This is a genomic window from Xenorhabdus sp. NBAII XenSa04, from assembly GCF_963866145.1.
Lineage (GTDB): Bacteria > Pseudomonadota > Gammaproteobacteria > Enterobacterales > Enterobacteriaceae > Xenorhabdus > Xenorhabdus indica.
In genome coordinates, this window is sequence record NZ_CAWMEB010000057.1 from 1 (window position 1) to 57,671 (window position 57,671).

The window sequence follows — 57,671 nt, forward strand, 5'->3', positions numbered from 1 at the left end:
TTCTTTAATTTATCGGTGACACCTCTCTTTTCCATAATAGAAAGGAGGTCTAATAATTCGAGGGGTTTTATTTCAGCAACCGAGCGATGACCAATATAAGGAAAAACGTCTTTTTCGAAAGCGTCCATCATATCTTCACGATAACCAACAGACCATCTGTCTTTTCTGCCCTCGTACCATTCACGCGCAATGCTTTCAAAGGTGTTACTGATTTCTCCCTGAGCTGCCAGTTTCTTCTGTTTTTTATCTTGGTTGGGATCAATACCTTCGGCTATCAGTTTCTTGGCTTCATCACGCTTTCTTCTGGCTTCTGCCAACGTAATAAGCGGAAAAGTGCCAATGGCGAGTAACTTTTCTTTTCCCGCAATACGTTATTTCAGTCGCCAGTATTTAGAACCAGTTGTCTTTACCAGCAGGTATAAACCACCGCCATCCGATAGCTTAAAATCTTTATTTTGAGGTTTTACTGTTTCAACTTGTCGGGCTGTTAGTTTCATATTTCTAGCATCCTTGCCCCTCACAGTAACGGGGGTATTTTTTTAGGGGGTACAGAAAGTTACCCCTATATATACCCCCTGACTGGGGTACATTGCAATAGATGCCAGTAGATGTTAGTAGAGCTTTATTTGGTAGTTTTCGTTGATTTTACTGGGGAAACTAGACTTTAAGAGATACTGCTAGAAGTGTATATGGCGGAGGAGGAGAGATTCGAACTCTCGGATGGTTTCCCATCGGCGGTTTTCAAGACCGCTGCCTTCAGCCGCTCGGCCACCCCTCCGCAATGCCGAGCACTATAAACATCACTGTTCCCAATGTAAAGTATTTATATGTTCAATTGACGTCAATTTGTTCATTTCACTGCTTGTTGGATCATTTATTCAGCATTTATAGTGATCTTTCTTGGGAATAAGGGTGATTTTTGCTAAATTGTCGCCATCATTGTAGATTGGTTAAAAAGTTATGTTGGTATTTGAAGGTCGTGAGATCGAAACTGATGCACAAGGTTATCTGAAAAACAGCAGTGACTGGAAAGAAACTATGGCACCACTGCTTGCTGAACAGGAAGATATCACTTTGACCGAACAACATTGGGAAGTGGTTCGTTTTGTGCGCGAATTTTATAAGGAGTTCAACACTTCTCCTGCTATCCGAATGCTAGTCAAAGCAATTTCACAAAAGTATGGCGAAGAAAAAGGAAATAGTCGCTATCTTTATCGTCTATTTCCTAAAGGGCCAGCAAAACAAGCAACTAAAATTGCAGGTCTTCCAAAACCAGTAAAATGTATCTGAATCAGTCATCCGTCTTCAATGACGGATGCTGAAATTATCCATCTCTTCTACTTCACAAAAATGTGATTGAAAATGTTCAATCTTTGAACCCGGAGGCCCTCCCTGCTCTAACCAATGGATTAATTTTTTGATTTGCTCCTCATTACCACAAGCAACTATTTTGACACTACCGACATTCATATTGCGAACATACCCCAATAACTTATTTTTCTTTGCCCAATGATATGTTTGATAGCGAAAACCAACTCCCTGTACTCGTCCATATACATAAATAGTGATACTTTGAATAGTCATCTTTTTTCCCCCGTAAGCAAAATCAAAGAAATATCTCCTGCTCCCTGATAGGGTATTTTGCCGAAAGTGTGTCGATTTTTCCTTGAATAACAGTTTGGAATCTATTGGGTATAATAACTTTGGCATACTAAGATCACTTTTAGTATTGTATTTTATATACACAACAGCTAACCTGAATTATGGGACGGTGATCACATACCATCCTGCATGCAAGATTCCGGTTACCGGGTGTGCGCTTGAAATTTACCTTTCTGCCCTTATATAAGAGTGATTGCAAGGTTTCTCTGGAGGTGACTATGATGATCGCCAGCAAATTCGGTATCGGTCAGCAAGTAAGGCATAAGTTGCTAGGCTATTTGGGTGTTGTTGTAGATATTGATGCTGAATATTCTTTAGAACAACCGCAGGAAAATGATATTGCATCTAATGCGACTTTACGTTCAGCTCCGTGGTATCACGTTGTGATGGAAGGTGATGATGGACAACCCGTTCACACCTATTTGGCAGAGGCACAATTGACTTACGAGATATCAGATGATCACCCAGAGCATCCTTCTCTGGATGAGTTAGCTGAGTCTATCCGCAGCCAGTTGTTAGCACCAAGGTTAAGAAATTAATACAAATCTCTTCTATTTACTGAAAAAGATTTTAACAATTCTGGTAAGGAAAGGCGGTGAAACAGAAGCGAACATCGCCTTCTTTATTTTTCCACTCCTAAACGGGGAATTTCAATTTTTGGGCAGCGATCCATAACAACGTCTAATCCCTTGCTTTCTGCCAATAATAAGGAAAGAGACAGCTTCCTCTCCCGAAGGCTTAAGGTTTACGCTGGCTCGAAACACCCAATTGAGAGAGTTGATGAATAAAGAACGATGGGTTTTTCAGCTCCTGCATCAACCATATCTGTTTTTTTGCCCTTGTCAGTGCAACATACAAAAGGTAATTCTCTTCTGTATCAGAAAATTTTTCAGGTTGTGGCAATAGCACCTGTTGTAATACGGAACCTTTTTCTGGTGCAGGAAATCCATCTTTACCTTGCCGTAATCCTAAGATAATTGCGTAATCTGCCTGTTGTCCCTGGGATTCATGGATAGTCATGAACTTAATATGCAAATTCGGCCAACGGGTAGACGCTTTTTTCAATAACTCAGGCTTAAGATAATGGTAACGAGCCAATAACAAAATAGTCTCTTCGTTGGTGACATAACCACTCATTTTGTCCAGTAATGCTTCCAGTTGTTCTTCAGGCAAAATTACAACTGATTTTTTGTTTTCTTTCATCAAACTACGAGGGGTTAAATTGCTGAATGAATGGCTCACGTGACAGAGATGTTGCTGGATAAATCCATTGGCAATTTCACCAATACTATCATTAAAACGATAAGTGTTATCCAAAACACATTCAGTAATTTCGTCAAAAATACCTCCATCAGAAATACTTTTACCGAAAACCTCTTCGGCAAAATAAAAAGTCGGTTTTGTATCGTTAATTTGATAAATTCTCTGCCAATCATCTGCAACAGCAAATAGATGACTTTGTTTATTTTGTACTCTCAGTGCTGCCAATAGTCTGGTGCTTAATGGAGAAATATTCTGAAAGTCATCCAGCAAAATATGTTTCCACGGGCTAATGAAACGCTCTTTTCCCAGAATATTCACTGCCTGGCGGATCAGACCAGAACAATCCATCGTTCCTTCTGTTTTTAATGCTAATTTCCAGGCTTTCAATAAAGGGGTCATAAGGCGGATACGTTTTTGAAACAGGCCGGCATATTCAGATGAGGCTTGCTCAATCATCTCTTTTTGGCTGCCACCGTGCATTCTTATTAGCCCCAACCAATGTTCCAAACGACTGGATAAACGAGTCTGCACTTGTTTATCATGCCAGTACTCACCATACGGCAGTTGCCAGCCCAACTCCTCTTCCAACCATTCCCGCCAACCTTTTGCCTGCGCTTTCTTTTCATTACACTGCTTTTGCCATTCCCGAATGAGAAAATCACGGCGTTTCTGAGGATTAGTTTCTAATTCGCTGATCTTGGCAGCATGATTACCAGCTTGCTGAATAATATTGAGTGCCAGCTCATGGAATGTTTGCGCTTTTATCTCTTTTGTTTCCAAACGTAACTGAATACGTTTATTTACCTCATCAGCCGATTGACGCCCACAAGAGAGAAATAAAATCTGTTCAGGAATTGCCTGTTGGCGTAACAATAACCATCCAGCACGCGCTACTAAAACAGCAGTTTTCCCACTCCCCGCACTTCCCATAACTAATATGGATTTTTCACCGTTAACTACAGCCCGGCATTGAGAACAATCGAATGGCAAATTTTCTACAGACTGGAAAAATTCACCATATTGTTCCAACATACGCTCAATCCACTGTTGGTTTATGTGCTTTAATTTCTTCTCTCCTTCATTCAACCAATCCAAGCAAATCTGATAGTTATCACAGCAATTCTCAAATTGTTTAACTCTTTGTAAGGGTAAAGGGAGGGATTGAAATGTTTCCTGGATTTGTTGCTGTACTAAAGATAAGTCTGCTGCTTTAATCCAACGGTTCTGTTGCCTGATTTTGTCAATTTTATTTACCTGGGCAGCCAGTACCTCAGCACTGATATCACTCATTTCGAGGCTCCATACCTGCCATTTTTTCAGTAAATAATGGTAAAAATACTGTGTTTGCTGCCATTCAGTCCCATGTAAACGGACAACTTTTCCTCCAGGCAATTCAAATTCCAGTTCCCCCCAGACAATCCCTCGCTTACACTGAACATCAATTAATTGATTAAATGGAATTAGGTACTGATGCTTGTCACCACTGACTTCAACGCCAGCATTAAGCAAACGCACCCGATTATATGGATGCCGGGCAAGCCGTTGACCAATTTGTGTTGATTTTAGTTCCATTGTCGTAGCACCGTACCTGAAAATTGTTGAGCGCCCCGCTCATGTAAATGTTGTTAGGAGTATTTTGTGCTAACGGTTTTTTCAAGCTCCCGCCATTTTCTGTATAACAATCACGTTCTCTATTATATTCGTATATTCATTGCGCTAACAGGAACGACTCTCGTTCCCTGGTTATTGCAGGAAGAGCCCAAAATCACGATCCCTCTGACTTTAGGCGTCGTTGCCGCAGCATTAACAGATTTGGATGATCGCTTAGTCGGCCGTTTACACAACCTTATTATCACGTTAATCTCCTTTTTTGTTGCCTCCATATCTATCACTCTGCTTTTTCCTTATCCCTGGCTTTTCTTTTTTGGCCTGGCAATTTCTACTTGTAGTTTTATCCTGCTAGGCGCCTTGGGGCAACGTTATGCTACTATTGCCTTCGGTGCTTTATTGATTGCTATTTATACTATGCTCGGTGCATCCATATTTCCCGTTTGGTATCAGCAACCTTTATTATTACTCACTGGTGCAATCTGGTATAACTTGTTGACATTGGCTGAGCATTTACTGTTTCCTATTCGTCCATTACAAGAAAATCTGGCGCGTTGTTACCACCAGCTTTCTGCATACCTTTACGCCAAAACGAATTTGTTTGACCCCGATACTGAAACAGAAGAATATAAGCAAGCTGTATTTGATGTTGTTATGGCTAACAGCATATTAGTCGCGACACTCAATCAGACCAAAATAGCTTTATTGAGCCGCCTGAAAGGGGATCGAAGACAACAAGGAACCCGTAAGACTCTCCACTATTATTTTATTGTTCAGGATATTCACGAACGAGCCAGTTCATCCCATATTCAATATCAAAAACTGCGGGAAACGTTACGTCACAGCGATATCCTGTTTCGTTTCCAACGCTTATTGTCCATGCAGGCACACGCCTGTGAGCAAGTTTCACAATCCATTTTTCTGCGTAAACAGTATCAGCATAGTTCACGTTTCGAGAATGCTTTCAGCTATCTTGAATGCTCTCTGGAGAGATTAAAAAACCAGCAAACAATTAATGCTAAGATAAGTGCATTCAATAACTTACTGAAAAACTTACGGGCAATTGATGCTCAATTAGCGGGACTCAGTTCTGACCAATATTTCACTTCCCATGGCTGCTCTCACATTGATAAATCAAGCAATGAAAATCAAAGCCATGATAAACAAGAAGATACGCAATTATCCGATGAAACTTTAACGGGTTGGCGCGATATTTGGTTTCGGCTCCACAGCAATCTGACGCCAAAATCAGCCCTATTCCGCCATGCTGTTCGTATGTCTGCTCTGCTATGTATTGGTTATGCGATTATTCAACTGTTTGATTTACAACGGGGCTATTGGATCTTGCTGACTAGCCTATTTGTTTGCCAACCTAACTATAGTGCAACCCGTCGTCGTTTAGTCTCCCGTATTATTGGCACCCTGGCAGGCATTTTGATTGGGTTACCCATTCTCTACCTTGTGCCTTCTATTGAAGGGCAGTTATTGTTGATCGTGATTTCAGGTGTACTATTTTTTGCTTTCCGTAATATTCAATATGCATATGCAACCCTGTTTATTACGTTGCTGGTTCTGTTAAATTTTAATTTACTGGGAGAAGGTTTTGAAGTCGCTTTACCCAGAATCACAGACACGCTGATCGGTTGTGGTATTGCTTTACTGGCAGTGAGTTTTATCTGGCCTGACTGGAAGCTCCACCAATTACCGCATGTTATTATCTGCACTATGAGTGCAAATTGTCGTTATCTCAATGCAATTGTGCTGCAATATCATCAAGGAAAAAGTAATTGTCTGAATTATCGGGTCGCTCGTCGTAATGCCCACAATTGCGACGCTGAATTGGCATCAGTGATCTCAAACATGTCATCAGAACCCAAAAATCATCGCAACTCTCAGGAGGCGGCATTTCGTCTGCTTTATCTTAACCATACAATGCTGAGTTATATTTCTGCTTTAGGAGCACATCGCGATAAACTTAATGATCCCGTCATCCTGAAAATACTTAATGATGCAATCTATCATGTTGAATTTGCATTACAGCAAGACAGAATCGATGAGACGTTTCTTCAGTATATTTCAGAACATTTGATCAAAAGAAGTAATCAACTGACTTCTGATAACAATAAAGTTCAGCTTGTATTACAGCAGGTAGTGTTACTGATTGAATTATTGCCGGAGATTGTTACATTAAAAAAATACTGCTCTCTCCTGCTATACTGAAATCATTGCAGGAGCCAAACTGTATATCACCAATACGAATCCCAACTCAATTAAAATACCAAAGATAGGAGCATAGCCCCTATCTTTCATTTTTATCATGCAGGGTAATTTTAATTACTACATTCTAATTCTTTATGCCAAAGCAACAAATCATGTCGTAGTTTTTCTGGTAAAACAGCGACATGACAACCTTCTATTGCACCAGCCAACGCAAGCAATACATTAACACTCATCTTTTTCCTATTTCGTTGCAATTTAAGATAAGACGCTTTTGCTCCCAACACGCGCAATTCTTCTACTTTAGATATGCCTACTTTCCATAATTGACGTTCCAGGGCTATCCCCAAATTGGGAAGATCCTTTAACCTAAGAGGTATTTTCTGCCTGCTGATAATATCTGCTAATGTACATTGATAGGCCAAGTTGATATATTCAAATAATTGTTTTTGATCCTGCCAAAGTGATTCACCGACTCGGTAATACCGCAAAACCACTGGAATGCCCCTTTTTGAATAGATAAACTTTTCCATTCCTCTGACTTTAAATAATACCTCTGCATGACTATATCCTCGTAAATAAAGCTCTCCCTCAGAACTCAGGGCGAACAAGACTCCATCAATTGATAATCCAACTCCACCAAATTGAGACTTCTTTTTAAGTTTTCCCAGTGAAGATACACTATGTTCCAATTGATCAAAACGAGCCCCAGATAAAAACATTTTTATCACTCCATGAATTATATCCTGCTTAAATATTTTATGTGCTATATCCATGTTTGCTATTAATGAAATAGATAACAAGAACAAGTAATTAAAACCATACTCAATCTGTTCCAACCTGCCAATCACTAAGTTAGAAAAAAACTATTTTATGTGAATTTTTGCGAAGTGCTTTGAAAAAAATACCCTTGCCTTTAGACAAACAACAGAGTACTGTATAAATATACACGCATCATGGTGGGGTGAGTTATGAATATTCAATTAATTTTGGAATATCTTATTGAGAATAAAATTGGCCGTAATAGAACTCAAAAAATAAATAATGTGACAAATATCACATCTCCAAAATTACAATTCTCTATTGAATCTGGTCAGTCCACTATACAGGCAAAAAATGCTATGGTTAGAGAACTTCTCTACAATGAGCAGCAACCTACGATCAGTCAAATCCTTCTTCCTTTATTACATCAATCCGGGAATGAAAATAGATGGTTACTCTGGATTTCACCTAATAGGAAACTAAGCCGTCAATGGCTAATAAATTCAGGCTTACCTTTGAGTAAAATTGTTCAGTTAAACCAAATCCTTCCCATAGCCTCTCCTGATGCCATGGAGAAAGCACTAGCAAGTGGTAATTACAGTGTAGTTTTAGGATGGCTACCAGAATTATCTGAATATGAGGTACAAAAATTACAGTTGGCAGCTCATAAAGGTACGGCATTAGGTTTGATTATGCGTCCACAGAATTTATCCGGACAACTCAAAATATTACCAAGCACAATAAAAGTTCATTCTATTTACTATCATTGAATTAAATTAGGATTTATCCTAATATTTTTTATAGTAAATAATTCGCCACTAATATGTGTTCTTATTCATAAGAAAATTCAACGTATTATAACAGTAAATATCGTAAGTTACCGTCAGTAACATTTAGCAATTGTCATTGTATATTTTAAAAATTTGCGCCACGCATCATAGTGTACTTGTAAGTTTTAAAGTTCGTTGTAGACTTTACAAAGTCGGGATTGTACTTGCTGATCTTATATTTCAGGAGCAATCTATTGATAGAAGTACATATACCCAACTAAATATCTCAACTAATGGCCAATAATAAGACTTTTAAGGCTAACTGCTCATTTGGATGATAACGAGGCGTACAATGAAGAAGACAGCTATCGCAGTGGCAGTAGCAACTTTCGCAACTGTTGCTCAAGCAGCTCCCAAAGAAAATACCTGGTATGCTGGTGCTAAGTTAGGCTGGTCCCATTTTAATAAGACAAAATTTACTGACTTTGGTTCTAATGCAGCAACAGCGTTTACAACATATAAGAAAGGAGTGTTCGAGGGAGTGATACATGAACCAAATTTTCGCCATACCCAGCCGTTTGCCGCAACAGGTGATGCGACAGACAGAAATCAACTAGGTGCTGGGGCTTATATAGGCTATCAGGCAACTCCATATTTGGGTTTCGAACTGGGTTATGACTGGTTAGGGAACATAAAATATAAAAGCTCCGCCAATAATGGAGATTTTCGTGCTCAGGGTGTCCAGTTGACAGCAAAATTAAGTGTTCCGGTTATGAATGATTTAGATGTTTATACCCGCCTGGGAGGGATGGTATGGCATTCAAAGGTTTCAGCCCATTATAATTCTAAAGATATATCTTATACAGGTAAATTTTTCCTTCAAAATATAAATTCGTTATCCGGCTGGTCGCCAACTACAGACAAGGTAAATGTGAAAACCAGTAGCACAGGTATTTCTCCATTAATAGCGATTGGTGCTGAGTACGCACTAACCAAAAATCTGGCAACTCGTTTGGATTACCAGTGGACCCCCAAAGTAGGTCGAGGAGGAGATGGTAACTCACGTCTGGATGGTCGGGAGGCCGCTATCGGGGCTCGTCCAGATATTGGACTGCTAACTGTTGGTATTTCTTATCGTTTTGGTCAGGATGAAGCCCCCCTGATTGCAGCACCTGTTACTCCGGCTCCAACTCCGGCTATCGAGAAAAAGAGTTTTACCCTACGCTCAGATGTTCTGTTCAACTTCAATAAATCAACATTGAAACCTAAAGGCAAGTACGAGCTGGATAATCTCTATAACCAACTAACGAAAATTGATCCAACTCAGGGACACGTTTTGGTAGTCGGTTATACTGACCGTATTGGTAGTCAACGCTATAATTTGCCACTGTCTCAAAAACGTGCTCAATCTGTTGTAGACTACCTGGTAGCAAAAGGTATCCCTGCAAACAGTATTCAAGCTGAAGGTCGCGGTAAAGAAGATCCTGTTACTGGGTCAGCATGTAATAACATCAAAGCTCGCGCCAAATTGATTGATTGCCTGGCCCCAGACCGTCGGGTAATCATCAATATTCAAGGTACTCAGGAAATTAATCAGACTCAATCTAAAGTATCTCTGTAATAGGCTCATTAGTAATAGAAGTGCAAACCCCATGTTCACGCATGGGGTTTTATTTTGCAGTAAGCTTCGTCTGTCATCGTGCTATAAGTTGTTGGATTCATTTCCCTAAAATAGCAGCCAAATCCTGTTTCAAGCTCAACATCTGGTGAGTGTATTTTTCTTTATATTCGGCATCTTCCAATAACTGCACTATTGTTTCTGATAACGTCTTACCTCGGCGCTGGGAGAGATTTGAAAGGCGCTGCCAGACATGAAAATCCAAATCAATAGACTTTTTACGTGAATGCTGATGTTCAGCATTAAAATGGCGTTTACGTCGTGCCCGAATGGTTTGTTTCATGCGATTGGATAAATCTTGATTCATGTGCTGTGATATCCATTGCATTACCTTGACAGGTTCTCGTTCCAGTTTCAGCAATTCACTAACTGCATCCTGAGCAGCACTTTTTTCAATATATTTAGTAATTAGCTCACCTTCACGATGCTTTTTTACCAAATAAGCCCATTTCCAGCCACATTCCAGATTTTCCAATTGTTGATATTTCATTTCATCTCTCAGTGACAGCGTAACTTAAATTAAGCATAGCAATTATTTATCTAAATTGCTCATAACAACACAAGATACTGAAATATTTTATGGGCAGTTAATGAGTTAGCACGAATATTATCTTTTTCAAAGATTATAACATGTTGGTTCACTGCCTAATCTTGTATAATAAATGTTTCTTTTTTCACTACATGTAGCTATCACTTTGACGAATCTAAAATTAGACTGGCAGTCGTTACAGCCAGACAGTGCACCTTATCAATCACTTTTCAATTCTGTTGCTGAATTGCCTGCTATTACTATAGAAGCAATTCAACCCAGATTGCATAATGGACTAACACTTTTTTGTCAGGCCAACTTACGTCAATCTTTTATGTTGCTAAAAGCAGAGGAGAGTGATGCCTATCTGGCTCTTCTGTCTGATACAGTTTCTGCATTATTACCAGAAAATCGTCCCAATGTTGGAGGCTACTATCAGATTGAACACCAAACCATCACATGGCACCCGTCTGGTGAAGGCCCTTTCTCACCAAATCAGCGTGTTGCTTATCGTGAGTGGATTGAACCGGAACAATTGTTTGGTAATATTTATACACATCAAGGCGTGCTTCAGTTACAACCAGGGCTTATTCATCACGTTAATGGTGGAGTCCTGATTTTACCTCTGCGCACTCTGTTATCCCAACCACTAATGTGGGTTCGCCTCAAGCAGATGATCATTCAGCGCCGTTTTGATTGGTTATCACATGATGAGAATCGTTCCTTACCTCTGCCAATTCCCTCTATTCCATTAAATTTACATCTGATTCTTGTAGGAGATCGGTTGAGCCTTGAAGAGTTACACGCAATCGAACCAGAGCTGGCAAGTAACGCTTTATACAGTGAATTTGAACTGGATATGCTATTCCATGAAGAAGCGGATCTGGCAATATGGTGCCGCTATGTCAACGGACTCATTCAGCAACAAAAATTCCCATCTTTGAGTGCTGATGCATGGCCAGAATTACTCAGACAAGCTATCCGCTATACTGAAGATCAATTCAGCCTGCCTTTAGATATCCAGTGGTTGAACCAGAAACTGACAACGGCAACCAATTATCAGCAGAAAAATCAGATTACACTTCATTCTCTGCAACAGGCAGAAGAGAATCGACGTTGGCGCCATGCATACTTGGCTGAGCGTAGTATAGATGAAATCCTGAAAGGCCAAATACTGATCCGCACTCAGGGTGCTGTTATTGGTCAAATTAACGGGTTATCCGTACTTGAATATCCGGGCTATCCAGATCCCATCGGTGAACCCTCTCGTATCAGTTGTGTTGCCCATTTAGGCGATGGGGAATTTATTGATGTAGAGCGTAAGGTTGAACTGGGTGGCAATATTCATGCAAAAGGCATGATGATCATGCAGGCTTATCTGATCTCTGAATTGAAACTGGATCAACCACAGCCATTCTCTGCTTCGATTGTATTTGAACAATCCTATGGGGAAGTTGATGGGGATAGCGCTTCATTGGCAGAATTATGTGCATTAATCAGTGCCCTGTCACAACAACCTATTGACCAGCAAATCGCTGTCACAGGTGCAGTAGACCAATTCGGTTTTGTTCAACCAATTGGTGGCGTTAATGAAAAAATTGAAGGTTTCTTCCATGTGTGCAACTGCCGTAAATTGACTGGTTCACAAGGTGTAATTATTCCAATGGCCAATGTACAACACCTATGTCTGCATCAGGATATTGTTAACGCTGTGAAAAGTGGCAAATTCCATATTTGGGCTGTTGAACACGTATCCGAAGCCGCTTCATTATTGACCGGTATTCCTTACTATGATGCACAAAACTATGATGCACAAAAAGAACACTTGTTAGCTATGATATACGAGCGTATTACCCAAGTGAATAATCAAGAACGTCCTAAATTACCTTGGTTCTTACGCTGGTTAGGTTAGTGAACCTATATCTGATCGGAGTTGTTCAGCGTACAACTGTACGCTATTCTTTAGCCTTACCCAATGATAAGGCTATTTCAAAATATGTTTAAAAGACAAGAGTCCTACACGAAAGAAGAACTTCTAGCCTCTGGAAAAGGTCAGTTATTTGGTGAGAATGGGCCACCACTCCCTTCTGGCAATATGTTAATGATGGATCGCATCATTAAGATGACAGAAGACGGTGGCACTTATAATAAGGGGTATATCGAAGCTGAGCTCGATATTCATCCTCACCTGTGGTTTTTTGATTGCCATTTTATCAATGATCCCGTTATGCCTGGTTGCCTTGGCCTTGATGCAATGTGGCAACTTGTTGGTTTCTTCATGGGCTGGCTTGGTGGTGAAGGCAAAGGTCGTGCACTTGGTGTTGGAGAAGTAAAATTTACAGGACAGGTGTTACCAACAGCTAAAAAAATCACTTATCGCATTAATTTTAAACGTGTGATTAACCGTAAACTTATTATGGGTCTGGCTGATGGTGAAGTATTAGTGGATGGTAAACTTATCTACACAGCAACCGATCTGAAAGTAGGTGTATTCAAAGACACCAGTAATTTTTGATATTCTTGTATTACTTACCAATCCTTCACCTATGGCAATCACCTCCGCTAATTGTGCAGAGGTGATTTTCTTGAGCTGAGTTATTAACTAAATACAGAATAAAAAAGCAGCAAAGCAAACTCAATTAATTGATAATCAAATAACCTTATTACTCTGAATAATTGATTAACCCTGTGAAGCTATCTGACTGGTAATGGACTGAGTCAACTGATTATAACCCGTGGCCAAAGTGCGCACTAATTCCGCATAACCATCTTTCGTTTGTTTCAATTCTAAGTTAAATGCTCGCTTAACCACTTCTTTCTGTTTAGATAAGACCCAATATCCCTGAATAGTAACCCGCCCATCATATCGCCCATGAAAAGCTGTTATTGTGACATCCAGTGCATCAGCATTCTTCTCTATTGGTTGATCAGAAACCAACCTTTGTGGAAATGCAGAACTCAACTGATTAACTAAAATTTGGTGTAATTGTTGTTCCAGTGGACTTGCCCATAAGTGATTTGAGGCATCACTATAAGTGACATCTCCCGTTTGATAAACAATGCCAGATGATGCGAGATAATCAACGAGGTGTACCCTTTTTACCCATAACTGACGCTCTTGATTGGTATCTATCCTGCTTACCTCTGAAGTTATTGTTGAAACAGGTAATTGGTAATAAATTTTTTTCGATTGGCTACTACTGCACCCCGAAATTAATAGGTTTCCCATAATCAAGAAACTGACAGGAATTAAAAGAGCCAATCTTAACATCAACTTTTTCATTAATTACGCGCCTTTTTGGGTTCCGGATCTGGAGTTGCTTCTGCTTCAAATACCAATGCGTTGCTCTTATTGTTCAGCGTTTTCAATACTGGCTGCAATTCGCGCAAGACCTGATCCAGGCGCTGCATACTATCAACCAATTTGTTGTAAACCGGCGATCCTGGCTGAATACCCTGCATACTGCGATTTAATTCATTCAACGTATTATGTATATCTTGGGGAAGATTTTGAGCTTCTTTACTTGCAAGAATGCTATTTAACTCATTCATGGTCTTATGTGCTGCCTTGATTGTTTTCTGGCTCTCTTCTAACGTTCGTGTTGCCTGAATAAAGACTGGCTCAATTGGCATTTGATTAATTTTGTTTAGAGCCATGATAACTTTTTGTTGAATTTGAGCTAATCCACCACTTATGGTTGGTAAAATTTCATAACTGGCAAGTTTTCGCGGGCCTTTCCATGCTTTCTCATCGGAATAAAAATCCAGATCAATGTACAGTGCCCCTGTCAGTAAGTTTCCTGTTTTCAAAGAAGCCCTTAAACCACGGGAAATAATTTCTTCCAACTCTTTATCTGTATAGAAACCATCACCAATTTCTTTCTCAAACCGTTCAGGTTCCATATGAATTAAGACAGGAATACGAAAATCGCTATCAAGGCGCTGTCTGATCCCATCAGTATAAAAAGGAACTTTTGCTACCGTACCTACCCGTATACCACGAAATTCGACAGGCGCTCCCGGTTGCAATCCTCTGACCGAATCAGAGAAGAAGAGTAAGAAATCTCTGTGTTCTGTATAAAGTGAGTTTTCAATATTTTTTTCATTATCGTAAAGTCTAAAAATTTCTTTTTCTTTAACCGGACTACCTAAGTCCCAACCTTTCGGCACATCAAAACTCACACCTCCGGCAAACAAAGTCGATAATGCAGCTACTTCAACTCTCAGCCCCTGTGAAGAAACATCAAAAGCAATACCACTGTCTTTCCAAAACCGGACATTAGTTGTCAGTAGTCCATCATAAGGGGCATTAACAAAAATCTGATACTTGGCCAAGCGAGATTTAGGATCAAAAGTACTTGTTTCCACTGAACCAACACGATATCCACGAAATAAAACCGGATCACCGGGAGATAGTCGTCCTGCTTTCTCGCTGGTTAAAACTAACCGAATACCTTTGGCATCAGGCGAAGCCAAAGGTGGTGCATCTAATAATGAAAATTTTCTTTCTTCACTACCTTCATTGCCGGGTTGTAATTCAATAAATACCCCAGATAACAAGGTACTCAGCCCAGAAACGCCTTCACGACCAATTTGGGGTTTTACAACCCAAAATGCAGTATCTTTATGTAATAACCTCTCCATACCATCATTTAAGCGCGCTTTGATAATCACCTCACCTAAGTTATCGCTTAATGACACTCTTTCAACCACACCAACATTAACACTGCGGCTTTTTATTTTCGTTTTTCCGGCTTCAATACCTTCAGCATTAGACGTTATCAGAGTGACTTCGGGCCCTTGATGGCTAAAGTGATAAAATAATATCCAGGCTCCAATAAGCACGGTAACAATCGGTACGATCCATATAGGTGACCAACTCTTAAGTTTACTGATCCTGGCCTGAATCAATTTCTCTTCTTTATCCGTCACCTTACGATTCCTCATTCTTCTGTAACTCAAATTTCTTATTAGCTTTATCCCAGGTTAAGCGTGGATCAAATGTCATTGACGCAAACATTGTCAAAATCACCACCAAAGCAAATAATATTGCTCCTGTTGCAGGATAGATACTCATGAACTGCCCCATGCGTACTAATGTCGATAAAACAGCAATAACAAAAACATCAATCATTGACCAGCGCCCAACAAATTCCACTACTTCGTAAATCAAATGCATAGTTTCCGAGTTATATCTGCCGTGACTTTTAGCGTCCCAGCATAACCAGCAGATAGAGAACATTTTCAGCAAAGGCACCATAATACTGGCAATAAAAATAACCAGAGCAACCGGATAAGAGCCAGTACTCCAGAGCAAAATAATGCCTTCCAAAATGGTTGAGTTAATGTGACTTCCTAACGTCTGAGTCACCATGATCGGCAATGCATTCGCTGGAATATAAAGTATGGCTGATGTGACTAATAGCGCCATAGTCCATTGAAGACTATAGTGACGGCGAGCATGTCCTTTTGAGTGGCAACGAGGACATTGATGTTGTTGAGCAGGCAAAATAGCAGTACAACATTGACACAATCTGATGCCCTGAACTAAACCGGGTTTACCCGCTTGCAGAAGCATACACACTTTGGGTGCAGATTCTATATCATTCCAAATCCAATATCTGTCAAGGCATTGGAACGCTCTGACCTGAAACAGGCAAAAAAGACAGTAAGGCAGAAAACTCAGACCAACCGCAATATCGCCATAAGCCATAAGCTTAACGAAACTAACCAGCACGCCGGCTAAAAAGATCTCAGCCATACACCAGGTTTTCATCTGAAACAAAATACGCGCCAACTCAATTTTTAGCCGACGTGCTATTTTAATGTTCTGACATAAAAGGATAATGGAAATCATGCAGAATGCAGGTACAAGCTGCACAAAGATCAAGAAGAATACAGCTATGCTCGAATAATCTTCACTGAACATAACCTCTGGGATCTCTGTCAAAGTAATTTCATTGACAATACCCGCAACATTCATGCTGACGAAGGGAAACAGGCAAGCAAGAAATAACATTAATAATGAACTTACTGCATAACCTGTCGGTTGATTACGTGGTTCTTTCCACTTTGCAGTCAGTAAAGTGTCACATCGTGGACAAACCGCCTTATTTCCTTCCTCCAGGTCAGGTAAGGCCACCAGCATATCGCATTGGGAGCATAAAACCAGTTTGTCATGCTGATGATTGTCAGAACACAAAGTACCTCTCCTGTAACAAATCAATGCCGCTTTTTCTTATTTAGCCCTGTAAATTGCCGCTGTATTAGCGGCAATTTGTACACTATCGGATATATATGCAGCAAATATCATCCATTTTTCATCATTTCCAGCTCCTGCCAGCGATCAAAAGCTTTTTCTAATTTTTGCTCTTTATCTGCCAGTTTCTGCAACACGTTTTGTGTAATTTCGTATGATTGACTAAAAAATTCTGGATCACTGACCTGAGTTTGTAGCTGTTCTATCTCTTGTTCCAACGTTTCCAATAATGATGGTAGTTGTTCTAACTCTCTGAGTAAATGGTAACTTATCTTATTATTTGAGCATTTCGTCGTTTCCTTGGCTTTAACCGGTTTGGCTTCCACTCTCTCCTTTTTTACGGAAGACTGGCGTAAAGAGACTGTTTGTGCCCGTTGCTGCTGAGCATCAAAGTATCCACCAACATAGTTGTTAATCTCTCCATTACCTTCAAAAATCCAACATTCTGTCACTGAATTGTCAACAAACTGACGATCATGGCTTACCAAAATCACTGTACCGCTATAACTATCCACGAGTTCTTCCAGTAACTCCAGCGTTTCAACGTCGAGATCATTGGTAGGTTCATCAAGAATAAGCAAATTGCTGGGTTTCAGGAACAAACGCGCTAACAGCAGGCGGTTACGTTCACCACCCGAAAGCGCCCGAACAGGTGTCATTGCCCGTTTAGGATGGAAAAGGAAATCTTGCAGATAACCCAAAACATGACGTGGTCGCCCGTTTACTACCACTTCCTGTTTACCTTCGGCAAGGTTATCCATCACCGTCTTGTCCGGATCAAGAGCTGCACGATGCTGATCAAAATAAGCGACGTCAAGTTTTGTTCCGCAATGGATCCGACCACTATCTGCCGACAAATCTCCCAACATCAACTTCAATAATGTTGTTTTGCCACAACCATTCGGCCCGACTAAAGCAATTTTGTCACCACGTTGAATTTGAGCCGAGAAATTCTTGACTAATGACTTATCACCAATCTGGTAATTAACATTTTCCAGTTCGAACACAATCTTACCGGAGCGTGTCGCCTCTTCGACCTGCATTTTTGCCATGCCAATAACATTACGGCGTTCAGAACGCTCTACACGCAATGCTTTCAGTGCCCTTACCCGCCCTTCATTGCGGGTACGGCGTGCTTTAATCCCCTGACGGATCCAAACTTCTTCCTGAGCCAGTTTTTTATCAAATTCAGCATTCTGTAGTTCTTCGACCCGTAAAGCTTCTTCTTTACCTTCAAGGTATTTATCATAATTTCCCGGCCATGAAATCAGTTTTCCACGATCCAAATCGACAATTCGAGTCGCCATACTGCGGATAAACGAACGGTCATGGGAAATAAAAACTAAGCTGCCATTAAAATCTTTCAGGAAATTTTCCAACCACTCAATCGTATTAATATCAAGATGGTTAGTTGGTTCATCAAGGAAAAGCACTTTTGGTGAACTGACCAAAGCCCTTCCTAAAGCGGCTTTACGTAACCAACCTCCTGACAGAGAAGATAATTTCGCTTCGGCAGGCAAAGAAAGCTGTTTTAATACATCATTAATGCGGCTATCGAGTAACCAAAGACCGCGAATATCTAACACTTCCTGCAATTCCGCCAATCGGTTAAGGTTTTTGTCGCTAGGATCTGTTTCTACCAAACGTGAAGTTTGATGAAATGCTTTGATATATTCTGCCTGCTCTTTTACTCCTTCAGCAACAAAATCAAATACGGTTCCTTCTACATCACGAGGAGGATCTTGTTGCAAACGGGCGACAATCAGATCCTGCTCATAGGTAACTTGCCCGTCATCCAGCATCTGTTCTTTCGACAGTACACGCAATAAGGTAGATTTCCCTGCCCCATTGCGACCAACCAGACACACTCTCTCATTTTCTTCGATATGTAACTCAGCATTATCCAATAACGGCGCATCACTGAATGATAACCAAGCACCAGATAAACTAATCAATGACATAATATTATTTTTCCTCGCCAACGTGACGCAGCAACCAGCAATTATGGATCTGGCGGTTACGGGCAAAATCTTGAGATAAAGTTTTTTCTGTAATTTCTTCTGCAACCAGACCTAACTTCTCAAGTTCAACAAAATCCATTTTAAAACCACGCTTATTGTTGGAGAACATTAAAGTTCCGCCCCGGCGAAGCAAGCGTTTCAGCCCTTTCATTAAGGTAATATGATCACGTTGAACATCGAATGTCTCTTCCATACGTTTGGAATTGGAGAATGTCGGAGGGTCAATAAAAATCAGATCAAATTGTTCACGTGTCTGTGCCAGCCAACTCAAACAATCAGACTGAATCAAACGATGCTGACGACCAGTCAGGCCATTTACCTGCAAGTTTTTCTCAGCCCACTCAAGGTAAGTGCGGGACATATCCACTGTGGTCGTCGAGCGAGCGCCTCCCAAACCGGCATGAACGGTTGCTGAACCGGTATAGGCAAATAAATTGAGGAAATCTTTTCCTTGGCTCATTTCGCCCAGTTTCCGGCGGGCAATACGGTGATCGAGAAATAGTCCTGTATCCAGATAATCTGTCAGATTAACCCAGAATTTCGCCCCATATTCGTCCACCAAAAAGAATTCTTTCTTTTCAGCGAGTTTTTCATATTGATTTTTGCCTTTCTGACGCTGACGAGTTTTCAGGATCAGCTGATTAGATTGCAATCCGAGCACATTCATTGTTGCACTGATCACATCAAATAGACGTTGACGAGCTTTATTGGCATCAACAGACTTAGGGGGTGAGTATTCCTGAACAATAACTTTATCAGCATAGCGATCAACTGCTACATTATATTCCGGTAAATCTGCATCATATAATCGATAGCAATCAATACCCTGCTGCTTAGCCCATTTACTCAACTTCTTCTCATTTTTACGCAAACGATTCGCATAATCTTCGGCAATACCGCTATCCAGTGATTGAGGTTTGTCTGATAACTGCGTGTTTTTCTGGATGGAAGAGTTTGTCTGGACAAAATAGTTTTTCTGAACACAATCCAAAGGACCATTTTTCGCTTTAAACTCACGTTCAGCCCGCAATTGCAGGCAACTTAACAATTCTGGTGAAGCACTGAATAGAGATAAACGCCAGCCTGAAAAACGGCTTTTCATGATCCGGCCAAATACATTGTGCAAAGCAATCAGCGCAGGCTCACTTTCAAGACGTTCTCCATAAGGCGGGTTACTCAATACTGTACCTGTTACCCCTTCCGGCAATGGGTTTTCCAGCTTACTTGCATCTCCCTGCTGGAATTGGATCAATTGGGAAACTCCAGCTCTTCTGGCATTTGAGCGCGCCATATCCATAGCCCGCCGGTCAATATCTATACCAAAAAAGCGGGAAGTCGTTTCTTGCAGTCCCTTTCTGAAACGCACCTGCGCTTCTGTAGCAACTTCACGCCAGATTGTTTCATTGAATTTCAACCATGAAGTGAATCCCCAATGTTGACGGTGTAAACCAGGGGCACAATTTGCCGCCATCATTGCCGCTTCAATCAATAACGTTCCTGAACCACACATCGGATCAACCATCGGCGTTCCCGCATTCCAACCAGAACGCAAGACAATCGCTGCGGCCAAATTTTCCTTTAAAGGGGCTTGTCCGGCCAAATCACGATAACCACGGATATGCAACCCGTCGCCACTTAAATCCAGGGAGACAGTTGCTTTTTCTTTATTCAGGAAGACATTAATACGCACATCCGGTTGCTGTTTAGCAACATCGGGACGCTGCTTTATTTTACGCATAAAGCAGTCAACAATGGCATCTTTTACTTTCAGAGCGCCATATTGTGTATTTCTGATTTCTTCATTTGTACCACTGAAATGGACTGAAAATGTACTATCTACTGAAAAAATCTCAGTCCAGTCAATAGATTGAACTCCCAGATACAGATCCAGGTCACTGTATACCTTGAATTCATTAAGCGGAAGCAGGATTCGGGATGCCAGTCTGCTCCAGAGCAGACTTTTATACATCACTCGTTCATCACCTTTAAAATGAACCCCGCCTTGGGCAATCTTGCAGGATTGCGCACCCAGTATTTCCAGTTCGTTTTTTAACAGTTCTTCCAGTCCACGTGCCGTGCTGGCAAAGAGAGAGCTCATACTATTATTCACCAAGACTATTATTTACCAAGAAATGTACCACCAAAAAAATTGCTGCCATTATAGCTAATACCAGCAACATGTCATAAGATTGCTCACTATGAACAAAAATCAACCTGTTTTTTTATGTGTTACTGCGTATTGTGTTACTGCGTATTGTGTTACTGCGGAACTGTACGAAAAAATGCCGGAGACTCTCGATGATCAGATATTAGTTAAGATAGTGAAGGAGAGGAAAAATCAGCCTTTGATTGATGTCGATATAGCTCAATATTTATAAGCTATATAGTTAATTTGTTGTCTTCCCATAATACAATAACGTTAGATTACCTTGTCATATATTGGCGACTGGGCGGGTTCAATATAAGGCATTAAACGATCATTCATTATTTTGATCGGATCACAAAAATTCATCACGCGATCACCGAGATCTAATTTTTGCTGCACTAATAAGCATACGCTGGCACTATCTCCAGCTTCAGCAACCATAAACAGAATTTCTGTTCCATCATTTTGTAAACGCACCTGAACAATTTCTCCTTGCTCCGGTTTAGTCATTAAAGAAAAAACAGAAAAATACCAGCTTCTAGGCATTTGTGGTTTCATAAAGCGAAACGCAACTAATCCATTTAGTGCTAATTCAGCCCTGAGCTCTGGTGCAATATTAATGCGGCGGGAATATTCTTCGAAAGTATAATAAAGTGCTGCATCATCGACAGAAAAACAACTTTCTTTCATTGTGGTTGCATAAATAGTCAACATTTTGGCAGGAAAACGGGAACGAAAAACCATACCATTAGCAAGATCGAGCATGACACGATTATGTTCGGCATCAAAATACCAGCACCACTGATCATCAGGTCTAATTCTCATTGCTTACCCTTTTATACTCAAAATAGTTTACTTGTTTAAAAATAAGCACCACCATCATGGAGATTCAAAAGAATTGATAAAAGATTAATCTGCCAGACAAAATATAGACGAATTGGGGGCAGAAATAAACCCCCAACACAAAACCTTTAATACAAGATTGTAGCGAATACTCAGATATAATTGACAATATCTTTGATTAATTTTGGCCCTTTATAAATAAAACCAGAGAATATCTGAATCAATGAAGCTCCTGCTTCCATTTTTTCTCTGGCAGAAACCAGGGAGTCAATTCCACCAACACCAATAATTGGTATTTCATCTTTTAATTCCTGAGAAAGACGTCGAATAATCTCTGTGCTGCGCAGTTGTACAGGACGACCACTCAAACCACCAGCTTCATGACAGTGACTCAATCCTGCAATAATCTTTCTATCTAATGTGGTATTAGTCGCAATAACACCATCAATGTGATGACGTATTAAACTATCTGCAATTTTTACTAATTCTTCTTCTGTAAGGTCTGGTGAAATTTTCACAGCAACGGGAACGTACTTTTGATATTTTAGTTGTAGTTCACTTTGTTTATTTTTAATCGCAGACAAGAGATCATCCAGCGCTTCACCATACTGTAATGTTCTCAGGCCCGGTGTATTAGGTGAAGAGATATTAATCGTAATATAACCTGCATGAGGATAAACTTTATCCATGCAAATTAAATAATCATCTTTACCATTTTCTACTGGTGTATCTTTATTTTTACCAATATTAATTCCGATAATTCCGTCGTATTTTGCTCTTTTGACATTCTCGACCAGATTATCAACGCCAAGATTATTAAAACCCATCCGATTAATAATGCCTTCCGCTTCAACAACGCGGAATAATCTCGGCTTATCATTCCCGGCTTGTGGTCGTGGTGTTACTGTACCAATTTCAACAAAACCAAAGCCCATCGCACCAAATGCATCAATGCAATCACCATTCTTATCAAGACCAGCGGCTAAACCAAGAGGATTTTTAAATGATAATCCCATACAAGTGACGGGCTTAGTAGCAACTGATTGGCGGATGAGGAATTCGAAAGGAGTATCGGTAACAAGTTTAAGCTGGCGGAAAGTAAGTTCATGTGCTTGTTCCGGATCAAGCTGGAACAATGCCTTTTTTAGAAGAGAATAATACATGCAATCTCCTGCAAGCATAATGACAGGTCATGGTGACAGTGAAATAAGCGCGGAGCATCTTAAAGAGATCCTGGCAAAATGTAAACGTAGCAAAGAAGATATTTTTCAGTGTACTTCTGTATTAACAAATAGCTGTATTAACAAATCACTATGTTAACAAGTTATCGACAGAAGAAGATCTGAACAGCAAAATATCCTCCGGCTGTTGCCGGAGGCAAATATCATAACTCAGCTTTCAAGTGCCTTGGTGATTTTTTCAAACAAGTCACCAGATAAGTTTTCCAATTCTTTCAATTCTTCTAAAGTAACACGCATCAGCGCCTGACGTTTTTCATCATAACGTTTCAAACGAATCAACGGTTCAATTAAACGTGACGCCACTTGTGGATTCCGGCTGTTCAGGTCAATCAATACTTCTTTCAAGAACTGATAACCACGCCCATCCTCAGCATGAAATGCTACTGCGTTATTGGCAAAGAAAGTTCTCAGTAACGAATAAACCCGATTTGGATTACTCAGACTGAAAGAACGATGCTTCATCAGGCTACGAACTTTATCAAGTACATCAAACGCCGGGCTAGTGGCTTGAAGGATAAACCACTTATCCATAACTAAACCATCTTGATGCCAACGTTGATCAAATTCATCCATCAGTTGATAACTGCAAGGCAATTCTGCCGCCATCGCCGCAGATAATGCAGCAATAGTATCCGTCATATTATCAGCCTGATAATATTGGGCAGCGATTAATTTATCTGCCTGCCCCTTATCTTCAATAAAAGCTAAATAATGCAGACAAATATTACGTAATGCTCGTTTCGCAATATCCTGGTGATTTATACGATATGTTCCTGTGTGAATGCTGTGATAAACAGCAGCAAATTCATCCGCCATTTCATTAGCCAGACTACGTGTGATGGCATAAATCACCTCATGAATAGCCTGTGGATCAATCACCGTAAACAACTCTGCCATTTCATTTTCAGATGGCAGTGTCAGGATCAGAGCGGCCAAGGCAGGGTCGATAGCCTTATCCAACAACACCGCACGGAATGCATCAATCACATGCATTGGTAACTCTATTGGCTGAGATTGCTGATAACGGGCAACATTCAGTTTTATATAATTAGCCAACAACGCTTGTGCGGCATCCCAACGGGAAAATTCATTACGTGCATGCTTCATTAAGAACGCCAATTGGGTATCATTATACAGATAATCCAATTTCACTGGTGCCGAGAATTCACGTAATAAAGAAGGAATCGGCCGTGACGGAACATCATCAAATACAAATGATTGTTCTGCATTGGTAACATTCAGGACATGGTGAACCAACTGACCATCACGGCATAATGGGATCACCCGACCATCTTCATCATACAACTCAATATCCAGCGGAATATGTAGTGGCAGTTTCATTTTCTGATCGGCAGTTGGTGGTGTCATCTGACTGACATGCAGAGTATATTGCCGTTTTTCTGCATCGTATTCATCGCGGACAGTCACTACTGGCGTACCGGATTGGCTGTACCAACGGCGGAATAATGACAAATCAACGTTTGAAGCATCTTCCATCGCCTGAATAAAATCGTCACAGGTTGCTGCACTCCCATCGTGACGATGAATATAAAGCTGCATCCCTGCTTGAAATTGTTCCTCACCCAGCAATGTATGGATCATTCGGATCACTTCCGAGCCTTTTTCATAGACTGTCAGCGTATAGAAATTATTCATTTCCATCACTTGATCAGGGCGGATAGGATGCGCCATTGGGCTGGCATCTTCAGCAAACTGTGCTGCGCGCATAACACGCACATTATTAATGCGGTTAACAGAGCGTGAACCTAAATCAGAACTGAATTCTTGATCACGGAATACTGTCAGCCCTTCTTTCAGGCTTAATTGGAACCAATCACGGCAAGTGATCTTATTTCCCGTCCAGTTATGGAAATATTCATGACCAATCACGGCTTCAATGCCGAGATAATCCTTATCTGTTGCCGTTTCAGTTTTCGCTAATACATATTTGGAGTTAAAGATATTCAGCCCTTTATTCTCCATCGCCCCCATATTGAAGAAATCAACAGCGACGATCATGTAAATATCAAGGTCATACTCCAAACCAAAGCGAGTTTCATCCCACTTCATGGAGTTTTTCAGTGATGTCATGGCCCAATCGGCCCGATCCAAATTACCCCGGTCTACAAACAACTCCAGAGCAACTTCACGACCACTACGGGTAATAAAAGTATCATGCAAGACATCAAAATTCCCCGCCACCAACGCGAACAGATAAGAAGGTTTCGGGAATGGATCCTGCCATTTCACCCAATGGTGACCACCATCAAGATCTCCCTGCTCAACGCGGTTACCATTAGACAATAAGAAAGGATATTTAGACTTATCTGCGGTAATACGGGTCGTAAAACGGGCCAGTACATCCGGTCTGTCCAGATAATAAGTAATGTTACGAAAACCTTCCGATTCACACTGCGTACACAGAGCATCACCTGACACATACAGCCCTTCAAGTGCAGTGTTAGCAGATGGATAGTTTTCATTAACAATTTTCAGAGTAAACTGTACGGGTAATTGTTCTATGATTAATTGACCCTCCTGCTCCTGATAATGTTCCCACGCTATATCATTAATATGGATACTCTTCAGTGTGAGATTTTCCCCATCCAAAATGAGTGGTGTAATGTCATTAATCAGACGTTTTACCTGGCTGGTTGCCGTGACAATTGTTTTATCTGCATCCAGAACAAAATCGAGATCAATATCTGTAATAGTGTAATCTGGCGCTTTATAATCCAGACGATGTTTAACAAGCCGTTGTTGTGTCATAAGAAACCTTTTTCATTACTAGATTGAGAAGCTAACGCTGCCACAGAGATCGCATCCTTTCAATCTTGAAATCTCTTTTTTCGAATGCTAATCATTTATTAAATAAAGGTATAAATGATGTAACCAGAATATTGGTGCTTTTGTGCTAATTGTCATCTCATAGTGTATTTAACATGATATCATCTATAAATTGATCAACCTTAATCTCTATTGTCCGGAAAAATATATGTGATTATGTGGCTTTAATAACCTAATAATCGCGGTATACTCTTCCGACTTTATCGATTTAGCAGACACAAATGCTCCGCGAGGATGCTTGACGCGCCATGACTTTAGACGCTACCCCGATTATCAAATCACTGCTTGACACTGATGCTTATAAATTTCATATGCAGCAAGCGGTGTACCACCATTACAACAATATTCCTGTTGTTGCAGAATTTCGTTGTCGTAGTGATGAGCTACTCGGTGAATATGCCGAGGAATTACGTCATCAAATTAATATGATGGCTGATTTAGCCCTGACAGAACGCGAAGCCGAATATCTTTCCAGTTTACCGTTCTTTAAACAAGATTATCTGAACTGGTTCAAAACTTTTCGTTTTAATCCAGAACAAGTCGAAGTTTCTGTTACTGATAAGGGGCAGTTAACCATCAGAATTTCAGGTTTATGGCGTGACGTTATTCTATGGGAAGTTCCACTGCTTGCCTTAATTAGTGAACTGGTTCACCGCCATCGTTCTCCTGAAATAAAACCGGAAGTGGCTGTCAGTCAGCTCAGAAAGTTAATTGAGTTGTTCCATCAAGATGCCGCCGCAGAAAATATCGATTTGTCCGGTTTCAAGTTGATGGATTTTGGCACTCGACGTCGTTTTTCACATGAAGTGCAATATGCCATCGTCAAGGAGCTGAAAGAGAGCTTCCCTTATCTAATTGGCACCAGTAACTACCAACTGGCACAACAGCTGGATCTGGCACCTCTCGGCACACAAGCTCATGAGTGGTTTCAGGCACATCAGCAAATCAGCCCTGAACTCGCTAACAGCCAGCGGGCAGCATTACAGACTTGGTTAAGTGAATATCCAGAGCAGTTAGGCATTGCCCTGACAGATTGCATTACGATGGATGCATTCCTGCGGGATTTTGATAAATCCCTCGCTACTGCTTATAACGGTCTGCGCCATGACTCCGGCGATCCCATCGAATGGGGTGAAAAAGCGATTACACACTACCAATCACTGGGTATCGATCCACAGACCAAAACATTAGTATTTTCGGACAGTCTGGATCTGCAAAAATCACTGGGTCTCTATCAACATTTTTACAAGCGAATCAATGTCATGTTTGGCATTGGCACACGGTTGACCTGTAATATTCCGGGCATAAAACCGCTGAATATTGTGATTAAACTCGTTGAATGCAATGGTAAACCGGTGGCTAAGCTATCTGACAGCCCAGGAAAAACCATTTGTGAAGATGTTGAGTTTGTCAACAGATTACGCAGAGCATTTGATATACCGGAAATGAAAAAAGCCGTGTAGTTTCCAGTATAATCTCTACCGGTTGTTTCCGGCATAACCTGTCACATTCCGGTTATGTCGGGAAGAAAAATATCTTTTCTCTTTATTTCCCTGTTAATCCCTTTAATTTCTGCTTGTTTCCTGTGAGATGACAAGTAAGATAATGGGCCATAGTGTTTATTTGACACTATTTACAATAAATCTAATTAATTATTTCACTATCATATAAAAGAAGAGAGAAATTTATGAGCGTAGCGCCTGTAGTCGATGTACTGCAAGGCCGTGTTCCGGTTGGCAGCGAAGTCACCGTCCGCGGCTGGGTACGTACAAGGAGAGATTCTAAAGCTGGTATCTCATTCCTCGCCGTCTATGACGGTTCCTGCTTTAATCCATTACAGGCCGTCGTTAATAATAATTTACCTAATTACCAGGATGAAATTCTGAATTTGACTACTGGCTGCTCTGTGGAAGTGACTGGCACAGTAGTAGAATCACAAGGTAAAGGCCAGAGTTTCGAGCTGCAAGCAACCAAAGTAGTTGTTATTGGTATGGTGGAAGATCCTGATACTTACCCAATGGCGGCGAAACGCCACAGCATCGAATACCTGCGTGAAGTGGCCCACCTCCGCCCACGTACCAACCTGATTGGTGCAGTTGCCCGTGTTCGTCACACTCTGGCACAAGCTCTGCATCGTTTTTATCATGAGAAAGGTTTCTTTTGGGTATCTTCACCCTTGATCACTGCTTCAGATACCGAAGGTGCAGGTGAAATGTTCCGCGTTTCCACTTTGGATCTGCAAAACCTGCCACTGACAGATAAAGGTGAAGTTGATTTCAGTAAGGATTTCTTCGGACGTGAAGCCTTCCTGACAGTATCTGGCCAGTTGAACGGTGAAGCCTATGCCTGTGCATTGAGCAAAGTCTATACCTTCGGGCCGACTTTCCGTGCTGAAAACTCCAATACCAGCCGCCATCTGGCTGAGTTCTGGATGCTTGAGCCAGAAGTCGCTTTTGCCGATTTGAACGATATCGCCAAACTCGCTGAAGAAATGCTGAAGTATGTCTTCAAGGCAGCTTTGGCAGAACGTGCTGATGATCTCGCTTTCTTTGCAGAACGTGTTGATAGCGAAGTCATTACCCGACTGGAAAAATTTGTTGATTCAGACTTTGTTCAGTTGGATTACACTGATGCCATTGAAATTCTGGAAAACTGTGGTCATAAATTTGAAAACCCTGTTTACTGGGGTGTTGATTTGGCATCTGAACATGAGCGTTATCTGGCAGAGAAGCACTTTGGTGCACCAGTTATTATGAAAAACTATCCAAAAGACATCAAAGCCTTTTACATGCGCATGAATGAAGATGGTAAAACTGTTGCTGCAATGGATGTTCTGGCGCCAGGCATTGGTGAGATTATTGGTGGTTCCCAACGTGAAGAACGTTTGGACATGCTGGATAAGCGTATGGAAGAGATGGGACTGAATAAAGACGATTATTGGTGGTATCGTGATCTACGCCGTTATGGCACTGTTCCTCATTCTGGTTTCGGTCTGGGCTTTGAACGTCTGGTGGCTTATGTCACTGGTGTATCAAATGTACGCGATGTTATCCCATTCCCACGGACACCAAGAAACGCAAGTTTCTAATGAATCAGCTTAATAAATGAGCAAAATTTAATCCTAAGAAAAGCCAGCATTTGCTGGCTTTTTTCATTCTATGGCGAAAACAGTGCAAAAAAAGTTCCTTGACATTTACAATTTGAAATATCTATTTTCATTTCGTTACTAATATTGTGCTTTTGTAGCATTTTGAAGGTGGATAAAACCTATGACCAATGGAACACTGAGCGCAGATTAATAAGACACTTGATACCCATAAATAGTTCCAAAAACTTTAGTGTTCTGTTTCTGGCAGTAACAGATGTCTGAATAACACCAATGAGGGTAATAATAATGAAGCGCAATATTCTTGCAGTGGTAATTCCAGCTCTGCTGGTTGCTGGTACAGCAAACGCAGCCGAAATTTTCAACAAAGATGGTAACAAACTGGATCTGTACGGTAAAGTAGACGTGCGTCATCAGTTCTCCGATAAGAGAAGCAAAGAAGATGGTGATGCTTCTTACGCTCGTATCGGCATCAAAGGCGAAACTCAGATCTCTGATCAACTGACTGGTTTCGGTCGTTGGGAATACAACCTGAAAGCCCACACTGAAGAAGGAAAGCAAGATACTGCTACTCGTCTGGCTTTTGCGGGTTTGAAATTCGCTAACTATGGTTCACTGGATTACGGTCGTAACTACGGCGTAAACTACGACATTAACGCATGGACTGACGTACTGCCAATCTTTGGTGCTGATTCCATGGCTAAAACTGATAACTATATGACTGGCCGTGCTACTGGCCTGTTGACCTACCGTAACACTGACTTCTTTGGTCTGGTTGATGGTCTGAACTTTGCTCTGCAATACCAAGGTCAAAATAGCGATCGTACCAAAAATGAGCGTGGTGTAGTTAATAAGGCAGGTGAAACTAACACAAGTGAAAATAAAGCAAACGGTGATGGTTACGGTTTAGCTGTTACTTATAACATAGTTGATGGTCTTACTGTTGGTGGTTCTTACGCTAACTCTGCTCGTGCAAATGGCCAATGGAATACTAGTTTGGCCCACGGCAAACGTGCAGAAGCATGGAACATCGGTGCTAAATACGATGCCAACAACGTATATCTGGCAGCAATGTACGGCGAAACCCGCAATATGACCCCTGGTTCAGTAAAAATTGCTGGTGACGAATACAAAGGTGTTGCTAATAAAACTCAAAACGTTGAATTAGTTGCACAATACCTGTTCGCTGACTATGGTCTGAAACCATCTCTGGCTTATGTTCAATCCAAAGGTAAGGATCTGAATCGTAACAACGATGCCAAAGGTATCAACGCTGATCTGGTTAAATATGTTTCTGTAGGTTCTTACTACTACTTTAACAAAAACCTGTCTACCTATGTTGATTACAAAATCAACCTGCTGGACAGAAACGAAGGTCAAGACACAGGTGCTCGTAACGTATTCGGTGTTGGCCTGACTTATCAGTTCTAATCATTTCTGATAAAACTGTTTAACGAAAAGTTGAACAAATTTATCTTAGAAAAGCAGCGCTCCAGCGCTGCTTTTTGTACTTTACTTTACTGTTTTTTCTGACTATTTTCTTCACTCCGTAAACTACTTCACAAGATTTTATTCTTTTTACTACTAGTGGTTGGCAAATGAGTTTCTTAAGGTTACCCTGAGCGGCGTATAACTCATTTTGGGCTTAACTCTCCAAATTTTGGAATTGAAAAAATGTTTGAGAAAATCACCGCAGCGCCTGCCGACCCCATCCTTGGTTTAGCAGATAGTTTTAAAGCTGATCCCCGCGAAAATAAAATCAACCTGGGTATTGGTGTCTACAAAGATGAAACCGGTAAAACCCCTGTCCTGACGACCGTTAAAAAAGCAGAAAAATTCCTGCTGGAAAATGAAACCACTAAAAATTATCTGGCAATTAGCGGATTACCGGAATTTGGTCGCGTAACTCAAGAACTGCTCTTCGGCAACACCAGCACTATCGTTACTGACAAACGCGCCCGTACTGTACAAAGCCCAGGTGGAACAGGTGCGCTGCGTATTGCCGCTGATTTTATTGCTAAACAAACCAATGCCAAACGTGTTTGGATCAGCAACCCGACCTGGCCAAACCATAAAGGCGTTTTCACCAGCGCAGGTTTAGAGATCCGCGAATACAACTACTACGATGCGGAAAAACACGCACTGGATTTCGAAGGTATGCTTGCCAGTCTGTCTGAAGCACAGGCAGGTGATGTTATTCTGCTGCATGGCTGCTGCCATAACCCAACCGGTATTGATCCAACCGCTGAACAGTGGCAGAAACTGGCAGATTTATCTGCGGCAAATGGCTGGTTGCCTGTATTCGATTTCGCTTATCAGGGTTTTGCCAAAGGGCTGGATGAAGACGCCGAAGGTCTGCGCATTTTTACTAAAAATCACAATGAACTGCTCGTTGCCAGCTCTTACTCCAAAAACTTCGGCCTGTACAACGAGCGTGTAGGTGCTTGCACTATCGTTGCAGCAGATAGTGACACCGCAGAAAAAGCATTCAGTCAGGCGAAATCTATTGTTCGTACCAACTACTCCAATCCACCAGCACATGGTGCATCTGTAGTAACAACCATTTTGTCCAACGAAGAACTGAAAACAGAATGGATTCAGGAATTGGCAGCAATGCGTGAACGCATTCAGCGCATGCGCCAGTTGTTTGTAAACACGTTGCAGGAAAAAGGGACAAAACAAGATTTCAGCTTTATCATCGCTCAAAATGGGATGTTCTCATTCAGTGGTCTGACTAAAGAACAAGTTGAGCGCCTGCGTGAAGAATACGCTGTTTATGCGGTTAGCTCCGGTCGTATTAACGTAGCAGGCTTAACATTGGAGAACATGGTTCCTCTGTGTGAAGCTATCGTTGCTGTGCTTTAACTTTCATAGGTACATAAAGCATCCTGATAATAAAGCCGCTTATTTAGCGGCTTTATTATTTTTACCTCAAAATCCTGGGCCTGAAAACTAATTGAGCGGTTTTACAAAAAGGGGTTAGTTTTTCGCTCATGGCCCAAGGTTGACATTGGCCCATGTCCGGGAATAAATTGATAATCATCTCCCAAAGGTAACACTTTTTCTTTAATAGATTGAATCAACTCATCATAATTTCCACCCGGAAAATCCGTGCGCCCGATACTGCCTTTAAACAGTACATCCCCCATTGAGATTAATTTCTCAGTATGATTAGCAAAGATAATATGCCCTGGAGTGTGTCCCGGACAATGCAAAACAGAAAGTCGGATGTAGCCTATTTGTAATGTATCCCCTTCATCCAGCCAACGTTCAGGAGTAAAGGATGGGCATTCTTTGACACCAAATATCTGACACTGAACTTCTAATGCTTCTATCCAATACGCATCGGCTTTATGTGGCCCATGAACCGGCACATTAAAATGAGTAGCAATATCAACAGTTGCACCAACATGATCAAAGTGACCATGTGTCAGTAAAATTTGAGTTAACTTTAACCCCCGACGTTCTATTTCAGATATCAGTTTTTCAGCTTCACCACCGGGATCAACAATTGCAGCCTCCAGAGTTTCCTCGCACCAGATCAACGTACAATTCTGCATCGCAGCGGTGACAGGCATAATGTGGTATTTCATTGTATTACTTAACTCCACAATCAGGATAATTTCTTAATATACCCAATAAATTTTCAAGTTATAGCACTGCGAACAGAGAAACAACTTGAAAAATGAAAGAATATATTAAGATTACCACGTCCTGACCGGGCCTGTATCAATATGAATAAAATTACTTTTTGGATAGAACCCTACTCCACCTGCTCTCATCTTCAATGCCGCCTTACAAATATGTGTCAGCTCCACCCCATCGATATGAAAATCCATTGCCTGACCACGGGTATGATAACTATGTTTTGCCACACCAGAACTTTTATGGCGTAACATATTATTAGTTTTTAATGAACGATAGCCCGATATCAACTGAACAGATTTATTTATTCCCATCATCATTTGTAATAAGTAAATCTGGTCAAATAACTTCGGATCAATTGTTTTGATTTCATTTTGGCGATAATCACGGAATAAATAATTCAGACGAGCAAGTTCAGATTTATTATATTGTTGACCGTCAAAAAACTCGGTTTTAATAGTTTCTCCGGTATGGAGATTATCTATATGCAGGCTTCTGGGGCGTAGAGTTGTCAATGTAGCTAATGCACGTTGAGGCAATAAACCTAACCCCAATGCAACCATACCTACGCCGAGCCACTTACGGCGGTTATGATCAATATTATTCATGTATTATGCCCTGCCATTCTATGATTTATCCCCCATTGTCTTTCAAGATATGGCTTTATTCTTTATTGACTATATTTTGAAATTCATAGAGGTATATAGATAATTTCAAAACTATATTAACAATTATATTTAATCAATTAACAATACAGCAACAGACAAAAAATATTTCCTCCTACTTTTGTATATTACTGTAAATTTACCAGTTAATATTTGTGATCTGCTTTACGTATCACGATTTATATTAAACACAATTTAAATACTTATGTTGAATTAATGCAAAATATTATTTGAACGGATTAAGATAACTACGTTGTAATTAAAAGAAAAACAACCAGAAGGGATAAAAAATGAGTGGCAGAGAAAATAGCAGTGAGAAGATAAATTCCTTACTTTCACTGCATAGATGCGATTATTAATCTTTTCATTTATAATTTAATAAAAATTATGGTGACAATATATCTCGTTTGATTGCCAAAAGTTGGGACACCAGTTCAGATTTTTTTCTGGCATTGCTATCATATTCATAAATATCTTCCCGATATTGAGGCTTTCCTTTTTCATCGACCCAAGCTGTCTGATAATAAAGGAATACTGGAATTTTTTTCGGTATATTCACATACCTTGTTGTCCATGTTCTCAAAGAATTATTCACACGATGTTTATCCCAACCCGCATCTCCCAATAGCATATTGGCTAATTCAGGTGCTTTGTTAACACGTACACAACCTGAACTAATCGCTCTCATTTCCCGATTAAATGATGCCTGATTTGGTGTATCATGCAAATATATTGCCTCTGAGTTTGGCATATTAAACTTAAATCGTCCTAATGAGTTAGTTGGGCCCGGAGCTTGCCGTATCCGATAAGGGAAATTGCCAGGTGTTATTACTCGCCAATTAATTGATGAGGGATTGATAACTGTAGCATCACTATGCCAACTGGAAAAAATAGTATAACCACGACTACGAAAATAATTGGGATCACGCATGGCTCTTGGTGCTATATCTTTGCGGATCATACTGACAGGAACAGTCCAGGGAGGGTTGATTACCACATTATTCATCTCACTGCTCATAATCGGTGTCTTTCGGCTTGGACGTCCAACAACAACTTTAGAAGTTAAGACTTTTTCGCCATCCAAATAATAAAATAACGAATAATTCGGAATATTCACTAAAATTGCGGTAGGAAGATTCTCAGGAATAATGCGTAATCGCTGCATATTCAAAGCCATAATTCTGGCACGAGTTTGTGGCGTAGTATTTAGCCATACCCTTGTAGATTGCCCAATAACACCATCAGCAGGTAATCCATGTAAAGATTGAAAGCGTTTTACAGCAGCGACTAACTCTTTGTTATAAAATTGATTTTCTGGCCTGACTACTGATGCATCCAAAGTATCAGCTCGGATCAATATATTTCTTAATACGGTGACACTTTTACTACTTTGTCCGGGTCTTAACGTTTCTTTCATCAAAAATTCAGACCACGGCTGCTTATCTGATAATTGTTTTAGCATCTCACTGCGCATATTTTCATACATAGAATGATTAGGAGATAATCCCGAAATATAATCACTAAGGCTATTATGAGAAATATTTTTTTGCCAATTATCAATTGAAGCAGAAGAAGGTAAATCGATTTTATAAGGTGTTTTGCTATATAACCATGAATCCCCTTTCTTATGAATGTTATTAATGAAATGAAGATAACCTAGCATAGCATCAGATAGAATAACATCTCGTCCCATATCACTTAATTCAGGAGAATTAAGTTGCACAAGCCATTTTCCAAATTGGGGCTGAAACCCTGCTAACGATAAATCAAATAATTGTCGTTCAAAATGTTGTATAGCATTTTCATCCTGCCATAATGGTTTCATGTTATTTACCGAATACAATCTGGCTAACTTATCAGAGAAAACAGGGATTATTTTTTTCGGTAATAAATTCTGTAATTGTTCCTTACTTTCTTCAAGAGAATTTGTTAAAAATACAGGAGCTATCTGAGTAGTGGTTATGTTGCTATCTGCTTTTTTTTGTTCCCCTGACAATTGCTGGACATCATTTGTTATCAATCTATTTTGTTGATTGGCAAAGATACCCTCTGATACCACTAATATGCTACAAATAAAAGAAAATTTCAGTAATCTTACCGTATTATTTGCCATAAGAGTTCACCTCGCTTTTTATGTATACCCCTCTTTTTCATAGAGACAACTTAATCGACTGAATTCATCAGCCTTAGCACTGTACATGAGATTTACTGGGTATATCTGGCTATCCAATGACTTATTCTAATTATCGGCAGAGCTATTTTATCAGAAGAAAATAATAGTAATTATATACATAATTACTTATTAAGACAGAAAGCTTTTCAATTATATACAATTACATGAGTCAAAAGAAAATTTTCACTATAATAATTTAGATTATGTTAATCTTAAAAAAGAAAAGGCACTTAAAGTTCCATTAATAAGAAATAAACATAATAAACTTTTATATTAATATTCTGAGTTAATCACCAACTCTTCTCCAAATTTTCCTGCTTTAGGTAAAAGTTGATAAGAAGAATCAGATGCTCTCTCATCCAGCTAATTTTATTATTTTTACCAGGATCATCACCAGAAAAAATAATAAGGTTCATTTTATCAGCAGGAATATGGAGCTCTTCCTGTAAATATTTGGTCACTGTTTCTGTTTTGGTTTTAGTGCGTCCTGTGATGAATTTGCTCTGGCAATTGTATTTTTGCCTGGGCTATACCGTTTAAACCAACAGCAAGCGCAGTCAACATCACTTTATGCATCGTTTTTCCTTCTGCCATCTTGGTCACAATGGCATAGAATAATAAACACTCCTATTTCAAAACGTTATCATTATCTTTATAAATTAAAAGCCGTCATTTGATTGAATGACGGCTTTAATCTATTAGTTTAAAAGAAATTATCTTTAGAATATCATTTGAGCTTGCTCTTGCCGCTGTTCGATAGCAGGCACTTCCTGTCCAAAACCTCGCAACCCAACAACATGCACATGTTCCTGATTATTGAAGATTTTACGCACCAGTTTATAGGTTGTCCCTTTCTCTGGGCTGATATTCTCTGGCGCTGCGATAATTAACTGCATATGTAAACGTTCACATAATTCAAACAATGTCGCAATTGACTTTGCATCCAAACGGGCCGCTTCATCAAGGAACAGCAAACGACATGGAGAGATATCTTTGCCACGCAGACGACGGGATTCCTCTTCCCAACTCTGTACAACCATCACCAGAATTGACATCCCCGTACCAATCGCTTCACCTGTGGAAAGTGCCCCACTTTCCGCTTTCAGCCAACCGTCCGAACCACGGTTTACCTCGACTTCCAATTCAAGGTAATTACGATAGTCCAGTAGTTCTTCACCAATTGTTTGAGGTAAACGCTGCCCCATATCGATTTGCGGATTCAAACGCTGATAAAGTTTGGCCATTGCTTCCGAGAAAGTCAGACGCTGGCTATTAAACAGATCCTGGTGCTGCTCCTGCTGTTCAGAAAGTACATCCAGCAAAACAGAGTGGCTTTCACGTACATTCACATTCAGGCGTACACCACCTACCTGACCGAATGCAACAGTCTGCAACCCCTGGTTCAGCATACGAATACGGTTCTGCTCACGCTGAATGGTTTTACGGATGATATTGGCTACACTTTTAGAGCTAATGGCCAATTTTTGCTCGCGTGCTGTCAATTCCTCCGTTAAGCGAGCCAGTTCAATCTCCATTTGTTCAATGGCATCAACTGGATCATCGGTACGAATAATATCCTGACGAATTCTCTCACGCAGATGTTGGTACACAGCGACAAAGAACTGAATCTTACGTTCAGGACGTTTCGGATCTTCAGACAATCGCAATGCGTCACGCAAATGCTCATTATCCGCTACCGCAAGACGCAACGCTCCCAACGCCTTATCTGACATTGAACGTAACGCATCACCATCCATATAAGCCAGTTCACGACGATGGAGGCGACGTTCAACACCATTGTCTTTCACCATCCGCATTACAGCACACCAGCCAGCTTTAGAAGAAACCACCTGATCCCGTTTCAGATAATAATCACGCTCAGATTTACGCAGCTTTTTGTGGAGGTTTTCTATTTCGGCCTCACAGAATGCAATTTGTTTCTCAAGCTGATTAATTCGGGAACGATTAGTTTGCACGGCGGTATGAAGCTGATCACGACGTTCACGGGCACGACTCTCTGCATCGGCATCAGCCTGAACACCGATCTCTTTCATCTCTTGCTCAAGTTCCTGCAACATATCCCGTTTGGTGTCATAAGAACTCTTCAATGAGGCCAATACCTGACTAAACTGAGCACATTGCGATTGCTGCTGGCGCAATTGTTCACGGGCACGGCGGCGATCAGATTCCGCATGTTCAAGACGCTGACGCAGTTTGTCATTCAAGTCACTATTTTCACTAAGCATTCCCGCCGAGTCGCTGTAACTGAAATGCGCACGACGTTGTACTACTTCAGTCAGAGCAAAAGCCTGTTGTTTAGCCTTAATTTGACTATGCTTAGCTGCTTCATAATCCCGTTGTAACTGTTCATGTTGTTGGGGATCACTTTGTAAAACGGAAACCAATGGCTCAAGTTTATTCAGCGCACCCCCATACTGTTGTAAGAAACGAACTGCATCTTGTGCTTCAACCATTTCTTCACGCACGGTTTCTACACGATCAATCAGTGTTTCATCCAACAAAATCGTGACTTGCGGAATCAACCGATTCAGTACAGATAAACTCTCTTTTACCTGAGACTGTTTTTGTTGATATTGTTGAGTCTGAGTCTCAAATTGTGACAATTCTCGTTCCAGCTCTGTACGGCGCTGGCTTAGGCTACGAATTTCAACTTCCGGATCGTTATCAAACGCTACGGATAAGTGTTTACCAACAAAACGACTGAAAGCCTGATGCGCACGTTGGATTTTCTGTACATCAAATGAGAGCGTTGCGTAACGCTCTGCCAGTGTATCACGCTCCAGGCTAAGAGCTTCCAGACGGTTTTCCCTTGCCGCCCGCCCAAAAAGTGGCACTTCAGGATAGCGGGAATAGCGCCACTGGCGATCGGAGGATTTCACCAGAACTGCATTTTCCTGCTCTTCAAAATGGAATACGCTGTCATCGAATGATTGTGGATCACCCTCAATCAGATAGAGATCTTCCGGGCAATCTTCCAATGCTTCCAAATGTGGACGTACCAGAGAGAGATCAGGTACAACAATCGCATGACGTGCAGGGCCATATAGCGCAGAGAAATAAGGTGCATCGTCAATGGTAATATCATCGTAAATCTCTGAAAGAAGAACGCCACCAAAACGCTCCGCCAGTGCCAACAATCGGCTATCTTCTGCACCACTCGGCTGGCTCAGACGCTCAATCTGTTTTTCGAATTCACGTTTCTGTGCCGCCACATCGTCACGTTCAACAGTGATTTCACGTTCTTGTTCCAGCAACTGCTGCATATATTCCGTAACATCATTACCACTTTCGAACGTTTCACCACTCTGCTCACTAAGTTGGTTCAGCATTTCCTGCGCAGCCAGCCAAACAGGGGCACGTGATGTCAATCCTTGAATTTTCTGCTTGAGTTGCTCAAGTTCTTGGCGCATCTGCATACGGCGCTCACCACTTTTATGCGCACTCTGGCTTAATTCTTCTAGCTGGGCTTCTAATTCACCCTGCAATGCTTCCAGATCTTCCGCCTGATATTGCTGGTGATGGCGTTTACAGAAGTCTTCCAGCAAACGCTCTGCGTTTTGCTGGCTGTTCAACCGTTGTTCCAGTTCAGCCAGTTGAATACGCAATGGTTGAATGCGATCAGCCAAATGACGCTGAGATGGCCATTCACGCAGTACTTCGCGAGCACTTTGCCATGCTTCGCTGCGGCTGACTTCACCAACAACACTTTTTACTAGCTGGTAAGCTTGCTCGAACTGGCTATGAGCGGCATCGGCCACACTCAGCTTTTGTTCCAATGACAACAGGGTTTCTGTTGCCTGCTGCTCTTTAGCCTGATAGGTTTCTTGCCATTCTTCTGCATTTTCTATCGACAATTCAGGAAGCTGGCAAAACTCACGGGCACGTTCCAACGCTTGCAATGCCTGCTGGTATTGAATTGCACGGGTTTGTTGTACATCTAATGCCTGCTGATAATCAGCAAGCTGGCTTTTCAATTCGTCAACCTCCTGTTCAGCAGCCTCAGAAACCGCCTCATATTCGGCCTGCAATTCCTTCGCTTCTTCAACGACTTCAGTTTGTTCTTCCAGTCGATAAGTCAGTTCTTCAACATCAGCCTGGTAACGGTCAATTTTCTCCTGCTGGCGCATGGCTGTTTGCACCAGATTCAGGTGATCACTGGCTGCCTGATAATCCATCTCCAAATCAGAAGATGCGTCACTCTGTTCAGCAAGTTCCCGTGCCATCTCAACATGGCGATACTGTTCCGTCACTAACTGACGACGGCCCGCAAATAATTCACTACGTAAAGCCAGTGCTTCATCTAAATGGATACGGCGCTCGTTAGCATGGCGCATGTAATCAGCCGAAACATACGCCGTCGCTTCAGTGATAAGATGCTTAAACAAATCGCGGTCAGATTGAGTGACACGAATGGCTTCCAGCGTAATACGGTTTTCACGCAGAGCGGCTTCCATATCCTGAAATGCTTTTCTGACACCACTATTTTCTGGCAATAAGTAATCACGCAATGAACGGGTAATGGCACTGGAAATCCCGCCATACAGCGATGCTTCAATCAGACGGTAAAACTTGCTGCGATCACTGGCAGAACGTAGACGTTTTGGGATCACACCTAAATCAAACATCAAGGCATGGTAGTCAGCGATGGAGTTGAATTGTTTGAACTGGACGCCATCCATCTCATCAAGACGCTCTTTCAGTTCATTTAATGGCAGAACCCGCGCCTGACGTTCGCTGATGTTTTCGGTTAATAACTGTGTCGGCTGAATTGATGCAGGGACACCCTGGATCATAAAGGGCTTAATATCAACTTTCCGGTCTCGACCAGCAACCTGCTGCAAACGTACACCGGCAATGATCCGCTGATGACGGGAATTAACAACATCCAGTACAGAATAACAAACACCTGCACGCAGTTTTCCGTGCAGACCTTTATCGCGGGAACCACTTGTTGCTCCTGCCTCCGTGGTATTACGGAAATGCAATAGCGTCAGGTCAGGGATCAAAGCCGTGACAAATGCTGCCATCGTCGTGGATTTACCCGCACCATTACCACCAGATAACGTGGTTACCAGTTCATCAAGATCAAACGTTCTGGCAAAAAAGCCGTTCCAGTTAACAAGTGTCAGTGAGCGAAATTTACCGCGTTCAATCATGACTGCTCATCCTCCGCACCTTCTGCTGAATGCACCGATGCTTCTTCGTGTTCACTACCTTCTCGCGATAAGCTACTTTCCACCGACATCGCCTCTCCATCACGGATCATCCGTAACTGAGCTTCACGTGGATCATCACCGCTACGCACATCTGCACCGAAACGAAATACAGCTTCGGTGATCGTAAATTTATTACTGTCATTTTGCAGGAAATAGACCATTCCTAAACGACGCAAACGGTTTAGGGAAGTACGTACTTTTTCCTGTAGTTTTTGTTTATCCAAATCAGAGCCAGTTGAGCGTTGGTTCAGCAATTTCATCAGCTTATTTTCATCCGCCAATGACAACAGCTCTTCATAAAGTTCCTGATAAGTAAATATGCCCTGATTGGATAAACGCTCCGGGCTGAGATAGAGATAGCACAGGATCTTACCCACCATCATATCCAACTCAGACAAAACAGAGCGGGAAATCAGTGTATTTGAACGCGGGCGTAAGTAGAAAAAACCTTCTGGTGCGCGAATTAACTCGACGTTATAACGTGAGTAAAAAGTTTCCAACTCCTCCTGAAAATCCATTAAAAAAGCATGATTATCAAGATCATCCATTCCAATATGACGCCCTGAACGAAGTTGGCTGTCTAATCCTGGAAAAAGTGTGTTGGATAATGCCTGAGCCAGTTTAACTGGCATAAATTGTTCAATATGTGTCGATGACATGTGCCTGCACCTTGGCTCCGTAATCATTAATCGCTAACCATTCCGCTGGCAACCCAGAGAAATCCGCTTCTGCAACGCCCAACCGTACTGCCTGATCCACCAGAATACGTGCCACATCAAAATGACGCTGGCGGGGATGCTGAGCAAGGTAGTCACGCAATACTGCCCCTAAATCCAATGGAAGTTTGGCCTGTTGGTAAATTGCCAGCGCCTGTTCCACCATCTCCGCCAGTTGCTCGTTGATTTCACTAAACTCTTCGTATTCCATTTCCGGTGGCAATTCACCCATGACTTCTTCATTGCGCAATGTTAGCTCTTCATCACGCATATCCAGCAAACGCTCTGCATTCGCGACAGTCAGCACCCACGGGTTATCAAAATAGTGTTGGATAGATTGGCGAAGACGCTGAGCAAAAATGCGGTTTTTATCCATGTCAATGGCAGTTCTAATAAATTTGTGAACATGGCGGTCGTAACCGATCCAAAGGTCAATAGCCTGCTGCCCCCAACTAATAATACGATCGAGTTTGTTTTGCAGATCAAAAACCAGTTTATCAACCAGCTCAGATCCCTCATTTACCATATTGGCATCCTGGATCCGCAGTAGATTAGCCTGTAGTTTATCACCGGCTGCCTCCAGTGTGTCCTGAAGCTCTTTCAGGGTTCCAGAGGTTTCAGACAGTAGCTGCTCACAGTTGGCGATAGCTGCCTGCCAATCCTGATTAAGCAACGCCGCAATATCTGCTTTTACGCTGTTTTGTTGCTCATCCATAATGCGCTGTGACATATCAATACTGTCAAATATTTCAGCTACTGAATATTTAAGTGGCGCAAACACATTGCGATGCCAATGAAATTCATCACCACTTTCTTCAGCAGCTTCAGCAGCACGATGCAGTTCACTGGCAACGATGGAAAGCTGCATGGAAAGACGCAATGTAGAGAATTCACGCTGGCGAATATAATAATCACTAATGCCAATCCCTAATGGAGTCAGGCGATAGATAGCATTACCCTCTGCTAATTCACTGGTAAAACGGCTAAGCAACTTTTGGCGCACCATGTCGTTAATGGCGTTGTTCGCCCTAACCGCAACCGCTTCCGCCGTTTGTTCAAAACCTTTACAAACCTCCCGGAAAGCATCAACCAGCTCTCCTTCACTCATTTCGCCATCAAGACGTTCATTATTCAATACAGCAATTGCCATCAAAAAAGCCAACCGCTCTGGTGGCAACGAAATGGAAAAATCATTCTTTCTGGCCCAGGACACAAGTTCAGGAACAGTCTGGGAATATTCACTCATAATTCGCTCTTTAAGGTAGGCTTGCGTGCCATCACATGAATGTAGCGTCCAAGGCTGATATAGGGCTCTTGTCTGCAATAACGTTGTTCAAGTTCTAGCAACGCTGGAAAATCTGTATCTTGCAATTGGCGACTTTGCAGGTAGTCGTGAAAAACCCTGACTCCTGTTTTTCCGGTTATTTCCATATTGAGCTCAACGAGCCATTGATATACCTGTTCAGGCACTAATGGATTCTGTGGCGATAGAGAACGCTTACGGCGACGCTGAATATTCGGCGTCGCCAAATGAAAATTACCCAAAATGGCATTGCGCATAACTAGTCCATTAGCATTATAAAACATTAATGAGAGTGCACCACCGGGCGTTATTATATCTCCCAATATTTCTATCGCATCTTTTTGATCGGTGATCCATTCCAATACCGCATGGAACAGAATTAAATCAACGGGCTGTTCAATATATCGGCGAATTTCCTGTACCGGACTTTGGATAAATTGCATCTGATGAAGAACGCCACGTTCTTCTGCATTACTTTTTGCCCGTTGGATCATTTCTTCAGAAAGGTCACATAATATTACCTGATGGCCTAATTCAGCTAATTGGCAAGCCATATTTCCTTCACCACCCCCTGCATCTAAAATACGCAGTGGTTGTTGAGGTAAATGGTTCAGCAATTCTTTGATATCCTGCCAGACAACGGCCTGTCTGATTTTACCTTTGGTTGTGCCGTAAATATTACGCGAAAATTTGTCTGCAATATCATCGAAATTGCGATCCCGCATGAAAAACTGCCTCACTTATCAACTAAGTTTGATGTATCTATTGAATATTTATGCTGTCTATTGCTATTTTTTTACTATTGTTATTTTGGCACAGTAATCAGTAAATTCACTACTTTTAGCCCTGAATCTACCCCTGTGCGGTGATAATTCAATCAAACCATAGGCCAATTGATGTTATTCCTGCTTAAAAAATACGTTGGTGCGCTATTAATGCCGCTACCTTTAATCATTCTTATCTCTCTGGCTGCTTTGCTTTTGTTGTGGTTTACCCACTGGCAAAAAACGGGGAAAGTTATTCTGTCACTGAGCTGGCTTGCGCTACTTTTATTAAGCTTACAACCCGTTGCTGACAAGTTGTTACTTCCTGTTGAAGGGAAATATATCCAACGCTACGAGCCTGATACCAAACATACACCGCCGATAAAATACATTGTCGTTCTTGGTGGCGATTTCACTTATAACCCGGAATGGGCACCCAGTGCCAATCTTATTAGTAATAGCTTGCCCAGAGTGACCGAAGGTATTCGGTTATATCGTCTTAATTCTGGTGCAAAAATGATTTTTACCGGGGGTAAGGGTGTTAATTCAATTAGCAGTGCAGAAATCGCTGCTATGGTAGCACAATCTTTGGGAGTTCCTGTAGAAGACACAATAGCATTAAAAAAACCGCTGGATACAGAGGAAGAAGCGATCGAGGTTGAAAAGATCGTTATGCAACAGCCTCTTATTCTTGTCACTTCCGCAAATCATATGAAACGTTCTCTGAAATTTTTCGAACAACGTGGTATGCACCCTATTCCCGGCCCGGCAAATCAACTGGCAGTCACAACTCCATTATATGGATGGGAAAAATACATTCCATCTTCCTATTCTTTTTCCCATACGGAGCGTGCCTGGTATGAAACACTGGGGAAAATGTGGCAAACAATCAAGCCTTCCAGTACAGATAAAGAGAACGAATAATTAGCAAACTCGCGGTAGAAAACCGCTAGCAGTATCACTATATACAAATACAAACCTGCTCATTCTGTTTAATAACACCCAATCCAATTAGGCGGTTCAAATCGCCTAATTACGTTTCTTATGCTCTGAATTCCGCTGGTTTTCAAAAGATCTACTATTCAAAAACCAGCGCATTCAAAATTTCTTATACTCAAAGTGCTGCAAAAGCTTTTCTGGCTGCATCCAGATCTTCCGGTGTATCCACACCAGCACCCGGTGCTTGCAGTGCTTTCGCCACGTGAATTTTTTCTCCGTACCAAAGTACCCGTAGCTGTTCGAGCATTTCGATATTTTCCAATGGACTTGGCATCCATTGTACATAGCGACGAATAAATCCAGCTCTGTAAGCATAAATCCCGATATGGCGCAGAAAATTATCTCCGATAGTCTCTTTGGAGTGCATAAAACGATCACGTTCCCACGGGATCGTGGCACGTGAAAAATAGAGCGCATAACCTTGCGCATCCATGACGACTTTTACCACATTGGGATTGAATGCTTCTTCTGCATCCTGGATTTGTACAGCAAGTGTTGCCATGCCAGCATCACTTGCTGCCAGATTATCAGCAACCTGTTTGATGATTTGTTCGGGAATAAGTGGTTCATCACCCTGAACATTCACGATAATTTCATTATCGGCAAATTGGTATTTGTCGATAACTTCCGCCAAACGTTCTGTACCTGAATGATGATTTTCACTTGTCATGCAGACTTCACCACCTTCAGCGGCAACTGCATCAAAAACGGCCTGATTATCTGTGGCTACAATTACGCGATGGGCACCAGAACGGATAACCCGCTCCATAACCCGCACAATCATCGGCTTTCCATGTATATCTGCCAATGGTTTTCCGGGTAAACGAGATGAAGCAAAACGTGCTGGAATAATGACAGTAAACATGAATTATCTTTTTTCCTCTGTTGGCAGAACACGTGCTTCATGTTCTAACAGCACGGGAATACCATCACGGAAAGGAAAAGCGAGGCGGTCAATTTTGCAAATCAGTTCAAAATTTTCTTTATCGTAACTGAGCTTACCGTGACATACTGGGCAAGCAATGATTTCGAGTAAACGGTGATCCATACATCCCCCAAATGACGAGCTTGAAGTTTAATGCGGCTCAGAATACCACAAGCGATGCCTCACCGTTAACTCTGTTGTTTTATTCAGGGATCAAGGCACAAATATCACCTAGCATTTTTTGCCCTTGTTCTTCCGGCAAATAGGCAGAAACCGGTAAATACCACCAATTAGGCTGTGCAAACTGAGAACATTTAACAGCATCTTTTTCTGTCATCAACAAATTCTGTTCATTATTAGCTAAAGCCAATAGTTGTGCTTTTTCATAGAATTGATGGTCAGCAAACGCATGAGTTGCTTGCAGATTTACACCCAGTTGCTGCAATGTAGCAAAAAAACGCGGTGGATGACCAATTCCTGCCATCGCCACACCATTGGGAATATCACTGACTTTTCGGGGTTCTCCTGTCCGCAGATTGACGGCAACTTCACCTTTTAATGTCATGGGCAGTTCACCTGTTTCTGGCATTCCTCCATTAACCATAATGGTATTGACGGTATTTAAGCGGCCTGAAAGTTCCCTCATCGGCCCTGCCGGCAGCCAACAACCGTTACCAAAACGGCGAACTCCATCAATAACAACGATTTCATAATCACGCTGCAAAGCATAATGCTGGAGACCATCGTCGGTGATAACAATATCAACGGAAAAATGCGCCAATAATTCTTTGACAGCATCAACGCGTTTTGGAGCAACTACCACCGGCGCACCGGTACGACGCTGAATTAAAACCGGCTCATCTCCCGCTTGTGCAGTAGTCACTTCATCCGTTACCAGCAACGGGTAATGTCCAGATTTTCCACCATAACCACGAGAGACAACACCAACCCGATAACCTTTCTGTTGCAATTGCTCAACTAACCAGATAACCACAGGTGTTTTACCATTGCCTCCAGCGGTTAAGTTACCTACCACAACAACAGGAACAGGAGCTTTCCAGGAACGAAGCAAACCCGATTTATAGCCTAACTTGCGCAAACCGCTTATCAGCCCATAAAGGGCTGATAGTGGCAATAATAGGATATAGAGCCTTGAACGGCCAGACCAAATGTGCTCAATCATTGACCAAATTGCATCCGGTGTAATTGCGCATATGCACTTTCTTTCTCCAACAGAGTTGTATGGCTGCCTCTTTCGGTAATGTTACCATCTTCAATGACAATAATTTCATCAGCATTTTCAATAGTAGAAAGACGGTGAGCAATTACCAGTGATGTTCTGTTTTTCTGCAATTCATCCAATGCTGCCTGAATGGCACGCTCAGATTCCGTATCCAGTGCCGAAGTGGCTTCGTCCAGAATCAAAATCGGAGAATCACGCAGCAAAGCACGGGCAATGGCAATACGTTGACGTTGTCCACCAGAAAGCAAGACACCATTTTCACCAATCATGGTATCAAGGCCATTATCTAATTTTTTGATAAAATCCATTGCGTATGCCATCTCTGCCGCACGTTCAATTTCTGCACGATTGAACTGACCTTCACTGGCATAAGCAATGTTGTTAGCCACGGTATCATTGAACAAATGAACATTTTGCGATACCAACGCTATCTGGTTACGTAAAGAAGACAATGTGTACTCACGCAAATCATGACCATCAAGCAAAATATCCCCTTCGCTAACGTCATAAAAACGGGTAAGAAGATTGGCAATCGTTGATTTTCCTGAGCCAGAACGCCCAACCAAAGCAATGGTTTTGCCTGCCGGGATTGTCATGGAAATATTTTTCAGAGCGGGGTGATCTTTGGTTGGATAGCAGAAAGTAACATCACGGAATTCGATATCGCCTTTCGCTTTTTTAATTTCCAACTTACCTTCATCTTTTTCCTGCTCCATATCCAGAATCGCAAACAAAGTCTGACAAGCAGCCATACCACGTTGAAATTGTGCATTAACATTGGTCAGAGATTTCAGTGGACGCATTAGAGCTATCATAGACGAGAATACCACTGTAATCTTACCCGCTGTCAGTGCGCCCATAATTTCAGGGAAGCTGGCAGCATACAAGATAAATGCCAATGCAAATGAAGCGATAATCTGGATGATCGGGTCTGAGATGGAATCAGCGGAAACCATTTTCATTCCTTGCTGGCGCATATGGTTACTGACTTTATTAAAACGTTCTGTTTCAACTTTCTGTCCACCGAAGATCAAGACTTCTTTGTGCCCTTTCAGCATTTGCTCCGCACTCGTTGTCACCATTCCCATACTATTTTGCATGTTTTTACTAATACGGCGAAAACGTACAGACACAAGGCGGATAACACCCGCAACAATCGGAGCAATAACAATCAGAATTAAGGACAGTTCCCAACTGTAATAGAACATCAGGACAAACAGCCCGATAATTGATGCTCCTTCCCTGACAACTGTAACTAAAGCACCGGAAGAAGAAGAAGCAACCTGTTCTGAATCATAGGTAATACGAGAAAGTAATGTTCCCGTAGATTGTTGGTCAAAAAAGGAGACTGGCATGCCCATCATATGATTGAACAGACGACGACGCATCTGCATGACGACTTTGCCGGATACCCAAGATATACAATAACTTGATATAAACCCAGATATGCCACGCAAAAGCATCAATCCAATGACCACCAATGGCATCCACTTCAATACACTCATGTCTGCCTTGCCAAACCCCTCATCCAGCAAAGGCTTTAACAAGGAAAGCATCAATGTATCGCCGGCAGCATTTATAACTAGCGCAACTGCCGCAACTAACAGCCCAACCTTAAATGGTGTGATGATCGGCCACAGGCGGCGAAAGGTCTGCCAGGTAGAAAGGTCTTTATCATTCATTATTGAGTTACCAAAACCAAAAGAAATAGCGGCTTATTCTACTCATGATCACCGCGAATACCAAACCACTGATGATACCACCGTGATATTAACTGCTGTCTATATCCCTCAAGTTTAATGTGATCGTAATAAATATAACCGGTGATCTGCCCTGAAAAATCGGTACTATGCCATTGAATTTTGGCATCTTTATAACGCTGTCTGACTTTCATTGAGGGGAGCTTCCAGGGACTATAACGTGCAACTGAAACCAAAGCATATTCTGGCTTGACTCTGTGTATAAACGCAGCGGTAGATGAAGTATTACTCCCATGATGAGGAACTTGTAAGAATGTTGCATTAAGGTTTTCCCTTTCAAGGCCCAGTAAACGATATTCTCCTTGTTTTTCCAAGTCCCCCGTTAACAATAAGCTATGTTTACCATCATTGATACGGATAACACAAGACTGATTATTACCCACATTTTCTGCTTTTTCCAAAGGCCAGATAACCTGAAAAGTTAATTCCTGCCATACCCATTTTTCACCACGAATACAGGGTAAGTGAGTATGGCCAATAGAAGAACTTCTAATTTGAATATTGGGATATTTTTCACGCAGATATTCCACTCCTCCCGTGTGATCCAGATGATCATGACTCAAAATAATCTGTTCAGGAGTTAACCGATGCCAACGCAAATAAGGCTGGATGACTTTTTCTGCCATACTTCCTGTTTCCCAACGGTTTCCTGTATCGAATAGAACCGCCTTTCCTCCTTTATCAATGATAACAGACAAACCATGCCCAACATCCAGCATTGAAAAACGCCATTGGAATTCATCACCACGTTTAAAATAACAGAGAGCAACTCCAACAGAAGCACATAACAACCCTGCATAGGATTTCCACCAACCAAGTCGCCAAGCAATAACGAAAAACCAACAGGCAAAAGTAATGAAGAAAGGAATATGCCCTGTCTCAATCCATGAATGGGTAAGAACAGGCAGAGGTATTAACGCGAATGAGATAGTGTAATCAACTAATTGCCATAAAAATGGTTGAATAAGTTGGTGCAAAGGTAATATGGCGCTCAGCAATGCCAACATGATCAATGGGACTGTCAGAAAAGAGATTATCGGGACAGCCCATAAATTTGCAATCAATGAAGCAATATTAATTCCTTGAAATAGCAAAAGCTGCAACGGTAATAACATTAACATCATTCCCGATTGCATATGCAATCCACGTAGCCAACTCCATCGCCAACCATAACGAATTTTTTCAGGCAACGGCATCCAGTGAAACCAAAACAGCAACGCCATTACTGCAAAAAACGAAAGCCAAAAGCTATCAGAAAGAATAGCTAGTGGATCAAAAAGTAAAATCAGTGCAGCGCTCCATAAAGCCCACTGCCATGAAAAACAAAAATAACTTCTGCATCGTAAATATATCCAAAGTGTCAACCCTAGCATTGCCCGAATTGCCGGGATCCCCCATCCAGAAAGCCAACCATACAACATTGCAGTCAACCATCCCATGAGGAGCGGGAAACGGAACCCAATCCATTTTGCAGGGAAACAAAGCTGGACCCCTCTGGCAAAACCCCAACCAAATAAACTGGCTATTGTAATATGTAGCCCTGAAATCGCCATTAAATGCGCAATTCCTGTTTGTTGTAACAACAACCGGGCTTGTTTATCTAACCATGCCCTTTCACCAAACAATAATGCCAAAGCAATACCAGCCTGTTTCAGAGATTGTATTTCAGGTGTCAGTTCATTGATTAGTTTTTGTCTGAAATTACAATTACCATTCAATAAATTTGCCTTGATGATTTTGCCATTAAGAGGCTGACGGATTGACAAGGCATATCGTTGGCTATCATAACTCCCTTGATTCAATTGGGCATGAACAGGCCTGAGTTTCACTGTAACCTGCCATTTCTGGCCTGCACATAATGGTATTGAAGAATTCCATAATACTGACGCATAAAGTCCGGGGAAAATATATTTCCCATCACTCTCAATCAATCTGACTCTATAACGTGTTTTTTCTTCTCTACCTGCTTCATTCAACGATGCACTATCAATTATAACGGTTACTGAGCGAGTTGTTTCACTGAAATATATTATTTGAGCCAAAATCTTGTGACCATGCCAGCTCCCCCAAATCAATACCCATAATATCAGTGAAATAAGACGACTTATTTTATAGGGAATAAACCATAAAACCATTGCCACCCCCGCTAAAGCGAGGAGTTCTGTCCATTGAGGCAATTCACCAAATAATAAAAGTGGAACTGTTCCCAGGATAATAATCGCAGCAGCTTGGTTTAATTTGATAATCGGTAAAGATTTTTGCCAAAAAGAGTCCCGACAAAGTCGCTTTCGAAATATTTTCAAGAATAATTTTCGTAAAATAGATAAAAAAACAGTAGAGAGAAACAAAATAGTCTGCTGCATCCATTTATTCCTCTGTATTAAAATTCCATTCATGCAGAGAAGACTATTTGATAATGTGTACTACCGCCAGTCAGTTGAAATTTATTCTGAAAGTGTTTCGCAAATTAATTTTAGAAGAAGAGATAGTTAACAGCAAAATGTGAAATTCATCGCAATAATAAATAAATTTAATCAAAAAATGATAAAAATGATAAAAAAAGAACGGCACCCGAAGGTGCCGTAGCAATTAAGTAATAACTTCTATCTTAGCTGTTGCTATAGATATTCACGCGGTCACGTAATTCTTTACCGGGTTTAAAGTGAGGAACGTATTTACCGTCCAGTTCGACTTTATCACCCGTTTTTGGATTACGACCCACACGCGGAGCTCGGTAGTGAAGAGAAAAGCTGCCGAACCCGCGAACTTCAATACGTTCACCGGAGGCCAGTGTTTCTGCCATATGATCAAGCATTTCTTTCACTGCATCTTCAACGGCTTTAGCCGGCATATGAGATTGTTGCTCAGCAAGTCTTTCAATTAATTCAGACTTGGTCATGGTACCTCCCTAAACTACCGTATTCGGGTAATATTATCGTATCCGAAAAATATTACCCGCCGTTATTGACTTAGATTATTCGCCTTTAGCTGCTTTGAAAGCTTCAGCCATTGCGTTGTTAGCAAAGTTCACATCTTCTTGCTTGTTCACAGAAGCGATAGCATCTTTTTCATCAGCTTCGTCTTTTGCACGAACAGACAGATTGATTACACGGTTTTTGCGGTCAACACCAACATATTTGGCTTCGATTTCATCGCCAACGTTCAGAACTTGAGTTGCATCTTCAACGCGGTCACGAGAAGCTTCTGATGCACGCAGGTAACCTTCAACGCCGTTAGCTAATTCAACTGTAGCACCTTTTGCGTCAACCGCAGTTACTTTACCATTAACAATAGTACCTTTCTTGTTTACAGACAGGTAGTTATTGAATGGATCTTCTGCCAGTTGCTTGATACCCAGAGAGATACGCTCACGCTCTGCATCTACTTGCAGAACTACAGCAGCAATTTCGTCGCCTTTTTTGTATTCACGAACTGCTTCTTCACCTGCAACGTTCCAGGAGATGTCAGACAGGTGAACCAGACCGTCGATACCGCCGTCTAAACCGATGAAGATACCAAAATCAGTGATTGACTTAATTTTACCTTCAACACGGTCGTTTTTGTTGTGAGTTTCAGCAAATTGCTGCCAAGGGTTAGCTTTACACTGTTTCAGACCCAGGGAGATACGACGACGTTCTTCATCGATATCCAGAACCATAACTTCCACAACATCACCAACGTTAACAACTTTAGATGGGTGGATGTTTTTGTTAGTCCAATCCATTTCTGAAACGTGTACCAGACCTTCAACGCCTTCTTCGATTTCAACGAAGCAGCCGTAGTCAGTCAGGTTAGTTACGCGACCAGTCAGTTTAGTACTTTCTGGATAACGTTTAGCGATTGCTACCCATGGATCTTCACCCAATTGTTTCAGACCCAGAGATACGCGAGTACGCTCACGATCGAACTTCAGTACCTTAACTGTGATTTCATCGCCCACATTGACGATTTCGCTTGGGTGTTTAACACGTTTCCAAGCCATATCAGTAATGTGCAGCAGGCCATCAACACCGCCCAGATCAACGAATGCACCGTAGTCAGTCAGGTTCTTAACGATACCTTTAACTTCCATGCCTTCTTGCAAGTTTTCCAGCAATTGATCACGCTCTGCGCTGTTTTCAGATTCAATAACAGCACGACGGGAAACAACTACGTTGTTGCGTTTTTGATCCAGCTTGATGACTTTGAACTCAAGCTCTTTGCCTTCAAGGTGAGCAGTATCACGAACTGGGCGAACATCAACCAGTGAACCTGGCAGGAACGCACGGATACCGTTCAGTTCTACAGTGAAGCCGCCTTTTACTTTACCGTTGATAATACCGGTAACCGTTTCAGCTTCTTCGTATGCTTTTTCCAGCATCAGCCATGCTTCGTGACGTTTCGCTTTTTCACGGGACAGGATAGTTTCACCGAAACCATCTTCTACCGCATCCAGAGCTACGTCAATTTCATCGCCAACTTGGATTTCCAGCTCGCCCTGAGCGTTTTTGAATTGCTCTACAGGAATAGCAGATTCTGATTTCAGACCTGCGTCAACCAATACAACGTCTTTATCGATAGCAACAACAACGCCACGTACGATTGCACCTGGACGAGTTTCGATAGCCTGTAGGGATTCTTCAAAGAGTTGAGCAAAAGATTCTGTCATTTTAATGATCTTCAAGGTTTTAAATTAACGTCCATCTAGCATCCAGCCGAATGGGGTTGTTTTACATACCCCGCAACATTCCTTGTTACAAGGTGTTTTGGCATGCCAGTATATTTTACTACCCACATACCAGAATTCTATATACATCGTCTTGATGTGCAGTTGCAATAGTATAATATGCCAAAAGAGGCAATCTAAACAGGTAATGTTAACGTATTTCTCGCATAACTCAGTGCCTTACCGATCACTTCTTCAATAGACATATTAGTCGAATTTAAGATCAATGCATCCTGTGCAGGCACTAGTGGTGCAACTGCCCGATTACGGTCGCGGAAATCCCGCTCTTGTATCTCGGACAAAAGGCTTTCAAAGTTAACACTAAAACCTTTTTCCTGCAACTGCAACATACGCCTGCGAGCACGTTCTTCCGCACTGGCATCAAGAAAAATCTTTACTGGTGCATCAGGGAAGACGACAGTTCCCATATCACGACCATCAGCAATCAAGCCCGGAGCAACACGAAAAGCCCGTTGACGGCGTAGCAATGCTTCACGGACACGCGGGAAAGTTGCCGCCTGAGAAGCGGTATTACCCACAGTTTCTGTGCGGATTTCATTACTGACATCTTCACCTTCAAGAATCACTCTGAGCTTACCATTTGCAGGAACAAAACGAACATCCAGATTTGCAGCCAGAGGAACCAGTGAGTCTTCAGACTGGATATTCACTTGATGGTGGATGGCTGCTAGTGCCAATACACGATAAATGGCCCCTGAATCAAGTAATTGCCAATCCAATGCTTCAGCCAGTGCCTGACATAATGTTCCCTTGCCTGCACCACTTGGCCCGTCAACGGTGATTACCGGGGCTATTGCTGTCATTCATTTTCCTCCTTTTTGGCTTTGCATAGCGCTTTCAGCATTGCTTTCCGACATAACAAACGGATTAACTACGAATGCAAAAAATTGCTCAATTAGCAATCAGTAAAATATGCCTTATTATACCTACTCGGAAGGTGAGTGGAATAAATACATCATAATTAATCAACAAATTTCGCCATGAATATATACTCTTTATTTCAGCCGCCATGATACGGCTCGAAATTATTGGGTATAGCTGATGGATTCAAGTTGTTTGAAATAATCGGGGAATGTTTTCGCTGTACAGCCAGGATCAAGGATAGTCACTGGGGTATCCGAAAAAGCAACCAATGAAAAACACATCGCAACGCGATGATCGTTATAGGTTTCAATTTCAGCAAACTTCAGTTTTTCCGGTGGAACAATGCGTATGTAATCATGTCCTTCTTCTACTTCAGCACCAACTTTACGCAGCTCAGTCGCCATAGCATTAAGACGATCGGTTTCTTTTACCCGCCAGTTATAAATATTACGAATAGTGGTTTCACCTTTGGCAAATAGTGCAGTTGTCGCGATAGTCATAGCAGCATCAGGAATCGCATTCATATCCATATCAATGCCAATCAATGCGCCACGTTCGCATTCTACAAAATCATTCCCCCAACGTATGGTCGCGCCCATTTTCTCCAACACATTTGCGAATTTCGTATCACCCTGCAAACTGTTTTTGCCAATACCTGTAACGCGAACTGTGCCACCTCTAATCGCAGCAGCGGCAAGAAAATAAGATGCAGATGAAGCATCACCTTCAACCAGATAATGCCCCGGTGATTGGTATTGCCGTTGTCCCTTAATACGAAAGACTTGATATTGTTCGTTTTCCACTGCCACACCAAAACTGTTCATCAATGCCAGTGTAATATCGATATAAGGTTTAGAAACCAGATCTCCTTGAATATGAATTTCGGTGTCATTCAACGCCAAAGGTGCTGCCATCAATAAAGCGGTCAGAAATTGACTGGAAACACTGCCATCTACAACAACTTTTCCACCAAGAAAACCGCCTTTGATACGTAATGGAGGGTAATTTTCTTGTTCAAGATAATCTATTTGAGCCCCGCCTTGACGTAAGGCATCCACTAAATGGCCGATGGGACGTTCTTTCATTCGTGGTTCACCCGTCAGAATAACATCGTTATGTCCCAGACATAATGCAGCAGCCAGTGGGCGCATCGCTGTTCCTGCGTTCCCCAAGAATAGTTCCAGTCCATTTTTACCAGTTATAATTCCACCAATGCCATCCACTTCACAGGCAGTTCTATCATCTGATAAACGATAGGAAATACCCAATTCTGTCAATGCATTAAGCATATGGTAAATATCATCACTATCTAATAAATTGGTCAGATAAGTTGTCCCTTTAGCGAAAGCAGCAAGTAATAATGCACGGTTGGAAACACTTTTGGAACCGGGTAAATTAATAGTTCCATTAATGCAGGATATAGGTTGTAACGTCAGGGATTGCATAAACAGCGGGCTCTCCGATTGGTAACATAATGTATTTTTAATTGATGAGATAGATTCATATCGGGAGGTTTTATTCCTCCCGACCCGATAATAAAATTATTATGCGTTGCGGCGCTCAAAATCTGCCATAAATTCGACCAATGCCTGAACACCTTCATACGGCATCGCGTTATAGATTGAAGCTCTGGCTCCGCCGGCGACTTTATGCCCTTTCAAAGCGTGTAATCCTTGTGAATAGGCTTCTTCCAGAAATTTTCCATCCAGAGCCGGATTTGCCAACTGGAATGGCACATTCATGATAGAGCGGTTTTGCGGTGCGACACGGTTGATATACAGGCTACTGTTATCAATAGCCTGATACAGGCTTTCAGCTTTTGCATAATTCCGTTTTTTGATCTCCTGCAAACCACCTTGTTCTTTCAACCACTTGAATACCATACCAGAGAGATACCATGCAAATGTTGGTGGCGTGTTATACATAGAATCATAATTAGCCTGTACGGTATAGTCCAGAATGGAAGGGGTGTGCTGATGCGCTTTACCCAACAAATCTTCACGGATAATCACAGCCGTAATCCCTGCCGGCCCGATATTTTTCTGGGCACCTGCATAAATGACACCATAACGGCTCACATCAATTGGTGCAGAAAGAATGGTTGAAGAATAATCGGCAACTACAATCTTATCATCGCCAAAATCCGGCTCTTCAAAAATGGCAATGCCATCAATAGTTTCATTAGGGCAATAATGAACATAAGCAGCATCCCGATTTAAAGCCCATTCACTCATTGGCTTCACACTTTTAATGCCATCTGTTTCAGTTAGAATATTAATAACATTAGGTGTACAATATTTTTCTGCGTCTTTAGCCGCACTTTCAGCCCAATAACCGCCAACGATATAATCTGCTGACGTTTTATTGCCAAGTAAATTCAATGGCAATGCTGAAAACTGACCACGGGCACCACCATGGCAAAATAACACCTTATAATTATCAGGTATCGATAATAAATCCCGGAGATCTTTTTCTGCTTCAGCCGCAACAGAGACAAATTCTTTGCTGCGATGACTGATCTCCATAACCGACGTTCCCAGTCCATGCCAGTTGCAAAGTTCTTGTTCCGCACGACGTAATACTTCTGCTGGCAACATAGCTGGGCCAGCACTGAAATTATATACCTGACTCATTAACCCACCCTATCATTATGGATACAATAAAAATCGGACGTACTGGTTTTATCACTCCCGCTTTGCCTCTGCAATGGTTATTACCAGATTCTTTTAACTTGCGGTTAGGCCATGCTGTTTGTAAGATATTAATCCACCCAATAAAAAACTAATTATCTCCGACTAATAATTAATTCAGCTTTCATTATTTGAATTCATATTATTTAATAAAAACATGAATATCAAATTATGTGTAATACATTTCAAAGCCATTCAGCGTAAATTATTTATCAACTATTGATACAGCAAATAAAATAACAACCCCCTGTTATATAAATAAAGAAAAACCCTTAATCATTTGCGAAAGGAATAACAAGGATTCACACAATGATAAATACCACCCCCTATAATTTCGAAAGTAAATCAATATCTCCTACTGACTATGATATGATTAATCTTCTTATACAAAAAACCTCAGAAAACCCTGACCACCATGCAATAATTACAGAAGAACGCATAATCAGTTACCAAGAATTAATCTATCAAGCACGATCATTGGCATTTCACTTATATAATCTGGGTGTGAAATATGAAACTCCCGTCGCTATTTTATTGGAACCTGGAATTGAACAAATCATTAGTCAAGTTGCCATTCTAATGGTAGGTGGAAGTTGTGTTCCTCTCGATCCTGCCGTGCCTGATAACAGGTTATGCTTTATGTTACAAGACTTACAAATAAATCTGACATTAACAACTCACCAATATCAAGATCGCACCTTACCAACAGATTTCGTTATTATTAATCAAGATATACTGGAAGTTTCAAAGACTGAAGATCTTCCTAATATTCATAGAGGAAAAAACCATCGCTCCCATATTTTATTCACTTCCGGAACGACTGGAACCCCCAAAGCAGTTGAAATTGAAGCTCGCGGTATTCTACGTTTCATTGTTAATCCAACTCATATCAATTTAACTGCTACTGATATAATAGCCTCTGTTTGTAATACTACATTTGATGTTTATCTGTTCGAAATCTGGGTAACTTTATTAAATGGAGCTTCAATAGTTATTATTCCAAGAAAAA

At 41.4% G+C, this 57,671-nt stretch carries 42 protein-coding genes, 1 tRNA gene and 3 pseudogenes (1 of these 46 running past the window's edge); 13 read left to right on the forward strand and 33 right to left on the reverse strand.

Going from position 1 to position 57,671, the window contains the following annotated elements:
* Nucleotides 1–497 (reverse strand): annotated as a pseudogene (locus AAC147_RS02710) (tyrosine-type recombinase/integrase); the annotation flags it as partial.
* A 193-nt stretch (nt 498–690) separates the two neighbouring features.
* Nucleotides 691–778 (reverse strand) — tRNA-Ser (locus AAC147_RS02715).
* A 182-nt stretch (nt 779–960) separates the two neighbouring features.
* On the opposite strand from AAC147_RS02715, the gene tusE reads away from it, so the two are divergent.
* Entirely contained in the window at nt 961–1,290 is a 330-nt protein-coding gene (gene tusE, locus AAC147_RS02720) for a sulfurtransferase TusE (protein ID WP_047678867.1), read from the forward strand.
* A 15-nt stretch (nt 1,291–1,305) separates the two neighbouring features.
* On the opposite strand, the gene yccX is transcribed toward tusE, so the two are convergent.
* Nucleotides 1,306–1,584, reverse strand: a complete 279-nt coding sequence (yccX, locus tag AAC147_RS02725) for an acylphosphatase (protein ID WP_047678869.1) — start codon at nt 1,582–1,584, stop codon at nt 1,306–1,308.
* Nucleotides 1,585–1,880: 296 nt separating this feature from the next.
* Here yccX and hspQ point away from each other — a divergent pair, with 296 nt between their 5' ends.
* Nucleotides 1,881–2,201 carry a heat shock protein HspQ gene (hspQ, locus tag AAC147_RS02730; RefSeq protein WP_176551317.1) on the forward strand — a complete coding sequence of 107 codons (321 nt, stop codon included), beginning with the start codon at nt 1,881–1,883 and terminating at the stop codon, nt 2,199–2,201.
* A gap of 83 nt (nt 2,202–2,284) precedes the next feature.
* Here the strand turns inward: hspQ and AAC147_RS02735 are convergent.
* A pseudogene (locus tag AAC147_RS02735) lies at nt 2,285–2,368 on the reverse strand (CoA-binding protein); the annotation flags it as partial.
* 32 nt (nt 2,369–2,400) lie between these two features.
* Entirely contained in the window at nt 2,401–4,497 is a 2,097-nt protein-coding gene (gene helD / locus AAC147_RS02740) for a DNA helicase IV (protein WP_047678871.1), read from the reverse strand.
* 66 nt (nt 4,498–4,563) lie between these two features.
* Here helD and yccS point away from each other — a divergent pair, with 66 nt between their 5' ends.
* The gene (gene yccS / locus AAC147_RS02745; RefSeq protein WP_047678873.1) at nt 4,564–6,753 is read left to right on the forward strand and encodes a YccS family putative transporter; all 2,190 of its coding nucleotides are present in this window, start codon (nt 4,564–4,566) and stop codon (nt 6,751–6,753) included.
* Between the two features lie 110 nt (nt 6,754–6,863).
* On the opposite strand, the gene AAC147_RS02750 is transcribed toward yccS, so the two are convergent.
* A complete protein-coding gene (locus tag AAC147_RS02750; RefSeq protein ID WP_047678875.1) occupies nt 6,864–7,472 on the reverse strand; it encodes a TfoX/Sxy family DNA transformation protein in 609 nt (202 codons plus the stop codon).
* 249 nt (nt 7,473–7,721) lie between these two features.
* Between AAC147_RS02750 and sulA the strand changes: the two genes are divergently transcribed.
* Both sulA and ompA read left to right on the forward strand, forming a co-directional pair.
* A complete protein-coding gene (gene sulA, locus AAC147_RS02755) occupies nt 7,722–8,282 on the forward strand; it encodes an SOS-induced cell division inhibitor SulA (RefSeq protein WP_072032481.1) in 561 nt (186 codons plus the stop codon).
* A gap of 352 nt (nt 8,283–8,634) precedes the next feature.
* Nucleotides 8,635–9,903, forward strand: a complete 1,269-nt coding sequence (gene ompA / locus AAC147_RS02760) for a porin OmpA (RefSeq protein WP_047678877.1) — start codon at nt 8,635–8,637, stop codon at nt 9,901–9,903.
* A gap of 97 nt (nt 9,904–10,000) precedes the next feature.
* Here the strand turns inward: ompA and matP are convergent, their stop codons facing one another.
* Nucleotides 10,001–10,450 (reverse strand): macrodomain Ter protein MatP, encoded by a 450-nt coding sequence (matP, locus tag AAC147_RS02765; protein ID WP_047678879.1) that lies wholly within the window; start codon nt 10,448–10,450, stop codon nt 10,001–10,003.
* A gap of 205 nt (nt 10,451–10,655) precedes the next feature.
* On the opposite strand from matP, the gene AAC147_RS02770 reads away from it, so the two are divergent.
* Together AAC147_RS02770 and fabA are read left to right on the forward strand one after the other, a co-directional pair.
* Nucleotides 10,656–12,401 (forward strand): AAA family ATPase, encoded by a 1,746-nt coding sequence (locus AAC147_RS02770; protein ID WP_047678962.1) that lies wholly within the window; start codon nt 10,656–10,658, stop codon nt 12,399–12,401.
* Between the two features lie 84 nt (nt 12,402–12,485).
* Nucleotides 12,486–13,004, forward strand: coding sequence for a bifunctional 3-hydroxydecanoyl-ACP dehydratase/trans-2-decenoyl-ACP isomerase (gene fabA / locus AAC147_RS02775; protein WP_047678881.1), 519 nt, complete (start codon nt 12,486–12,488; stop codon nt 13,002–13,004).
* A gap of 165 nt (nt 13,005–13,169) precedes the next feature.
* Here fabA and pqiC read toward each other — a convergent pair whose 3' ends face one another.
* From pqiC to pepN, 8 genes are all read right to left on the reverse strand, one after another.
* Entirely contained in the window at nt 13,170–13,772 is a 603-nt protein-coding gene (gene pqiC, locus AAC147_RS02780) for a membrane integrity-associated transporter subunit PqiC (protein ID WP_047678883.1), read from the reverse strand.
* Complete coding sequence (pqiB, locus tag AAC147_RS02785; protein WP_197056347.1) at nt 13,772–15,436, reverse strand: intermembrane transport protein PqiB; 1,665 nt, start codon at nt 15,434–15,436, stop codon at nt 13,772–13,774. Before pqiB ends, pqiC begins: the two co-directional genes overlap by 1 nt.
* Complete coding sequence (gene pqiA, locus AAC147_RS02790) at nt 15,423–16,691, reverse strand: membrane integrity-associated transporter subunit PqiA (RefSeq protein ID WP_047678887.1); 1,269 nt, start codon at nt 16,689–16,691, stop codon at nt 15,423–15,425. The genes pqiB and pqiA overlap by 14 nt, the downstream gene beginning before the upstream one ends.
* Nucleotides 16,692–16,798: 107 nt before the next feature.
* A complete protein-coding gene (locus tag AAC147_RS02795; protein WP_047678889.1) occupies nt 16,799–18,709 on the reverse strand; it encodes an ABC transporter ATP-binding protein in 1,911 nt (636 codons plus the stop codon).
* A 4-nt stretch (nt 18,710–18,713) separates the two neighbouring features.
* On the reverse strand, nt 18,714–20,867 hold the full coding sequence (rlmKL, locus tag AAC147_RS02800; RefSeq protein ID WP_047678891.1) for a bifunctional 23S rRNA (guanine(2069)-N(7))-methyltransferase RlmK/23S rRNA (guanine(2445)-N(2))-methyltransferase RlmL: 2,154 nt from the start codon (nt 20,865–20,867) through the stop codon (nt 18,714–18,716).
* Nucleotides 20,868–21,188: 321 nt separating this feature from the next.
* Nucleotides 21,189–21,740: a cell division protein ZapC gene (locus AAC147_RS02810; RefSeq protein WP_047678893.1), complete on the reverse strand. Its 552-nt coding sequence runs from the start codon at nt 21,738–21,740 to the stop codon at nt 21,189–21,191.
* A gap of 170 nt (nt 21,741–21,910) precedes the next feature.
* Nucleotides 21,911–22,921 (reverse strand): quinone-dependent dihydroorotate dehydrogenase, encoded by a 1,011-nt coding sequence (gene pyrD / locus AAC147_RS02815; protein ID WP_047678895.1) that lies wholly within the window; start codon nt 22,919–22,921, stop codon nt 21,911–21,913.
* Nucleotides 22,922–23,149: 228 nt separating this feature from the next.
* Nucleotides 23,150–25,768, reverse strand: a complete 2,619-nt coding sequence (pepN, locus tag AAC147_RS02820; protein ID WP_047678897.1) for an aminopeptidase N — start codon at nt 25,766–25,768, stop codon at nt 23,150–23,152.
* Nucleotides 25,769–26,094: 326 nt separating this feature from the next.
* Between pepN and pncB the strand changes: the two genes are divergently transcribed.
* The 4 genes from pncB (at nt 26,095) to AAC147_RS02840 (ending at nt 31,817) form a co-directional block, all read left to right on the forward strand.
* On the forward strand, nt 26,095–27,309 hold the full coding sequence (pncB, locus tag AAC147_RS02825; protein WP_047678899.1) for a nicotinate phosphoribosyltransferase: 1,215 nt from the start codon (nt 26,095–26,097) through the stop codon (nt 27,307–27,309).
* Between the two features lie 224 nt (nt 27,310–27,533).
* Complete coding sequence (asnS, locus tag AAC147_RS02830; protein WP_047678901.1) at nt 27,534–28,934, forward strand: asparagine--tRNA ligase; 1,401 nt, start codon at nt 27,534–27,536, stop codon at nt 28,932–28,934.
* 306 nt (nt 28,935–29,240) lie between these two features.
* A complete protein-coding gene (locus AAC147_RS02835; protein ID WP_047678903.1) occupies nt 29,241–30,383 on the forward strand; it encodes a porin in 1,143 nt (380 codons plus the stop codon).
* A 243-nt stretch (nt 30,384–30,626) separates the two neighbouring features.
* Nucleotides 30,627–31,817: an amino acid aminotransferase gene (locus AAC147_RS02840; protein ID WP_047678905.1), complete on the forward strand. Its 1,191-nt coding sequence runs from the start codon at nt 30,627–30,629 to the stop codon at nt 31,815–31,817.
* A gap of 101 nt (nt 31,818–31,918) precedes the next feature.
* Here AAC147_RS02840 and AAC147_RS02845 read toward each other — a convergent pair whose 3' ends face one another.
* The 8 genes and pseudogenes from AAC147_RS02845 to cmoM all read right to left on the reverse strand — a co-directional run bounded on the left by AAC147_RS02845 (nt 31,919) and on the right by cmoM (nt 43,416).
* Nucleotides 31,919–32,545, reverse strand: coding sequence for an MBL fold metallo-hydrolase (locus AAC147_RS02845; RefSeq protein ID WP_047678907.1), 627 nt, complete (start codon nt 32,543–32,545; stop codon nt 31,919–31,921).
* A gap of 111 nt (nt 32,546–32,656) precedes the next feature.
* The gene (locus AAC147_RS02850; RefSeq protein WP_047678909.1) at nt 32,657–33,205 is read right to left on the reverse strand and encodes a YcbK family protein; all 549 of its coding nucleotides are present in this window, start codon (nt 33,203–33,205) and stop codon (nt 32,657–32,659) included.
* 442 nt (nt 33,206–33,647) lie between these two features.
* Nucleotides 33,648–35,375, reverse strand: coding sequence for a L,D-transpeptidase (gene ldtD, locus AAC147_RS02855; RefSeq protein WP_047678911.1), 1,728 nt, complete (start codon nt 35,373–35,375; stop codon nt 33,648–33,650).
* Nucleotides 35,376–35,708: 333 nt separating this feature from the next.
* Nucleotides 35,709–35,932: pseudogene (gene aphA, locus AAC147_RS02860) on the reverse strand (acid phosphatase AphA); the annotation flags it as partial.
* Nucleotides 35,933–36,154: 222 nt separating this feature from the next.
* On the reverse strand, nt 36,155–40,612 hold the full coding sequence (mukB, locus tag AAC147_RS02865) for a chromosome partition protein MukB (protein WP_047678913.1): 4,458 nt from the start codon (nt 40,610–40,612) through the stop codon (nt 36,155–36,157).
* A complete protein-coding gene (gene mukE / locus AAC147_RS02870; RefSeq protein WP_047678915.1) occupies nt 40,609–41,331 on the reverse strand; it encodes a chromosome partition protein MukE in 723 nt (240 codons plus the stop codon). Before mukE ends, mukB begins: the two co-directional genes overlap by 4 nt.
* Nucleotides 41,312–42,634 carry a chromosome partition protein MukF gene (gene mukF, locus AAC147_RS02875; RefSeq protein ID WP_047678917.1) on the reverse strand — a complete coding sequence of 441 codons (1,323 nt, stop codon included), beginning with the start codon at nt 42,632–42,634 and terminating at the stop codon, nt 41,312–41,314. Before mukF ends, mukE begins: the two co-directional genes overlap by 20 nt.
* Nucleotides 42,631–43,416: a tRNA uridine 5-oxyacetic acid(34) methyltransferase CmoM gene (gene cmoM, locus AAC147_RS02880; RefSeq protein ID WP_047678919.1), complete on the reverse strand. Its 786-nt coding sequence runs from the start codon at nt 43,414–43,416 to the stop codon at nt 42,631–42,633. The genes mukF and cmoM overlap by 4 nt, the downstream gene beginning before the upstream one ends.
* Before the next feature lie 171 nt (nt 43,417–43,587).
* Here cmoM and elyC point away from each other — a divergent pair, with 171 nt between their 5' ends.
* Nucleotides 43,588–44,379: an envelope biogenesis factor ElyC gene (gene elyC / locus AAC147_RS02885; RefSeq protein WP_047678921.1), complete on the forward strand. Its 792-nt coding sequence runs from the start codon at nt 43,588–43,590 to the stop codon at nt 44,377–44,379.
* Nucleotides 44,380–44,569: 190 nt separating this feature from the next.
* On the opposite strand, the gene kdsB is transcribed toward elyC, so the two are convergent.
* The 10 genes from kdsB to serC form a co-directional block, all read right to left on the reverse strand.
* Complete coding sequence (kdsB, locus tag AAC147_RS02890; protein WP_047678923.1) at nt 44,570–45,319, reverse strand: 3-deoxy-manno-octulosonate cytidylyltransferase; 750 nt, start codon at nt 45,317–45,319, stop codon at nt 44,570–44,572.
* Between the two features lie 3 nt (nt 45,320–45,322).
* The gene (locus tag AAC147_RS02895; RefSeq protein ID WP_038269284.1) at nt 45,323–45,502 is read right to left on the reverse strand and encodes a Trm112 family protein; all 180 of its coding nucleotides are present in this window, start codon (nt 45,500–45,502) and stop codon (nt 45,323–45,325) included.
* Between the two features lie 79 nt (nt 45,503–45,581).
* Nucleotides 45,582–46,562 carry a tetraacyldisaccharide 4'-kinase gene (gene lpxK / locus AAC147_RS02900; protein WP_047678926.1) on the reverse strand — a complete coding sequence of 327 codons (981 nt, stop codon included), beginning with the start codon at nt 46,560–46,562 and terminating at the stop codon, nt 45,582–45,584.
* Nucleotides 46,559–48,307 (reverse strand): lipid A ABC transporter ATP-binding protein/permease MsbA, encoded by a 1,749-nt coding sequence (gene msbA / locus AAC147_RS02905; protein WP_047678928.1) that lies wholly within the window; start codon nt 48,305–48,307, stop codon nt 46,559–46,561. The genes lpxK and msbA overlap by 4 nt, the downstream gene beginning before the upstream one ends.
* A gap of 35 nt (nt 48,308–48,342) precedes the next feature.
* A complete protein-coding gene (locus AAC147_RS02910) occupies nt 48,343–50,745 on the reverse strand; it encodes a ComEC family protein (RefSeq protein ID WP_081988941.1) in 2,403 nt (800 codons plus the stop codon).
* 245 nt (nt 50,746–50,990) lie between these two features.
* Nucleotides 50,991–51,281: an integration host factor subunit beta gene (gene ihfB, locus AAC147_RS02915; RefSeq protein ID WP_038269281.1), complete on the reverse strand. Its 291-nt coding sequence runs from the start codon at nt 51,279–51,281 to the stop codon at nt 50,991–50,993.
* A 75-nt stretch (nt 51,282–51,356) separates the two neighbouring features.
* Nucleotides 51,357–53,030: a 30S ribosomal protein S1 gene (rpsA, locus tag AAC147_RS02920; protein ID WP_047678930.1), complete on the reverse strand. Its 1,674-nt coding sequence runs from the start codon at nt 53,028–53,030 to the stop codon at nt 51,357–51,359.
* 194 nt (nt 53,031–53,224) lie between these two features.
* Nucleotides 53,225–53,911, reverse strand: coding sequence for a (d)CMP kinase (gene cmk, locus AAC147_RS02925; protein ID WP_047678932.1), 687 nt, complete (start codon nt 53,909–53,911; stop codon nt 53,225–53,227).
* Nucleotides 53,912–54,133: 222 nt separating this feature from the next.
* Nucleotides 54,134–55,417, reverse strand: a complete 1,284-nt coding sequence (gene aroA / locus AAC147_RS02930; RefSeq protein ID WP_047678934.1) for a 3-phosphoshikimate 1-carboxyvinyltransferase — start codon at nt 55,415–55,417, stop codon at nt 54,134–54,136.
* Nucleotides 55,418–55,516: 99 nt separating this feature from the next.
* On the reverse strand, nt 55,517–56,605 hold the full coding sequence (serC, locus tag AAC147_RS02935) for a 3-phosphoserine/phosphohydroxythreonine transaminase (protein WP_047678936.1): 1,089 nt from the start codon (nt 56,603–56,605) through the stop codon (nt 55,517–55,519).
* 366 nt (nt 56,606–56,971) lie between these two features.
* Here serC and AAC147_RS02940 point away from each other — a divergent pair, with 366 nt between their 5' ends.
* On the forward strand, nt 56,972–57,671 hold the start of the coding sequence (locus AAC147_RS02940; protein ID WP_047678938.1) for an amino acid adenylation domain-containing protein. 2,345 nt of this gene lie beyond the right edge of the window; only the first 700 of its 3,045 coding nucleotides appear in the window; it begins with the start codon at nt 56,972–56,974; its stop codon lies off the right edge, out of view.

What these genes read in the sequence shown, in the direction of transcription:
- kdsB (WP_047678923.1), bottom strand. Translation starts at nt 45,319, where the DNA reads ATGTTTACTGTCATTATTCCAGCACGTTTTGCTTCATCTCGTTTACCC.
- sulA (WP_072032481.1), top strand. Translation starts at nt 7,722, where the DNA reads ATGAATATTCAATTAATTTTGGAATATCTTATTGAGAATAAAATTGGC.
- cmk (WP_047678932.1), bottom strand. Translation starts at nt 53,911, where the DNA reads ATGACAGCAATAGCCCCGGTAATCACCGTTGACGGGCCAAGTGGTGCA.
- rlmKL (WP_047678891.1), bottom strand. Translation starts at nt 20,867, where the DNA reads ATGAGCTCTCTCTTTGCCAGCACGGCACGTGGACTGGAAGAACTGTTA.
- AAC147_RS02850 (WP_047678909.1), bottom strand. Translation starts at nt 33,205, where the DNA reads ATGAATAATATTGATCATAACCGCCGTAAGTGGCTCGGCGTAGGTATG.
- AAC147_RS02845 (WP_047678907.1), bottom strand. Translation starts at nt 32,545, where the DNA reads ATGAAATACCACATTATGCCTGTCACCGCTGCGATGCAGAATTGTACG.
- mukF (WP_047678917.1), bottom strand. Translation starts at nt 42,634, where the DNA reads ATGAGTGAATATTCCCAGACTGTTCCTGAACTTGTGTCCTGGGCCAGA.
- AAC147_RS02795 (WP_047678889.1), bottom strand. Translation starts at nt 18,709, where the DNA reads ATGTCATTGATTAGTTTATCTGGTGCTTGGTTATCATTCAGTGATGCG.
- aroA (WP_047678934.1), bottom strand. Translation starts at nt 55,417, where the DNA reads ATGCAATCCCTGACGTTACAACCTATATCCTGCATTAATGGAACTATT.
- cmoM (WP_047678919.1), bottom strand. Translation starts at nt 43,416, where the DNA reads ATGCGGGATCGCAATTTCGATGATATTGCAGACAAATTTTCGCGTAAT.
- mukB (WP_047678913.1), bottom strand. Translation starts at nt 40,612, where the DNA reads ATGATTGAACGCGGTAAATTTCGCTCACTGACACTTGTTAACTGGAAC.
- mukE (WP_047678915.1), bottom strand. Translation starts at nt 41,331, where the DNA reads ATGTCATCGACACATATTGAACAATTTATGCCAGTTAAACTGGCTCAG.
- matP (WP_047678879.1), bottom strand. Translation starts at nt 10,450, where the DNA reads ATGAAATATCAACAATTGGAAAATCTGGAATGTGGCTGGAAATGGGCT.
- AAC147_RS02895 (WP_038269284.1), bottom strand. Translation starts at nt 45,502, where the DNA reads ATGGATCACCGTTTACTCGAAATCATTGCTTGCCCAGTATGTCACGGT.
- tusE (WP_047678867.1), top strand. Translation starts at nt 961, where the DNA reads ATGTTGGTATTTGAAGGTCGTGAGATCGAAACTGATGCACAAGGTTAT.
- lpxK (WP_047678926.1), bottom strand. Translation starts at nt 46,562, where the DNA reads ATGATTGAGCACATTTGGTCTGGCCGTTCAAGGCTCTATATCCTATTA.
- rpsA (WP_047678930.1), bottom strand. Translation starts at nt 53,030, where the DNA reads ATGACAGAATCTTTTGCTCAACTCTTTGAAGAATCCCTACAGGCTATC.
- helD (WP_047678871.1), bottom strand. Translation starts at nt 4,497, where the DNA reads ATGGAACTAAAATCAACACAAATTGGTCAACGGCTTGCCCGGCATCCA.
- AAC147_RS02910 (WP_081988941.1), bottom strand. Translation starts at nt 50,745, where the DNA reads ATGCAGCAGACTATTTTGTTTCTCTCTACTGTTTTTTTATCTATTTTA.
- hspQ (WP_176551317.1), top strand. Translation starts at nt 1,881, where the DNA reads ATGATGATCGCCAGCAAATTCGGTATCGGTCAGCAAGTAAGGCATAAG.
- ihfB (WP_038269281.1), bottom strand. Translation starts at nt 51,281, where the DNA reads ATGACCAAGTCTGAATTAATTGAAAGACTTGCTGAGCAACAATCTCAT.
- pepN (WP_047678897.1), bottom strand. Translation starts at nt 25,768, where the DNA reads ATGACACAACAACGGCTTGTTAAACATCGTCTGGATTATAAAGCGCCA.
- ompA (WP_047678877.1), top strand. Translation starts at nt 8,635, where the DNA reads ATGAAGAAGACAGCTATCGCAGTGGCAGTAGCAACTTTCGCAACTGTT.
- yccX (WP_047678869.1), bottom strand. Translation starts at nt 1,584, where the DNA reads ATGACTATTCAAAGTATCACTATTTATGTATATGGACGAGTACAGGGA.
- pqiC (WP_047678883.1), bottom strand. Translation starts at nt 13,772, where the DNA reads ATGAAAAAGTTGATGTTAAGATTGGCTCTTTTAATTCCTGTCAGTTTC.
- AAC147_RS02810 (WP_047678893.1), bottom strand. Translation starts at nt 21,740, where the DNA reads ATGAGAATTAGACCTGATGATCAGTGGTGCTGGTATTTTGATGCCGAA.
- asnS (WP_047678901.1), top strand. Translation starts at nt 27,534, where the DNA reads ATGAGCGTAGCGCCTGTAGTCGATGTACTGCAAGGCCGTGTTCCGGTT.
- elyC (WP_047678921.1), top strand. Translation starts at nt 43,588, where the DNA reads ATGTTATTCCTGCTTAAAAAATACGTTGGTGCGCTATTAATGCCGCTA.
- AAC147_RS02750 (WP_047678875.1), bottom strand. Translation starts at nt 7,472, where the DNA reads ATGTTTTTATCTGGGGCTCGTTTTGATCAATTGGAACATAGTGTATCT.
- pyrD (WP_047678895.1), bottom strand. Translation starts at nt 22,921, where the DNA reads ATGTATTATTCTCTTCTAAAAAAGGCATTGTTCCAGCTTGATCCGGAA.
- AAC147_RS02835 (WP_047678903.1), top strand. Translation starts at nt 29,241, where the DNA reads ATGAAGCGCAATATTCTTGCAGTGGTAATTCCAGCTCTGCTGGTTGCT.
- fabA (WP_047678881.1), top strand. Translation starts at nt 12,486, where the DNA reads ATGTTTAAAAGACAAGAGTCCTACACGAAAGAAGAACTTCTAGCCTCT.
- ldtD (WP_047678911.1), bottom strand. Translation starts at nt 35,375, where the DNA reads ATGGCAAATAATACGGTAAGATTACTGAAATTTTCTTTTATTTGTAGC.
- serC (WP_047678936.1), bottom strand. Translation starts at nt 56,605, where the DNA reads ATGAGTCAGGTATATAATTTCAGTGCTGGCCCAGCTATGTTGCCAGCA.
- AAC147_RS02840 (WP_047678905.1), top strand. Translation starts at nt 30,627, where the DNA reads ATGTTTGAGAAAATCACCGCAGCGCCTGCCGACCCCATCCTTGGTTTA.
- pqiB (WP_197056347.1), bottom strand. Translation starts at nt 15,436, where the DNA reads ATGAGGAATCGTAAGGTGACGGATAAAGAAGAGAAATTGATTCAGGCC.
- pncB (WP_047678899.1), top strand. Translation starts at nt 26,095, where the DNA reads ATGACTTTAGACGCTACCCCGATTATCAAATCACTGCTTGACACTGAT.